Source organism: Desulfopila aestuarii DSM 18488 (assembly GCF_900143695.1).
Lineage (GTDB): Bacteria > Desulfobacterota > Desulfobulbia > Desulfobulbales > Desulfocapsaceae > Desulfopila > Desulfopila aestuarii.
Window position 1 is genome coordinate 1 of record NZ_FRFE01000037.1, and the last position, 46,674, is coordinate 46,674.

Sequence of the window (46,674 nt, forward strand, 5' to 3'; positions counted from 1 at the left end):
CCGCCGTAAATTCATGGCTGAAAGGAGGGCTCGGCGCAAATCGCTGGTTGTTGCAAGGCGATAGTACGCTTTTGCCACAAACGCTCGGGCCAGAGCCTGCCGGTCGAGAGGCTTTCGCCCCGGATAACGATAATTGGTTATATTTTTCGGTACATATCGTTCAACCTGGACAAGTTCCAGAATTGATACCAATCGTTCCTCCTGTTCAGTTAACGGTGTTGGCAAGCATTGGTTTAGATGAGGAAATAGACTTCCTTGGACACGTCCCATCAACCATGATATCGTGTCTATGAGCTTCATGGCATTCTCCTTGGATTGGTTTTGCTGGATACAAAACCATACCAGGAAATGCCATGAAGCTCTATTATTTCAGCATGTTAAATCAAAATATTCCCTGATTCTGTTATTACACGTCTTTTTGCAAGAGGCTCACATAAACAAAAGTTTTGGAGAAGGTAACTCTCGACGGCAGATTCACAGTCCCACAGCCCCATCCCTCACATCCAACCTTTGCGTTTGAAAAAACGTATCATCAAGATTGCAGAATCTCAAAAAGACGGATCCAGTAAACACCAGTCGATTCCATCGCCACGGTTTCAACATCGATTGCCTTAAACCATTCTGTCAGCGGATGCAGTTCACCGGCGAAAGTCCTGAAGGCCGAACAGGATCCTGGTCCCGATTGGGAGGGACGGCAACAACATGGAATTGCGAGCCGATGTCAATACCTGCAGCATTGGGATCTATCACTTGGAATTTTTCCTGTTTGACATACTTGTGTGCAGCAAGCTGTTTCACCCGATTCTGAATTCATCCCTAGATGCACTACCCCCATTTTGCCAAAGGAGCAGAATAGTGTTTTTTACCGTCTGAAGTGTTCCGTTTTCACCGGCCTGCTTCAGCCAGCCAAGACGCAGGGGCAAGGTGAAACGGACGTCATCCCAGACCCAGGCCGTGCCGCTGCCGGCTACCGCCAGAGCCTCATCCTCGCGCATGATTGCCAGGCCCTGGCCGTCGAGGACCAGTTCGCGCACCACACTTTCATCCATGGCGTCAACCACCTTTTTTTGTAGCAGGCCATGACCGTCGAACTTGTCCTGGACGATCTGGTAATACGGACAGTCACACACCGACCAGATCCATGGGAGGGCCGCAGCCTTATGCCAATCCAATTCGCTTCCCCTGGGCAGGATCGAGTCAGGGACCACAATGGCAATCCTGAAGTTGCTCACAAAGACTGTTTCGATCCCGCTGTCCTGGCAGTCGCCAAAGAAAAAACCGACATCGATCAACCCTTGCCTGAGCATCTCAGGTGTTCGTATCGTCTGGCTTGAGACAAACACCACGTTGACATCGGGAAGGACGGCCGCAAGCGCCCTGCTCAACCTGCTGACCTGGAGGAACGCGCCATCAGTGTTCAGACCGATCCTGCAGGTACCAAAGTTTCTGCCACTGATCTCTTCGGCCTTTGCCTGCATGTCCTGGGCGGCACGGATCACATCTTCAGCATAAGAATGAAGGATCCGGCCCTGGCCAGTCAGCTCCATTCCCCTTGCAGAGCGGGCAAAGAGCTGGACCCCCAGCTCCTCTTCCAGCAGCCGTATCTGGGAGGAGAGTGCCGACTGGCTGATATTGAGCTGTTCAGCGGCGCGGGTCAGGTTTCGAGTGGCGACAATTTCCAGAAAAGATCTGACCTGATAAAGCTCCATCTTGTTACCGTTCGATAAATTCGAACGCCTCAATTGAAAAAGATAATTTGCATTTTTATGGTATTCTCTTAAGAATAGGCACAAATATAGCATTAATTCAATTGGCTGTCACACACATACCATAAATGATGGAGAAGATTATGGACAAGATCAACCTCGCGGAACAGTTCGCAAAAATCAATGAGTACTGGCAGCCCCTTGTCGTGGGCGAGCTGAACGGCCAGCTGGTGAAGCTAGCTAAAGTCAAGGGGGAGTTCCTCATGCATCACCATGAGGAAGAAGATGAGATGTTCCTGGTCGTACGCGGGCAGCTGGAGATTGTTTTCAGGGACCGCAAGGAACTCCTTGAGCAAGGAGAGTTCCTCGTGATCCCCCGTGGAGTAGAGCATATGCCCGTGGCCGCTGAGGAAGTTGAGATCATGCTCTTCGAACCAGCCTCGACACGCAATACCGGCAACATTGTCAACGAAAGGACGGTGGAGAATCCCCGATCCATTCTTTGAAATATTCTATAAACAACACGGGTGGTTACCGAATGAACCCAGCACACTCCCTGCAAACACTGCCGAATTACCTTCAGCTTGACGAACATCTCCACACCTCCGGGCAGCCCTCCCCGGTGCAGCTTGAAGCGCTGGGCAGCCAGCGGATACGCACAGTGATCAACCTCGCCCTGCCTACTTCCGACAATGCGGTCGAAAATGAGGCGGCGATTATCACCGGCCAGGGGATACGGTATTTGCAAATCCCAGTAAATTGGGAGACTCCCCTGGCGGACGACTACGCCCTGTTTGCGTCTCTGTTTCCTCTTGTCAACAGGAGCCCCCTGCTCATCCACTGTGCCAAGAACATGCGGGTCTCTGCCTTCATCTACCTCTATCGTCGGGTTGTCGGCGGGCTCAGTCATCGCTCTGCCGCAGGGAGCCTGCAAAAAATCTGGACGCCGACCGATCAGTGGTTCTGGTTCATTAACCGGGTCCTTGAAGAGGCAGGGCTGAATGAAGAGGATTTCACCTGAGCACGGCTTACCTATTGAGACAATCTGGCTGCCCATCTACGATGCGCGATTTTTCGCAGTCTCCTGCATGATGCAGGACATTGGCCAATAGCATAACCCAGAACTATGAAAAGACAAACCACGCCCTCCAGACAAGACAAGATCGGCCCGATCAGGATGAGTGGCCTCATCATCGGCCCGATCCTCGGTTCCGGGATAATCATCCTGCCTCCGCTCGCCCAACAGCTGGCGGGGGACTGGGCCGTAACCGCCTGGGCCGCCACAGTCTGCATTTCGATGCTCTTTGCCTGGATCTTCGGCAGGCTCAGCCTGCTCTATCCGGGAGATTCAGGAATAACTGCAGCGGTGGAAAGAGCCTTTGGTTCACGGGTGAAGAAGCTCACCTCGGTGTATCTGGTTGGCGCCGTCTGCTTCGGGCCGGTCGCTGCCATGTTGACCATCGCCACCTACCTGTTTCCCGCTGCCGGTCCCGGCCGGATTTTGGTTAGTATTTTTCTCAGCCTGACGACCTTTGGCCTGCTCCTCATGAGACTCTCCTTCATCGGTACTGTAGCCCTGGTCGCCAGCTCTGCAACAATTAGCGTTCTGTTTTGTGGCAGTGTTGCCGCGCTGGTGCAGGATGGTGTGCGCATTATTCCGCAATCAACGTTCCACCCCGACGATTTTCTATATACCCTGCTGCTGCTTTTCTGGTCAGTGGTAGGTTGGGAGGTGATCGGCAATTACAGCGGCGAAATTCATCACCCGAGAAAAAACCTGCCGCGCGCAGTCACATTCAGCGCCCTGGTCATCGCGGCCGTCACCATCACCGTGGCACTGGCCGTCCAAACCGCGGCGGCTTCCGGTGCAGTCCCTTCCCTTGCCGCAATAGTCGGCACCGTCCTAGGGGGACTCGCTTCCCCGATCATGAGCGTACTGGCTTTCCTGCTTTGCGGCTGCGCGATCCTGCTCTTTGTCGGCGGTACTACACGGCTCATGGCTTCCCTTGGCGATGAGGGAATTCTCCCGAGAGGCGTGGCATCCCGCTCCCGCACCGGCGCCCCTTACGTGGCCCTTGGTTTGCTCACCCTGGTCCACCTCGGGTTGCTCGGCGGGGTGTATCTGGAGTTGTTCGATATTGAAGAACTGGTGGCGATCGCCAACGGGTTCTTTATCTGCAACGCCATGATCGGCATCATCAGTGCCATGAGGATCTTTGACGACACCGCAGCAAAAGTGATCGGTACAACGCTCAGCCTGATCCTGTCGCTCATCCTCCTGCGTAGTTCCCTACTGATACTGGCATCCCTTGTGGCGGTTGCCCTCTGTATGTTGAAGCCGCGGATTTTCCCTCTTCGGCGGCGTATCTTGCAGGCAGACGGCAAGCCTATGCAGGAGATATAGAGTCGCAAGAGACAAACCGCAGGTGTCAACTTCTTAGTCGCAGCTCTCTCCCCATATCCACATGCTCCGTTCGACTTTTTTCACACCTTCTGCCAGGTGGGTGTCATGAGAAACGACTCCTTGCAGCTGCCGAACATCCGCAGGAACATGGAATACGAAACGGATAAGTGCAGTTCTTCGGCAGGAATTACTTCCTGGCACCTCTCTTAGACAAATACCTGTATTTCAGGTGCAGTATATCGCGCAATCTCCGAATATTGCTCATGAGCCAAGATGCCTAATCTTGCTTGCAAACCATCACAATTCCCATTACCTTGATTGATTTCGACAAAGAGGCGATACAAGAAACAAAGAGGTTAAAGGGACACTGGAATGGCCAGAAAAAGTAACTGCATATTTTTTGCCGTCATACTTGCGGTATGCTTCAACCCCTGGGACACAGTGAAAGCCAATGAACCATCTCCAATCGTGGATACCGGGCAAAATCTATGCTATGACAATCGACGCCATATCCCTTGCCCTGGTCCTGAAAGTATCTTTTACGGCCAGGACGCCCACTACCAGAACAGGCAACCCTCCTATACCGACAATGGCGATGGCACAGTTACAGACAATGTTACCGGTCTGATGTGGTCAAAGGGAGTAGATGAAGGCAAACTCTCTCTGATAGAGGCCCAGCAAAAGGCTCTCCAGATGACTTTGGGCGGACACCACGACTGGCGGATCCCTACGATCAAAGAGCTCTACACCCTGATCAATTTTCAAGGCCGCACCGGAACTCCCGGGAGATATGGAGCTGTCGCCAGTTCTCCGCCAGACGCTATCCCGTTTATAGATACCGATTATTTTGATTTCCGATATGGAAACACGGCCGCAGGTGAACGCTATATCGATGCTCAATGGCTATCTGCAACACCGTATGTCAGCACGACAATGGGTAATATGCAAACCCTCTTTGGGGTCAATTTCGCAGATGGGCGTATCAAGGGCTACGGTTACCAAAGAGTTGGCAGTTCATACCACGTGAAGAAATTTTACGTTCGCTATGTGCGTGGAAACGCTTACGGTGAAAACGATTTCAGGGACAACGGAGACGGGACGATTACAGACAGGGCCACCGGGCTTATGTGGATGCAAAGGGACTCGGCACGAGCCATGAATTGGGAGGAAGCGCTCCAGTATGCAGCATCCCAAGAATTTGCCGGGTATAGTGACTGGCGGTTGCCCAACGCCAAGGAATTGCAATCAATCGTCGACTATACCCGTTCGCCCGACATTACCCTCTCGCCAGCCATAGCCCCTATTTTCGAATCAACAGAGGTGATCAATGAAGCCGGAAACAAAGATTTTGGTTTTTATTGGACTTCCACTACCCACGTAGAAGGACCCCAGCCGATGATGGCTGTCTATATAGCCTTCGGCAGGGCCATGGGTCAGATGCAGGGTCGTGCTTTGGATGTCCACGGAGCCGGTGCCCAACGTAGCGACCCCAAAACAGGGGAGCCTGAGTCTGGCTGGGGCCCTCAGGGAGATTCACGACGAGTGCTGAATCTGGTGCGGTTGGTTCGTGGGGGATATGTGATTGCACACCTCGGAACACCTTCAAAGACGAAAAGCGGTTACCCTGATACGGTAAATATTATCACAGAATTCAGCCCGGAAGCTACGGCTGCACTGAGGCAATTTCTACAAGCAATGCCTGGCCCGGAAGCCGGTATAAACAACGACTCACACCAAATTGACATGGGTGGTTTCAAGGATCTAAGAACCGGAAGTGCGCCACAAGGTATCCCACCGCGACAACAAAACCGTGCAATGGATCGCCAGGGACGAAGCGGCATAGACCAACCAACCGGTACACAATGGGTTCAGCGATTAGATAGAAACAGGGACGGAAAAGTATCTGACTCAGAATTTGATGGTCCCAAACAACATTTTTCTGACTTCGATAATGACGGAGATGGTTATATTACAGCCGACGAAGCTCCGACCGGGCCACCATTGCGACAACCCCAACCGTAAAGGACAGGAACAGTGAACCACGCAAAACATGTCACTGTGGAGTTAATAGTGCTCTTACTCCTGTTCCACATAAGTCCCGGCATCTGCGCGGGAAAAACCAACACAGGTTTTACAACCCAAGAACTGGCCTGGATCAAAGCGCATCCGTCACTCCGTTTAGCAGTCAGTGGAGTCCCTGCTCCCATCTCCTTCTGGGGTGACGCAACAGCCCCAGCCCCTCCTCCGCCATTGCCAGCTCAAGAGCAAAGGCCAAACAATCCGGTCCCACCTGACCAAAAAAAGCTCATAAGCTATTACCGTGGGCCAGCTCCCCCTCCAGGTCAACTCGAAATGCATCAAAAGCAAGATGATCTGATACACGTGAGCGAGGCCCAACAGGATATGTTCAAGGGTGTGGCTGCGGATTATCTTCAGGAGATTACAGCCATCACCGGAATTCGCTTTCATGTCGTCCTAGCCGCACAGCATAACCATCAAGTCCTTCACGAGGCTCTGATTAATGGACGAGCTGATATAATGCCCAGCGTTATACTGGGGAATTCTCCCAGTGATCACCCCGAATTATTTCGAAGCCATTCGTATATCGAAGTACCGGTTGTGATTGTAACCCGAAAGGAGACCGCCTATATCGACGACCTGGAAACCCTCAAATCCATGCGTGTGGCAGGGGTACTCTCCATCGAATCCAAATGGGTTCAACTTGGAGGTTTCCCCCCCCCTTTACCCATATCGGCCCAGAAGAGGGTCTTCGCGGCGTAGCCACTGGAAAATATGATGCCTTTATCTGCGAACTCACCGGAGTTTCCATGGCTCTGGCTGACATGCCTCTTACCAATATCAAGATCTCAGGTGAACTCCCCTTTCCATCGAAGTTCGCCCTGAATACGTCCCAGCAGATAAAAGATTTCATCCCGATTTTCAATAAAGCTTTGGCGGCAATTCCTCAGGAACGCAAAAATGCCATCTGGGAAAAGTGGTTTAGAATCGAGTACGAGAAGAAGATGATCTCTTCCCTCTGGGTACAAACAGTTCTTATAGGAGCAGGCCTGCTGACTCTTTGCGCTTTAGCGATTGTCTTCTTTGTTCAGCGCCGATTCAAACGCATCAAAATGGCTGTAGAAGCACTGGATCCGCATCTTTTAAGCGTACGGATGGATCAAAATGTCATTATCACCGAAGTAACGGAAGCCTTTTGCCGCGTCACGGGCTTTGATTGTAAAGATTTGATAGGACAGCCGCTTATGTCCTTGGGCAGTCCGGCAGAAGATAGTCCCAATGCCTTTCATCAGATTTGGAAAACCCTCCAAGAAGGCAATCACTGGCAGGGCGAGGTGAAGTTGCTAAAGAAAGACGGATCGATCATGTGGGTGGAAGCGGTGGTTTCTCCGCTCAGAAGAGAAAATGACAGGAATGATGGTTATACAGCCATTTACCAGGACGTTAGCGAGCGAAAGTATTTTGAGAACCTGGCGATTCGTGACGAACTTACCGGACTTTTCAATAGACGACATTTTAATGACATTGGCCCTGTCCTCTTGCGCAGAGCGCAGGAGGAACACGGGATATTTGCCCTCATTTTGTTGGACGTGGATAATTTCAAGAAGTACAACGATAATTACGGCCACCCTAATGGAGATAAGGTTTTATCAGCCATCGGCGCTGAGTTGCGAAGAGTCTTTCAGCGCCATGACGACATGGTGTTCCGCATGGGAGGAGAGGAATTCGGGGCTGTAGTGGTAATGTCACATCCCGATGATGTTGTTCTCTGTACCCAAAAAATTCTCTCGTGCATTCGCGGTTTGAACATACTGCATAAATACAATCCACCAGGAATTGTGACTGTTTCTATTGGCGTTTGCACTATAAAAGACTTTACGGATTACGACGATATCGGCAGGATCTACCAGGTCGCCGATGAAGCTCTCTACCAAGCAAAATCCGCTGGTCGCAATCAAATCTGTTTAAAGAGCGCTGAGAACATAAACGGAGACTTTGTTTAGGCCTCTTCCTGGAGAAAAAGAAAGAATCCGGGTATCAAATTCTCAAATAACAGATGGACGTCTTATCATTAGGGCGGCCATGCATATTCCTTCCATGCAGCATATACTCTGCAGCTGACGCCATTGGGCACCCACCCTCGCCCCCCTGGTTTGCCTGGCAATCACCGTTGTCGCCGCCATGGAACTGCATAACTGTTGGCGGCGGAAACGCACATGATCTCAGATCGTCGCCACTTCGTGCCAATACCTGTTGATAGAATTTTGAATATCCCGCAGAACAGCCTCTTTTTTTTGCGGCTCAAACAGGTGTCTGAAGCGGCCCTGTTGCTCCAGGTAGGTTTCAACCGGCAACAACTTGCTGAAGGTCTTGTTGTGGCTGACCTTGCCGTCAGTGAACTCTTTCAGTGGCCAGACTCCAGTACGTACCGCCAGCTTGCCGATGGTCATGGTTTCCTTCGGATCGAAATCCCAGCCGGTTGGGCAAGGGGCCAGGGTGATGATAAAGCGCGGGCCGGAAATAGACTTGGCTTTTTCTATTTTCTGTGCCAGGTCAAGTGGTTCGGAACCGATGGCCGTTGCGACATAGGCTGCGCCGTTGGCTGCAAGGATCGAGAACAGATCCTTTTTGAACCCTTTGTGGCCATATGCACATCTGCTCGTTGCGGTTCGGGCAGCGTGAGGCGTCGCTGCGGAGTACTGTTGGCCAGTGTTGCCATAGCCTTCGTTGTCATAAACGATGTAGAGGTAATCGAGACAACGGTCTATGGTGCCGGAGGTGGCTGAGATGCCCATGCCATAGCCGCTGCCGTCACCGGTAAGAACAACCACATCCAGGTCATCAGCGACCTCGATTCTCCCCTTGTCCATGAGGATATCCAGCGCGTCGCGCACCCCTTGCGCACCTGCCGGCGCCGCACCCATAGCGGTGTAGAGCCAGGATCCGCGAAATGGTGTAAACGGGTAGACCGAGAGCAGGGTCATACAGCCTGCGGCGTTGACGAAGATCGTATTTTCGCCAAGGACATCATAGGCGATATGGATCGCCTCCAATCCTCCGCACCCGGCGCACATAGGCGTACCCGCGCTGAGCAGATGGCTTTTGGGAAGGTCTTTCTGGCGTTGAAATGCGGTTTCAGTCATGGTGCACCTCCTCAAAGGGAATGCGGACTCCGGCAATTGCCTGGAGCTTGCGCATCTCCAACAACTCTGTTTCGGTGTAGAGCAGCCGGGGTGGTGGAGTGGCGCCAGCAGCAGCGCTGTCTCGCAGCGTTTTGGCAATTTCAAAAAGCTCTTCATACGGCAGATCCCGGCCACCCAGGCCGCCGATGAAGCTGGCCAGGATTGGCGGGGCTCCCGGTTTGCCGTACAGAGCGGAAGCCAGTTCAGTGTGCAACACGCCGCCCTTACCCATGGAGATGTTTTGATCGATGACCGCGATCGCTTTCTTACCTCTGGCAAGCGAATATATCCGCTCGACGGGAAACGGACGCAGCATATGGGGACGAATGAGTCCAATCTTCCAGCCCGCATCACGCAAGCTGTTCACAGCTTCCTTGCCTTTTGTCGCAAAGGAACCGATCATAAGAAAGAGATACTCGGCATCTTCGTGGCGGTATCCTTCTACAGCATCGTGACGCCTGCCAAAGGTCCTCGCAAATTCCTCGGCAATCTCCTCGTAGACACTCAGGCCTCGTTGTGCAGCCAGATGCTGGCTGTAGCGGAAATAGGAATAGGTAGAGCCGCCAAGGACGGCCGAGGCGTGACTCAGGGGTGCTCCGGCCTTGAAATGGATGGATCCTGAGTCAAATTCACCGACAAAGGTGCGGCTTGCATCATCATCTGGAATGGCAACAGGTTCCCGAGTGTAGGAGAGATAAAATCCATCGAGGTTAACAATGACCGGCAGTCTGATTTCCGGATGTTCCGCCAGCCGGTAGGCCATGAGAATGGAGTCGAGCACTTCCTGGCAGGTAGCGCAGTGCAGTTGCAGACAGCCGGAATCCCGGGCGGCCATGATATCGTTATGATCGGACTCGAGAGTGAGCGGAGCGGCAAGACCCCTGGAGACATTGACCATGACAAAGGGTACACGCCAACCCGCAACCGTATAGATCATCTCCATGCCATGTAACAGTCCCTGGCTCGAGGTGGCAGTGAAGGTACGGACACCGGTTGCAGCGGAACTCCCTGCCGCGGTTATCATGGAATGTTCCGATTCTAACGTGACGAGCCGGGTGTCAAGGTCACCGTTGTCGACCCAATAGGCGAGGGTCTCCAGAATCTCGGTCTGCGGGGTGATGGGAAATGCCGGAATATAATCGACGGCGGCAAGCCGGGCACCCCAGGCCGCCGCTCCATTGCCGGTTAACAGGGTTCGTTTCATGATGGCACCTCCTGTAGTGTAACCTTATCCGCGTCCTTCTCCGCTATGGCGAGAATGGCGTGGGATGGGCACTGCATCACGCAGACCATGCAACCCTTGCAGTGGTCGTAATCAATCCTGGTATAGCGGTTCTCGGTGACCGAGATGGCACTGTCCGGGCAGAAGGTGGAGCAGATCCACCAGCATTGGCGGCATTTGTCATATTGAATAACAGGCCGCATTGTTCGCCAGAGTCCGGTCTGAACCTTGCTGCTTGTGCCACCGCCGTAAATGGCCGGGGCGCAGATGGCAGCCGGATCTGGGGCCAGCTCGAGCCATTTCGGTGGTTCATACCCAACGGCACTGATCGCCGCACCTTCCTCAATGATCGTGTCATGTTGCGCCAGCAGGGAAAAAGTTGCGTTGGCGTGATCGATATTGGTGGAGACGGTATGAGGTGATCGGTCCGCCATTTCCTCTTCGATGGCCTTCTTCAAGGTCGCCTGATCAAGGACACCCGTTAACCTGGCCGCTCCACCCACGCAGCTCACTCCAGCATATCGGCGCTGCAGCGGATCAACGGCCTGGGTGTCGACGGGGATAGTGAACAGTGTGTTTTTCAGGTTGAGCCGGTGTTGCCAGCTCTTCTCATCCGTGTCCGAGTAGAACAGGAAAATGGTCCGGTCCGTCAAACCTGAGAGAACTCCTGCCGCCGGCAGACCTATAAGGCTGTCGTCGGCGACGACCACGAGATCCGGGTGCTGGATGATCCCGCGTTCGTTGATCGGTGATTTTGCCGCCCGGACATACGCGAAGATAGGAGCACCACGGCGTTCCGCACCATAGCGTGGTGCGTCCTGTACCTCATATCCTGCAAGAAAAAAGGCCCGACCGAGAATGCGGCTTGCGGTCTTCATACCTTGCCCTCCCCGCCCATGAAAGCGAATGCGATACATAGTCACACCTCCTCATATTGTAAGGGTGCGGAGCCGTGGGTAACCCAGGTCGGATATCTCGGGGTCCGGTTTCCGGTTCCGTATCAATCTGTGATGACGCTCCGCGTCTCGCTCAATTCAGGTGGTCTGGTACCTTTATTATAGCACTGTTGACCAGGTAAAAGGAAATGAAGGGACAGTACTCCAGGTTTTATTGCACATTTACTCATTCGGCCTCAACCCCTTACAGCAAAACAATTGATATATTAATTAAGTGATTACCAAAACAACCTTAACAACCTATTTTAAAGATAGATTTTTACAATATACGATGAGGAACTTTTCGGCGCTTCTGTACTTATGATGAACAAAAGCATTATACTGCAAAGAAGATGACAGTTTTCTCTTGAAGAGCTCGGTATCTCAGACGTTACTGTCACTTTAACCTGTAAATGTCTTCGGAACTTCTCTATGGAAATCAAACAACATCAAGAAGGCACTGAAACGCTAAAGCAGTGCATGAACAATTACCATTCGATCTTCGAGAATGCGATTGAGTCCATTGTTGTCTGGGATGACGATTACCACATATTAAAGGCCAACCCGTCGACCTCAAGTTGTTTCGGCTACTCTTTTGAAGAGCTGTCAAAGATGCAGATCAACCAGTTAGAGACCGGAGAGGAAGCCCAAGAGATCCCAGAACGAGTCAAATCTGTGCTTGAGCACGGGCAAGCTGTATATGAAACTGTCCTGCAGCATAAGAATAAAACCAATATCCATGTGGCCGTGAGCTTAAGCAGGATAACGTGGGATGACCGCGAAGCATTCTGCAGTATCTACCATCATATTGCAAAAACAAAACAAGATAACGAGTTGCTCAATGAAAGTGAGGCCCGATTCCGTGCTATCACAGATTCAACCAAGGATGCCATAATAATGATGGATGAGAACGGGCTCATATCTCTCTGGAATCCTGCGGCTGAAAAGCTTTTCGGTTACACTGATTCAGACGTCAGAGGTAAAAACCTTCACACTCTCCTGGCGCCATCTCGATATCACCAGCAATATGCCAAGGCCTTTCGTAAATTTCAGCAAACAGGAGAAGGCAATGCCATAAACAGCACTCTTGATCTGCAAGCATGCCACAGAGATGGTCATGAGATATCCATTGAACTTTCCCTGTCCAGCCTCCACGTGCTCGACACATGGCATACCATCGGCATTGTTCGTGATATTACAGAACGCAAGATAGCTGAAGAAAAGCTCAGAGAAAGCGAAGAGCGCTTTCGGGCCCTGCATGACGCTTCCTTTGGTGGTATTGCTATCCACGATCAAGGTGTGATTATTGACTGTAACCAGGGACTCTCTGAGATAACTGGCTATAGTCGAGATGAATTGATTGGAATGGACGGTCTTCGGCTTATTGCCCCAAATTGGAGGTCGATGGTTAAAGAGAAAATCCGCTTAGGTCATGAAGCAACCTATGATGTAGAAGGTCTTCGAAAAGACGGTTCCACCTATCCACTGAGTATTCGTGGCAGCAATATTCCATACAAGGGTCATGAGGTTCGTGTAACTGAATTTCGTGATATCACTGAGCGTAGACAAGTTGAAGAGGAGCGCAAACGGTTGGAGGACCAGCTCATGCAGGTCCAGAAAATGGAGGCCATCGGCACTCTCGCAGGCGGGGTTGCCCATGATTTCAATAATATCCTCAGTGCTATTCTCGGCAATGTGGATCTCGCCCGGAATTTGACTCCGACAACTTCTCCTGTGGCCAAGCTTCTTGACAAAGCGTTGACAGCAATCCAGCGGGCGACTTTACTGGTGAGCCAGATTCTTGCATTTAGCAGGCAGGAAGATACCAAGCGACAACTGTTACGGGTTAGCCCAATCATTGAAGAAGCCATCAAACTGCTTCGACCGCTGCTGCCCTCCACTATCGACATAATTCAACAGGTCGAGGATGATACTGAGACTATTCTCGCCGATCCGACGCAGATTCATCAAATTTTGATGAATCTCTGCACCAATGCATTCCATGTGATGGAACTGAGCGGTGGGACCCTCACCATTTCTCTAAAGAGCACAGAATTATCTTCTGAGGATTTACAGCAGCATCCAATTATGAACCACGGCCGTTTTGTCATTATCACAGTTGGCGATACCGGTCCCGGGATTGCGCCCGAAGTGCGTGAGAGAATTTTTGATCCATACTTTACGACCAAAGAAGTCGGCAAAGGAACAGGTATGGGATTAGCCATAGTCCATGGCATTGTTAAGAGTTATGACGGCTTCATTACAGTTGAAAGTGAGTTGGGAGAAGGAACCCGGTTCCATATTCATCTACCTGCTGTCGAACAAACGGCGCCTTCATTGGAAGTTGAGGAGCATACAGTTACAGGAGGCAATGAACGGATTCTACTGGTTGACGATGAGGAAATTGTTGCAGACATGAGTCGGTCCATGCTGGAGCACTTAGGATATAAGGTGACAGTTTTCACGAACAGTGTAGAAGCCTTCAGCGTTTTTCAGCAAGCTCCTTTATTGTTCGATGTCGTGATAACCGATCAGACCATGCCGGCCATGACAGGATTTGAGCTTGCCCAGCGAATGCTGACAATACGGCCCGATATGCCGATAATTATCTGCACAGGCTACAGCAAAACATTATCTGAAGAAAAAGCACAGGCCCTGGGGATCCGAGGGTTTGCCATGAAACCTCTGGCAATCAAAGATATTTCAACACTTATCCGCAAAGTTCTTGATGGATAGACAGCTTCGGGATGAGGTGGAAAGTTGAAGTAGTGTGTGGTGCTTCCCATGCGATCGAGGGATTGAGGCGCTCAGTACAAATGAGCCCCCAGAAGCTTACTGTTTCTAGCCGCAGGCGCAGCTTTGATACGATAGGATAAAGATCTTCCTGTTGTGGGCATCAAAGCAGCCAAGGCTCAATTCATACTGGTTAAATACATGTAGTTCCTTAACAATATGGAGCTCCATAGCTTCGTGCCGGTTCATTGCGTATTGACCAAGAAAGGCACATGTCTTCGCCAGTGCCATGCATATCCTTCCGATGTTCTGCGTAGACGGTGACGTTGCTGTCGACGCATCTCTCCCTCATTGCAAACACATTTCTTCAAAAGAAAAAACAGGACACGACAATAGCATGAGTATCGCAGTCCCAGAAGGTCTTAGCTGACCCAGCTGATGAAAAAATGAGAGCATATTGAAAATATGCCTCTTTTAAGGACCGGTTCCATGCTGGCCCATTAAATGCTCATCATTTTTTTCATTGGAGTTGGACAAATTGTTCGAGGGACGATTTTCAACGACTTATCTCATCTATAAGCTGAAACGGCATGGCGTTATCTGCGATGGCAAAAATGAATCAGGAAAAAAGGTAAGCTTGCGGATTTATTTAAGTGAGTAATATTGCCAACACGAGCCTTTACCATGGTAAAAGGCACTCCTGAAAACCAATACCGTGATGTTAATTGCTTTCACCGCACCATAAGGCGAAGTGACATTCTATTTCAATGGTTCACGCATCATAATACAATAATCTGCCTCTGTCGTCGGCTCGTAAATACATTCAAGCTGCTTATAGCCCAACCTCTCATAGAATGAGATATTTTTCGGGGTGAATGTTTCAAGATAGGTTGGTATCCCGGCCTTGTCTGTCTGATCTAATATTTTGTCTACAAGGCCAACACCTAAACCTTTCCCCTGATGCTGAGGAAGTACTCCTAAAATAGATAAATACCAGGCATTTTCAGGTACTAAAGAAGAGGCTTTTTCAGACATAAAATCAACGATAGAGTTATAGGTACTTAAACTGGCCCCTCCCATATACTTTTCCAGAAACTCTTTCTTCTTTTTACTCCTCTCTGTTTCCAAGTCTTGCCTAAGAGGCTTTGTCCATACAGATATCCCATAACAATGGTCAGGAGGAACAACTACATCGCCATACTGTTCAGATTCCACAATGGAATAATCGAAATACCTGACCATCGCCTCTTTTGTAGAGCGATAATCTATTGATTTTTCGATCGTATTGTAAAAGGAATCTTCCTGAAGAGCATCATATAATGCTTCTGCAAATATCTTGTATCTGAATTTGTATTTCATCGAATGTGACATGTTTTCATTCTAGTAATTTTTGATGGTTACTACTCATCGCAAAAAATAACTCCATGCTTGCATCGTTGCAATATTCATGTTCTGCTCTTGCATTATTATCAAGGATCATGCAAAATTGCGCCATGTATGAAGGAATTGTGCATGTTGAAATTTTCAACAATGTTAAAATGGGAGGTGTTTGCACATGGTTGATCTTGATGATTTTGATAAAAAAATAATTGAGGTCTTACGAATGAATGGGCGTCTCTCAAACGTAGAGGTTGCTAAGCGGGTAGGTTTGTCGGATTCCAGCTGTTCTCGTAGGATTTCAAGATTAGAGAAAACTGGTGTAATACAGGGATATAGAGCTCTCACAGATCGTAGTAAGGTTGGACTGACAGTTAGAGCGTATTGTGGCGTTATTCGAGATATACATACAAAATGGGATAAGCTTGCTAAGGATTTAGCCAATATAGATGGGGTGATCAGTATTGCGGCGGTGTCAGGCGAGGTTGATCTTATGCTTGAGATTGTAGCAAAGGACATGCAGCATTATTATCATGTTGTATTACGGGATATTAGCAATATTAAGGGAGTAAATGGCACACATAGTTCATTCGTTCTTGAGGACATTAAATCTATTTTTTAAGTTTGAAAAGATATCCTCAGCACAATCTCGGTTGCTAATCATTAAGCGATTATTTGCATTACTAACCCCTCATACTTTAGAATTTTCTTAAGCTAAACAAGGCTACTGTTCAACTGTACTATGGTTGACCCATCCTTATTTTTCAGTTAACCTGTGGATGGAGTTGGTTGGTCTTTTTCTCGTCAGTCATTTTTCACACCCACTTGTGACATGTAATGTACCATCTGCACCATGGAGGAGCATATGGACGTTCTTCTTTTGTCTCGCCTGCAGTTTGCTTTTACCGTGATGTTCCATTATATTTTCCCGCCACTCACCATCGGGCTCGGGATCATACTGGCCTACCTCGAAACACGGTACTACTTCACCAAAAAGCAGGTGTTTGCCATCGCCTGCCAGTTCTGGACAAAGATTTTTGTACTCAATTTTGCGATCGGGGTCGCAAGCGGCATTGTCATGGAGTTTCAGTTTGGCACAAATTGGGCGACCTACTCGAGATTTGTCGGTGATGTCTTTGGCAGCGCTCTCGCCGCAGAAGGCATATTTGCCTTTTTTCTGGAGTCCGGCTTTCTTGCTGTGGTCGCTTTTGGGAGAAGCCGGGTCAGTGCTGGCTTCTATCTGTTCAGCATGTACATGGTGGCTTTGGGTTCTGTATTTTCATCGATCTGGATCGTGGTCGCCAACAGCTGGCAGCAGACCCCGGCCGGACACCATATTGTAGAGGTAATGAGACAAACCATAACGGCTGACGGTCAAACAGTTCTTGCTCCCTGGGTGGTTGATGGAGTCGTTCAGCGAAGGGCGGAAATTGTCGATTTTATGGGGATGGTCTTCAATCCATCGACTGTGCAGCGCTTAAGTCATGTGCTTCTCGGTTGTGCTGCGGTGGGTGGTTTTTTCGTCCTAAGCATTTCGGCCTATTATATTCTACAAGACAAGCATCGCGAGTTTGCCCGCCATTCATTTAACGGAGCCCTGGTATTCAGCTTTATCGCTGCAATCGGTCTTGGGGTTAACGGACATACTCAGGCACAGAATGTATATAAATACCAGCCCGCAAAACTGGCTGCCTTTGAAGGGCATTATACGACGGGCCGGGCTGCGCTCAATCTCATCGGCTGGCCCAACGAAAAGGAGGAGCGCATCGATTTTGAGATAAGCGTTCCCGGCGGCTTGAGCTTCATGGTTTTCGATGACTTCACCTTCAGTAAACCGGTGGTGGGGCTCGACAGATTCAGGCTGGAAGACAGACCGCCTCTGGCTATTCCCTTTTTTTCCTGGCGGGTTATGGTCGGTACCGGGGGCTTGATGATCGTATTGTGTGGCGCTGCCCTGTTCTATAACAGCAAAAAAAGGATACGCGAAAAACCCTTTATCCTCTGGAGCTTTGTTTTTGCGATCGGTTTTGTGATTCTGGCAAATCAAAGCGGCTGGATAGCGGCGGAAGTGGGGCGGCAGCCCTGGACCGTGCATCCGCCGGTTGTCTGGAATGAAAATGGAACAGACCTGATACTATCTGCAGACGGATTATATTACTATGACGAACTCCAGGGACTTCGCACCAGCAGTTCATTCAGTGCGGCGGTGGACAAATCTGAGGCGCAGCTCTCCCTCATACTTTTTACCGTTCTCTATCTCTTTCTTATTGCAGTCTGGATAATGGTGCTCGATCGTAAGATACGCATTGGACCTGAACCTCTGCCTGAGCCTTCGCCTGATGAAAAAGGTGGTTTCATAGATGCCTCGTCAGAGAGGCAGCATGCCCGCTTTACTGAAAACAGCCTTTAAGAGGAGGTGCCCGATGCTGACTCCTGAAATATTATCGCTGATATGGTTTGCGCTTCTCATCGTATTATTGGCTGGTTATGCCATTCTTGATGGATTCGATCTTGGCGTAGGGATTCTCCACCCGTTTGTTGCCAAAACTGATACCGAGAGAAGACTGATCATGAACTCGATCGGGCCGCTATGGGACGGCAACGAGGTGTGGCTCGTAACCTTTGGCGGGGCGCTTTTTGCGATGTTCCCCAATGCATATGCCTCGATTTTCAGCGCTTTTTACCTGCCATTTGTCTTCCTGCTCTTTGCCCTGATCTTTCGTGCGGTCTCCCTGGAATTTCGTTCAAAGCGCGTGAGTCCTTTCTGGCGCACAAGTTGGGATATCGGTTTTTTTGCTGGTTCCGCTCTGGCCGCGTTTTTGTATGGTGTAGCAATCGGAAGGGTAATGCAGGGCCTTGAACTCTCCGAGCTTGGCGATTATCAGGGCACCTTTTTTGAGATGCTTACCGGTTTTGCCATAAGTGTCGGTGTGTTGAGCGTGGCCCTACTCGCCATGCATGGCTCAATTTATCTTTATCTGAAAACAGAGGGCGAACTGCAGCAGCGACTTATCGGCTGGATGAAAGGCACCTATTATTTCTATGTGGTTTCGTTTGTGATTGTCACAATCTGGTCGGTGTTTTTTGTATCAACCTCGATCAGGAATTTTGGCGATGTTCCTCTTTTATGGCTGATTCCGGCCCTGAACCTGCTTGCCATCTGGAATATCCCGAGGGCTATAAAACAGCAAAAGCCATTTTACGCCTTTATGAGCAGCTGCGGGACCATCACCGCCCTTATCCTGCTCTTTAGCGCGGCAATTTTTCCTGATCTTTTGCCCGCATCGAACAACCCTGAATACTCAATAAACATATTCAATGGTGCATCCAGCCAGTTAACTCAGAAAATCGGCCTCATCATCGTTGCCATCGGAATGCCAATGGTGCTTTCATACACCATTGTGATCTACTGGACATTTCGAGGAAAGGTTGAGTTAGACGATCATAGCTATTAATCAATCTCTGTATGATACTGAAAAATCTTATTATCGGCTCCGGCCCGGCAGGGTATACCGCAGCAATTTATGCCGCCCGTGCAAATCTATCCCCCGTATTGCTGACGGGTATACAGCCAGGTGGACAGCTGACCACCACCAACGAGGTCGAGAATTTTCCAGGTTACCCGGAAGGTGTGACCGGCACCAGGCTTATGGAAGATTTACGCCTGCAGGCGGAGAGATATGAGGCAGAGGTTGTTCTCGATGCGGTCAGCAGGGTCGACTTCAACACCGGTGGAAACTACCATTCTGTCTGGACAGAAAATGGCGGGAAGTATGACGCACAGACCGTGATTATCGCCACCGGATCAGCTGCAAAATACCTCGGTCTGCCATCGGAACAGTCATTTGTGAACAGGGGTGTGAGCGGCTGCGCCGTCTGCGATGGCTTTTTTTATCGCGGCAAAAAAGTAGGCGTCGTAGGAGGTGGCGATACCGCCTGTGAGGATGCCATCTATCTCTCAAACATCTGCCCTGAAGTCAATCTTTTTGTACGCAGGGACGAGTTGCGAGCCTCAAGCATCATGCAGACCAGGGTTATGCAGATCGAAAAGATCCGTATCTTCTGGAATACGGAAATTCAGGAGGTTCTTGGTGATACTGATGTTTCCGGTGTCCTGGTGAGAAATAACAGTTCAGCTGCGGAGTCAAAGATTGAGCTGGAAGGACTCTTCATCGCCATTGGCCATACTCCTGCAACCGAGTTATTCAAGGAGCAAGTGGATTGTGATGACCAGGGCTATATAATTACCGTGCCGAATTCAACGAGGACCAGTGTGCAGGGTGTTTTTGCCTGCGGTGATGTAGTTGACAGGGTGTATCGACAAGCTATAACCGCAGCCGGTACAGGCTGCATGGCGGCTCTGGATAGTGAGCGGTATATTGCAAAGGTAACTGTTTGACCACCTACTCACTGCCATTCTTCATCATCTGGTCAAGAGCTTCTACCCCGCGTCTGCCCGCAAGCAACGCTCACTGGATTGATGGCATGTGCTGTACTCACTGCAATCAAAAATCATCTCACCCAGATGCGGAGCAACGTTGAAAGGATCGGGGCCTGGTGGCTTGGGCTGAGGCAGGGCATGTCGTATAGTCTAAAAAACACAGCAATACGAAGCGGAAAAAACGGTCTGTAACCTCAATAACCTGGTCCAGACAGACAACAGCCATCAACGGCTTGAAAAACTGGGTGATGGTACGTTCTGAGAAGCCGCATGATACAAAAGTTAGCAGTGATGGTGGGCCTCTGTTTGATTGTATGGTGATCGTCCTGAGATGAGGCGCCTTGGGAGGGTTGCAACAACCTTATGTCCCGGCAGGGTGCAATGTCGATCTGCCACCGTCAACGCTAATAATCTGACCCGTTATCCAGGATGATTCCTCTGAAAGCAGAAAGACCGCCAGCCGGGCAATATCCTCAGCCTTGCCAATTCGTTTCAGGGGATGAATCGCTGCAAGTTTTTCTGCAATCTCATCGTTTTTGATAATGGTCGAGGCGAGCGGGGTATCGGTTATTGAAGGGGCGATGCCGTTTACGCGTATCTTAGGTGCCAGCTCTGTTGCCAGGGCAAGAACCAGGCCATTAACAGCCCCTTTGGCCATACTGATTGAAGAGTGCAGCGGAAACCCCTGTATAGCCGCAACGCTCGAAAAAAAGACCATGGACGATTGCGAACGGCTCTTTTTCATCACAGGAAAGGCTGCCTGGGCAGCCAGTACAGCTCCCAGTCCATTAATCTTGAAATCATCAAGATAATCAGACGAGGATAGGCGCCTGAGACTTCCTGTATTGATGGAGCCTACCGCATAGACAAGACCGCTGCAGGTATCTCCTGCATCCTCCATTACCTTCGGGAAAAGAATGGGATTCATCACATCTCCGACCGTATAGCTGGCGCTATATGCATCAGCTACTGTTGCCAGCTTCTCACTGTCTCGGGCGACGATGTGTATGGGGATGTTTTTAGCGTGAAGGAGTCTCGCGATTTCTGAACCGATACCGCCGGAACCGCCATAGATTATTATTTTTCCTTCCATAGACCATCCTCCCTAGGCATGTATAAGGTATCTTACACCTATACATTGTTGGGATCCAGGCAAATTATACCCTTGAAGAATTCCCGGAAAGCACTCAGGAAAATACATCAGATCTGCTTCCGCGCAGCTTGCTTGCAACTCCCTGTAATTACAGACATGCTCGTTACAAAAATTCCATTGCGGTTCATCGCGTCTCCCACAGGAGTTGTGCCAGATTCTTTCGCCTTTGGAGCAGGATGTCCCCTTTCCTCCTTACGTCATGGTAGTTTTACCTTTCCATTTCAGTAGCTTTTGTTGAAGGTCATATAGCGCGCATGACGATTTTTCTGGCATCAGCAGTCGATACATTGTGTATTCTCTCATAGAGTATGCGGCATCGTCTCAGATCAAGCGATGAAACCAGTGCAATATTGCGCAATTCGTCATTGAGATGGGGGAAGTCACTCTCGGACTCAACCCACTCTTCTTTCATGGTGATTTTCGTATATATGAGGGTTTGAGCACAAAGGAGACGCTCCTGCTCCTCCGAAATATGGTCTGCATTGATATAGGCAAGGGTAAGCTGATCACCTGGTGGCAGGCGATAGTCAGTCATACCCATCTGTTTTGCTACTTCCTCCTCGAGATTTCGAGACTGCAGAGACCACTCCCTGCTGATATTTCTTTCAAGCAAGACATATAAGGCATGGTGCATAGAGCCGGCTTCAACGAAGGTATCCTTTCCAGGTTGGAGAAGGCTTACAATAGCCTCGCTCCGCAGGCTGTCTCTCAGCAAAAAACGAGCGGCGTCTGCTTTGGCAAATTCCATCATTGAACTGAGGAGAGTATCCAGACAACCCATCCCCGATGCACGGTAATACTCGATCAGCTTTCCTGTAGCATCCCGCTCGGCGAGATATACCTGGTATCCAACACTGTCACGCTCTATCATATCGGGAGTGTTCCCGTCGGCGAGAAACAGCTGAATGTTCAGCAGGTGTTCCAGATATGGTTCGACCTGTTGAATGGTCTTCCCCCCATCGTAAAGCTCTTGCATAAGGGTGCAGTGCTTCCGGGCAAACTCAGGGAAAGCTGCCTCGGATTCGAGTATATACTCATCCAGTTCCATCTCACCTCGCAGCATCATATTGAGAGAAGATTGCGGCTGCTCCTCAAGCATAATCACATCATGCGCAGTCATTATCTGAGCTGCAGGATGGAGCATTTCCGGACGATGATTTGAGTAGCAGAGAGTAAGTTTTGGCATAGCAATACTGTAACCCGTTTTTTCCTCTGCAGAGGATAAAAACGCTCTTTTTCAAAAGAAAGTCAATCCCCCCTCAACCATGGTGAGCAAATATGAAATTCGAGACCTACTTCAAGGATAACAGAGGGGCAGGACGACGAGAAAATCGCCTCACTCAGCAGACGAAGGACCGGTCAGGCGGATGATGGTGAAAAACGGTTCCTGGTTACATTCAAGGTTCTCAAACTGCTGGTGCTTGTGGGCGATGAGGAATTGTCACTGGAATAAAGGGGTATCACACCTTGCCCAGCCCGACTGCACAATGTGCGCATAGGCAACCCAGGATGGCAACTGTGAGTGTCAGTCCGGGTTTCTCATGAGGACTGTTGCCGTGCAAGCGAGTCTATCCGCCGTAATGCCAGCCAGCAGATCGGGATATAGAAAAACGCCCACAACGGCATGTCAAAGCTGACCACAGTTGTCCCGTCAGCACCCTGTTCAACTGTGTGACCGGTGGCCTGCAATTTTCCTACAGCCCACCGCCATGATCTGTTGTCAACATATGTAGTGATGACAAAGGAGAGCCAAAAGAACAGGGCCGTCTTGACACGGCCGGTTGTGCCAGCTCGAATATATCGGTCACCGCTCTCAACCGCTGTAACGGAAGGCCCCCACAACGCCCAGAGGTGCGTATCGGTCAGGATCAACCACACGGAATCAAGAGAAGCATCCACGCTCCTGCTAACCCGGAATCTCTTGTCGCGCAATGTTACCATGCTGAACTCTTGCCGTGATATGCATCTCTTGTTACAACACCTGCATATATTGATCTGTTCAAGATACACTCTCTACACATCTTACAGCCCCCCTCTTTTCTATTTTGTGAAACTTTGCATTGCTTCTTACACTATCCGAACCAGACGGAGAATGCGATATGCCTTCAACAGACATAGTTCTCTTCAGCCTGAGCACCTCTGGACACTGTCTCAACATCAAGAAGATGCTGGATGCCTTGCGCGTTGACTACACCCTCCTCCAGGTCGATGAAATGGATCATGATGACAGGAAGGAGGCTTTGCGGGATTTACGCAAGGATAATCCCCAAGTGTTCATTTCCCACTGTCCAGGTTGTTGAAGAAGCCATTGTTGACTACGAGATCCAGGAAATAAAAGAAAAGATTGGGGTTCGCACAGAAGTAGATGACCTCTGTGATATGCTCAAGAAAGCCAACGGGCCAAAAGGGTACTATTTGTACACCGGAAAAAAAGATGGTGTGGAGGTACCGGAAAGACGTCCGGCGGAACGGTATGATATCGAGTAGTTTTCACCTCCGACATCACTCTTTTCGGTGACTAAGCAGGTCGGGTCATGCCTTGGGTTGCAGCAATGGCAGTATCTCCTGCTCCAGCTGGGCCGGGGACGTCGTTGGCGCAAATCGCTTTACCACCTTCCCGGCAGGGTCAACAAGAAACTTTGTGAAGTTCCATTTGATCTTCTCACTACCAAATAACCCCGGACATGTGCGTTTGAGATAGACAAACAGCGGGTGTGCCCTGTCACCGTTCACCTCTATTTTGGCAAACAGAGGAAATGTGACCCCATAATTGAGTCGACAAATGTCGAGTATCTCTGACTCGGACCCCGGCTCCTGGCTGCCAAACTGATTACAGGGGAAACCAAGAATAACAAGACCTCTGTCGGCGTATTTTTTATAGAGTTCCTCCAGCCCATCATATTGTGAAGTGAAACCACACTTGCTCGCAACATTAACGATGAGAAGGGTCTTATTCTTGTAGAGGCCCAGGTTGACATGTTTCCCGTCAATCGTCTCCACATCAAACCTGTACAACTCTGTCATTGGCTTTTCTCCAGGGATCATTTTTTCGTATTACCCATGTAAAGCGGCTTTTTTAGGTGAGGTGAGAGGTGAGAGGAGTGAGGAGCAACAGCAAATGACAATGGGGCCTTTGTCAACATAACGACTCAGATTGCACTGTCTGTTGATTAGTCGCTTCACACCCTACTCCTTTCTCCTTACTCTTGCAGGCTGAGGATTAGGTGTAGTCAGATAATTTTTTACCTAGGCTATTCGCCCGTTACGTATGTGAAAGACCTGCTCTCTCCAGCATTACCCATCATCATACACGATGAATGGGCCATTTCATTGATAATCAGTCACTGCCTGAACAACCATTCCCAGCCATTAGCCTGACAATCTTTTAGATTTGACATTGCTGGCAGCTATTTGATAGAATTTGCTTAACTCTCTTGATATGCAGGATATCATTTTTTCACAATCTGTGTATCAGTTTCATATCACACAATACATGGAGGAGATATTTATGAGCATGCGTGGAGACATCATCTCTGAAGAGTATAAGAAGATGGTATTCATCCAGGACAAGGATGGGAAAGAGTATGCCTGTTATATTGATGACCTGAAAAATCTCAAAAGAAAAGAAGATCTCACGGATGAGGAAAAAGAAAAGTGTACCGATCTCAGCCAGGTTTTAGGCGATAACTGGTAATTACCTAACATTTTTTTCCATGTTAACCCCAATGAATCCCTCATGCCATATCCTGGCAGGGGGATTCTTTTTGTGATGGATATATGGACGAGAACGTCTTGCAGGACATCCTCCGCAACCTGATGTCAAAACAAAAACTGGCCGTCCTCTCCACCCAGAGAGGCGGACAGCCATACTCAAACCTCATGGCCTTTGCCTATACGGAAGATTTGAGGCATCTCATTGTTGCCACGGGGAGCGCCACGCGGAAATACCAGAATATGATGGGAGACAGCAGAGTCTCTATCATGGTGGATAATCGTTCCAACGATGAGCAGGACTTTCACCAGGCGACCGCCACAACGATTCTAGGGGTTGCTCAACCGGTTGACCCGCAGATCAAGCAACACTATCAAGCATTGTACCTTAAGAGGCACCCCTATCTCGATCACTTCATAGCATCGCCAACCACCCAGTTGTTTGTGATAACCGTTCATAACTACCTCATCGTGTCACGCTTCCAGGATGTGGTCGAATATCGGATAAACGATGAAGCTGATCTACTCTCCTGAATCCGACCGCCTCTGCTCCGCCTCCCTGATTGGTGGAAAAGGCGCAGCCCTGTTCAAGCTGTACGACGCTGGAATTGCGATCCCCTCCCCCCTTTGTGTCTCCACTGAAGTATATCGGCTTTTCGTAAAACAAAACGGCCTCGGGGAGAAGGTTGCTATGGCCCTTGGTCGAAAAGATTTACAGGAGATACGGTGGGAAGAAATTTGGGACATCAGCCTCACCATTCGTAATCTTTTCCTTCGCGCCGAAATACCTGCTGAAATAGAGCAACACCTTCATCACCAGGTCTTCTCCCGATTTGGTGACGTCCCCCTTGTGGTGCGCTCCTCCGCCTCCACAGAAGACGGGGGGCACCACTCCTATGCCGGCATGCATAGTTCACTGGTCAATATCAGGTATGATAACCTGGTCCTTGCCCTGAAAAAAGTATGGGCTTCACTCTGGTCAGACAGGGCAATTCTTTATCGTCAGGAGCTTGGTCTTGATGCCATGGAAAGCACCATGGCGGTAGTCATCCAGCCCCTTGTCATAGGCGACGTATCAGGCATTCTGTTCAGCAAGGATCCCACTGACAGCTCCCGAATGGTGATAGAAGCGGTTTACGGACTGAACCAGGGCCTGATAGACGGTGCCGTTGCTCCTGACAGATGGCTTATCGACCATAGCGACAAGACGATATGTTCCCATTTTGCCCCTGAAAAAAGAATGACAGTGACTCCGGTTGAAGGCAGCAGTAGGCTGCAACTGCGAGAATGCAACGACTGGCAGCAACAAAACCCCCCTTTGCAGCAGGATACACTCCATGAACTCGTTGCCATGTCCTCCCAGGTTGAACATCACCTTGGAGCTGCAATCGACATCGAATGGACTTTCGCCGAAGGCAAACTGTTTTTGCTTCAGGCAAGGCCTATCACGACCCGGTCAGGGGATGGGGAAACCGATAAACGGTCCTGGTACCTTAGCCTCACCCGCAGTTATGAGAACCTCAAAGCGTTGCGCGAGACTATCGAAAACGAGTTGCTCCCTTCCATGCAGGCTGACAGTGAGAGGCTTGAGAAGGTTCGCCTTGATGAGCTCTCGCCCCATGAGCTCGCCAATGAAATCTCAGAGAGGAGTGCTCTGAACACGCAATATACAAGTGCCTACTGGCAGGACTGCATACCATTTGCCCACGGAGTCAGGCTCTTTGGCGAAATCTACAATGACCTTCTTTCCCCGGACGATCCTTTTGCCTTTGTCCGTCTGCTCAGTGGCCAGCATATGCTTGGTATTGAGCGCAACGAACTGCTATGGCTCTGTGCCCGGAAAATACATGACAATCCGTCATGGATGTCTCTGGTGCGAGATGGTCGCATAGATCTGATCGAGGACAACGAGATCCAGACCATTGTCGCCAAATTGAAGAAGGGGTTTGCGATCGGCTTTGTTGAAGCCGGTGATCCCGGTGTATTTCCTGAAATTCTGTCAGCGATTCTCCTTCAGTTCAGCATGTTACATGTACATCCTCGCCACTGTCAGCATGATGACGATGCCACTCTTGTAGCTGATTTTCTTGTGGCTGCCCGGGATGCCATCCCAATGGATCCGGCAGAACTGCTTGATCTTGCAAGGGCCAGCTACCGGATTCGTGATGATGACAACATCTACCTCGGGAGAATAGGACAAGAGGTGGAGAGAGCCCTGGCCGAGGCACGAAAGAGAGTGAGTGCTGCTGGCGTTACGGATGCCAATACCCTTTCGGCAGAAGAGCTCAGCGCCGCGCTTCTCGGGACGCCAAAGAAGACAGCTCATGGTCCTTTCCTACGCAAGCCAGCTGAAAACAGATCGAAACGCTCAGTTTTCTTTAGGCAACTCCAGGGGCAGGCCGCAAGTCAGGGCATTGCCACCGGGCAGGCCAGGGTAATCGACCGTACTGCAGATCTGAAAGACTTTAGAAAAGGCGAAGTCCTGGTCATTGACGCAATCGATCCAACCATGACCTTCTTTGCGCCTCTTGCCTCCGCCATAATCGAGCGGAGGGGCGGGATGCTGATCCACGGGGCGATTATTGCACGAGAGTACGGCATTCCCTGTATCACCGGAGTGAAAGATGCAACCCTTCGGATCACCACCGGCGATCACCTCACAGTGGATGGCTACCTGGGTATTTGCACTATCCAGAGCTCGAGAAACCGGCAATAATCAACTCTACTGTCTGTGCCTGAAGAGATATTCAAGACTATGGGCTGTTCATCATCTCGCAAACGTGTTTCAGCCCTCACAGCAGAGAAAAGCCCTTGCCAAATCCGGGCAAAAGCGTTGACCGGGATGGCCTTCGGTCAGATGAATATGATCGGCGGCGCTGATGATCCAGACCGGGCAAAGGCATTTGCGAAAACATCAATCAGAGCCTTTTTTTCTCGAACCAAAAGAAAAGTGCTAGAATTCCGGACCAGAAGATGGGGACAATAATCCAGTGTGAAACATCAATCACTTCCGGGAGCCCGATTTTGCCGAAATCTTTCCATGAAAGAACTGTTGATTTGAAAAAGGGAAAGAGTTCCGCATAGATTGCGGCACCGACTATCATGCCTAAAATGGCGAACACTGCATGCCAGCGCCCTTCCCCCAGCGCGCCAATTGATGTGCCGGGACAGAACCCCATAATTGCCCAACCGATACCAAAAAGAGCTCCACCAATGACTATAGCGCCAACATTCATCGGTTTATGGCTTAACTGAATAATTTCAAGGTCAGACAGCAGGAGAATACCTACCATTCCAACCAGAATTGAAGAAAGCATGAATTTGAATATCGTCATATCCTTTAGCAGCATGGCGTTGATCTGCTTATCAAAACGCAGAACTCTTCCTTTTTGCAGCAAGAATCCAAATACAACACCTGTAACAAGACCCAGCAATTGTTCAGTGCTCATTATGATCTCCTTCGATAAACGATGTTAGCGACAAGAACAGCAGAGACAAAAAATATGGGAAGCGCAACAAGAGCACTAACAGACAACTGCATCATTCCGCTCAGACCGTGTCCGCTTGGGCAACCATCAGCCATTCGTGCACCCACCATAGCGACAATACCACCAAAGAATGCTCCAATTGCCCGTTTGGCGATGGACGGCCCGAATCGATCCTCCCATGTGGGCGGAACACTTTCCATTTTAAAACTTTTCTCAGTCGTAGATGAAATGAATGCTCCCAAGAAAATGCCTAATACCAACATAAATTGCCAATCAACCTTTATTTTGGTTTTTGTGAAGTATTCGTTTTCGGTCACATGTTCCAGCGCAACGGTTTTCTCAATAATACCTGCAGCACGAACAAAAGTTGTCGAAGCTCCCAAATAGCTCGTTTTGCCTAGATAATAGGTGGTTGCATAGACCGAAGCGATTGCTAGCAAACCTAGAAGCGCCCCTGCAAAGTACGGACTCCATCCTCCATCTCCTGTTTGCCTTTTCATCTCAAGATTCTCCTTTGTTCTGATTCAAGTTAATTCTGATCCTCAATAAGTCGTGGTATGGCCGAGAGGTAAGGTTCCTCGAAATCATATTTTCAGGTAATCACTGATATCCAGAGGAGGAAAATTCAACACTCCCACAATTCCTATATGACCGTATCAGTGTTTCGCTTTCGCTATGGGTATTGAAGGCTATGTTTCTTCGTACTTTTTCAGCTCTTGTGTGCGTTTTTTGATCATCGCAGCGCTTTGTCCTATTGTAGCATAATTAACTGCTTACTGAGTTAAAATTCACGCCATCGACCAGGGCAATGTCCCAAATATTCCACAATGCCATGAGAAATGGAGAATCTGGTATCTTGGTTTTTGATTGAGTTATTGGTACTATTCTTCTTCAATATCCACTGCAGAGAATTTCTTAACGTAAAGCTTATAATATCTCCCATCATAGCAATATTTTTTCACCTTTAGTTTTTGCACCGTTTATAGCGAAACAAATATCCGCTGAACCTATAAAAACTCAAAATATGAGGTGTCGATTTTATGAACTCAACACCGATGAGTAACGTTAAAGACATGCCCCAGGCTGCGTGGCACGTCTTCTCTGCTGATAAAGTTTTGCGTGATCTATCAAGTTCAACTGGCGGCTTGACTGATGACGAGGCCGCTCGAAGACTATTGCAATATGGTTCGAATAGTCTCCCTGCACCTACAAAACGCAGTCCGCTGAAACAGTTTCTCAATCAGTTCAACAATGTTTTGATCTATGTATTGCTCTCCGCCGCGGTGGTTACGGCTCTTCTTGCAGACTGGATTGATGCTGCTGTTATTGTTGGTGTTGTGCTGATCAATGCAATAATCGGTTTCATCCAGGAAGGTAAAGCTGAAAAAGCAGTTGATGCCATTCGGCAAATCCTCAGCCATGAGGCTCTGGTTATCCGCGATGGCAGTAAAAGATCTATTCAGGTTGAAAATTTGGTGCCCGGGGATGTGGTCTTCCTCCAATCAGGCGATAAAGTTCCTGCTGACCTGCGTCTCATTCACAGCAAAGATCTTCGAATTGAAGAGGCTTTACTGACAGGTGAATCAGTACCTGTCGAGAAGTCAATTGATCCCGTCACAGCTGATGCTTCACTGGGTGATCGCAGTTGCATGGCATTCTCCGGCACGATGGTCAGTTTTGGTCAGGGTACTGGTGTCGTTATTGCGACAGGCGAGGTAACTGAACTAGGTAAGGTCAGTACCATGCTTGCTGGAGTAGAAACTCTCAAGACCAGACTCACAGAAAGTATGGATGAGTTCAGCAAATTGCTGACAGGAGCAATCCTCATTCTGGCTGCTGGTACCATGGTATTTGGCCTGGCGCTTCGCGATTATTCATTCACTGAATTATTTTTCGCTGGTGTTGCCCTGGCCGTTGCCGCGATTCCGGAAGGGTTACCGGCAATCATCACCATAACCCTGGCTCTTGGCGTGCAGCGAATGGCACGTCAAAAGGCCATCATCCGACGCTTACCCGCGGTCGAAACACTTGGTTCGGTCACAGTTATCTGCTCGGACAAGACAGGAACGCTTACCCGTAACGAAATGACTGTGACCACCATATTAAGAGCAGACAGAGCATACCAGGTTGATGGTGCTGGTTACCGACCGCAGGGCTCTTTTCATGTGGACGGCAACACCCTCGAACCAGGTAAAGATCGTTCACTCATCGAACTTATACGGGCAGGCTTATTATGTAACGATGGATCTCTCTCACACAAGGAAGGTATCTGGAGCGTCCAGGGTGATCCAACCGATGGGGCCCTTATTACCCTTGCCCTCAAGGCTGGCCTTAACTCACAACAATGTAACAAGGAATTACCCAGAAAAGATATCATTCCATTTGAATCCGATCATAAATTCATGGCGACACTTCATCATGACTCTGACGGTAAAAGCAGAGTTTACCTCAAGGGAGCACCTGAGCGAGTTTTGGAGATGTGCAGTCATGAGCACCACGAAAGTGGAGACGAGCCCATCAACCGCTCATATTGGCAGGAGCAGATCGAGGCAATTGCCAGACAAGGCCAACGCACTCTTGCCGTAGCCACCCTTGATGCCGGCGACAAACAGACAATATCAATAGATGGTTTGCAGAGCGATATGACCCTGCTTGGTCTTTTTGGTATTATTGACCCACCTCGTGATGAAGCTATGGCTGCCGTACGAAGCTGTCTTGGGGCCGGAATCAAAGTCAAAATGATTACCGGTGATCATGCCCTTACAGCCATATCGATAGGAGAACAGTTAGGTATTGATGTGACAAGCAAAGCGGTTACTGGTCAGGAACTTGAAACCATGGACAACGACCAACTGGAATTTATCGCCGGCAGAACAAACATCTTTGCTCGGGTAAGTCCAGAACACAAGCTGCGTCTGGTCACAGCGCTACAAGCCAGCGGGCAGATAACAGCCATGACTGGCGATGGCATAAACGACGCACCTGCACTCAAAAGAGCCGATGTCGGAGTAGCCATGGGCTTGAAGGGAACTGAGGCAGCCAAAGAAGCTTCGGAAATGGTGCTTGCCGATGATAATTTCGCCTCTATTGTGCACGCCGTAAAGGAAGGCCGGACAGTATACGACAACATCAGGAAAACCCTGGCTTTTATTCTTCCAACCAATGGTGCTCAAGCCGGGATTATTATTGCCTCGGTGATGATGGGAATTGCCCTGCCTATAACGCCATTGCAAATCCTCTGGGTGAACATGATTACCGCGGTAACCCTTGGACTTTCACTTGCATTTGAACCACCAGAGGGAGATGTCATGCACCGGCCGCCACGTTCGCCAAAGGAGCCGTTGCTCAATCAGTTTCTTTCATGGAGAATAGTCTTCATCTCTGCAATCATGGTTATGGGCACTCTTGGCCTCTTTCTCTGGGATCGCCACCATGGCGAAACATTAGAAATGGCTCGTACGACAGCTGTCAATACGCTTATTTTCTTCCAGATATTTTATCTCTTTAATGCCCGGTATCTAAAAACATCGGTACTCTCAAGAGAGGGGCTTCTTGGCAATCCAGCCGTACTTTTATCTGTTGCCGGAATAATATTTCTGCAGATGCTCTTCACCTATTTACCGCTTTTGCAAAAATTGTTTGGAACTGCTGCGATACCTGCAGGAGACTGGATTCGCTTGATTGGCTTTACCTTAAGTGTTTTCATTCTGGTTGAGATTGAAAAAATGATCATATGCCGATTAGAAAAAAATAAGGTGAAAAAATAAGGTTCATCCGGTTGTTGCGCAATTTCACTTAATCTTGAAAAGGAGCAAGACCACAGTGACAATAACTCAGTCTATGGACAGCACCACAATGAAACTTTTTCAGTTTTATTAATTAAAGTTGCAGTTGTTCTGCCGACAAGATTCATGCGCTTTAAAAGCTCCTGCGTCTGGCCATGTAATCCCACCGCAATAGAGGCAAACCCACCCTTTTCTGCATAATTGAGGATGGTTCCTGCTGCATTGAGCCCCCAGGTTGACTCCCTGCTGATCCTTTCATTGGATATGGAATGGTTTCTGAGAATTCCAATGGATTGCTCGAATATGGCATTTGCATCAAGACCGGCACCGTTTTCTACATAGAAGAGAGTAATTGAATGTTGATCCTGCCGGGACAAAATATAGCCAACATGATCTACAGCTCGAAGAGACTCCTCTGAACCATCAACACAGACGAGAACATTTTTCCTTCCTTTCTCAGGCTCTGGACATATCCATAGCGGTGAAGATAAGAGACTATCTCGAATAATTGACTGGGCTGTCTCATCGGCAGGACGCTCAAAGATCCATTGCAAGGCATACGATGCTCTTTTTCCTAATATAATAGCATCATATAGTCCTTGAGAGCTATGCTTGAGAATGTCTTTTACTTTTCCATAACGCTCAGCACAGGTTACAGTCATCATCTGATCTATAGACATTTTGCTTTGACTCAGAAGATCTGTGGCCTTATCAAGAGCTTTTCGTGCGCCAACTGTAAGAATCCCATTCACCCTCTCATCAGGATCTGCCCACAACTCCATTAAAGCCTTGTTCATATCGCTAGCATCGCGTCTACAGATATGCAATAGGGTTATTTGATGCTCTGATAGTTTTTTGAAGAATGAACAGATGAATTCTACACCTGTAAGGTGCTCATAATCGTTACTCACTGTAACCAAGAAATGTTTTTTCATAATCTCTCCCTCAAAACTTGAATAATTAATAAGTCAGTTTCATGAAAAAAATTAAGATTGGTTATCAAACCGCGCAAGAAAATTTGACATGAACTGGTTGAGTGGAAGTCAACTCTATTGAGCGCCTCAGTAGGACATTGTCTGCAATGCCATAATAGCCAAGACCGTCAACCTAGAAGAGCTGACTGAAGGAAATGATGACCCCATTTAAGTTGGCGAGGGCACAAGCCTGCCAAAATTGATTCACTTCTTAAGCGAGAATGTGGTCTGAATTCTCTCCGGCAACTGATACCTGATCACCACCAGCCCGGTTAAGGCGTGAAAATATCCCAAGATCGATACCCAGATTTCAAAGGGCAAGAACGATAGCTTTAAAAAACTGATATTGACAACGGCTACGCAATTGTTTATTTGTATGTACAACAAACAAAGGTCTGATTATGGAATGTAAGTCAAACAATCTTCTTGAGTGCTGTCTCTTTTTTACTGCCAACTCGCTCGCCCGTGTAATTACCCGCATGGGAGAAGAGGAGTTCGCCAGTGTTGGAATGGCTCCGTCATACGCCTTTATCCTCACTCTGGTTACAGACTCTCCCGGAATACCTCAGAAAGAGCTGGCGTCTGAGCTGCATATGGCTCCTTCTACGGTGTCGCGGTTTATTGATGCCTTGGTAAAGCGAGGACTGGTATATAAAGAAGAGCAAGGGCGAAATACTTTTATTCACCCAACCGATAAAGGTCTGGCGATGAAACCCGCTATCGGTGAGGCGTGGCTGGGACTCTACGAACGTTATGTAAAGGTTCTTGGTAAGGAAGAGGGGGAAAGGCTTACCCGGCTTACTGCAGATGCCTACCGTAAACTTGAACAGGAATAACTGGAAAATTTTATTGGCGTAAACTTGCATGTACAACTAACACTTGTTTCGTTGCTAAAGGTAAATCATGCTCTCTGTCCGCTGACAGCTTGGGTCTGAGGCATGAAAAACGAACAGCACATTTCACTACAAACAGGACAACTATGAAACGTATCGCTATCGGCCCGAAAAATGGTCTCTACCCATCTTTAACAACTATTGTTGGTGCGGAACCCGACGACAAACCAAATTGGATAACTATTGCCCATGTTGGCATCATGAATCACGCGACAGGGGCGGTGCCCCAGTATCTTTCCATCGGCCTGAACCGCTCCCATTACACCAACAAAGGCATCCATGAGCATGGCGAGTTCAGCATTAACATCCCTTCAGTGAAGATGATGCAGGTAACTGACTATGTAGGCTTGGTATCAGGGGCGACGACCGATAAGAGTGAACTTTTTCCTATTGCCCGCGGCACTTTAAAACATGCACCTATGATTGCGGATGTTCCCTTGTCAATGGAATGTAAACTGGTGCAGGCCATTACGCTTGGCCATCATGAGATATTTATCGGTGAGGTGGTGGAGACTTTTGTCGACGAAAGTTGCCTGACAGACGGTAAGCCTGACCTGGAAAAAATCGATCCTCTGCTTTTTGACTTTATGAAGATTGATTACTGGTCGTTGGGGCAGAGAGTTGGACTTCCATGGCGGGAGGGCAAGACCTATAAGACAGACAACAAATGAGGGCTAATTTTTCATCCAAAAGCGGACAAATCCGGAGGTGAATTCCCATGACTGCAAAAATGCAACTTGGCAAAAACGGACCTGAACTAGCACGATTTGGCTACGGGGCAATGGTACTGGAGGGGTATTATGGGGCATCCGACGATAACGATGGAATCAAAACCCTGCAACATGCAATTGCTGCCGGCATGATGATCGACTCAGCAGATGCCTATGGTAATGGCCATAATGAAACCCTCATCGCCAAGGCCATAAAACAGAGCTCAGACAAAGCCTTTGTCGCGACCAAATTTGGTATTGTTTTTGATGAACAGGAGAGCGGTACAGAAGTTCCGACAGGCTGGGGCTTTTCCCTCAATATTAACGGTTCACCACGTTATGCCGCCAAGGCACTGGAAGCGAGCCTGAAACGGTTGGAGTGTGAAACCATCGATCTCTGGTATGCCCATTTCCCCGACCCGGCTATACCGATTGAGGAAACCGTAGGTGCTATGGCAGAGGCTGTTGAAGCTGGCAAGGTACGCTATCTTGGTCTTAGCAATGTCACCGCAGATCAGGTGCGACGGGCTCATGCTGTTCACCCGATTACAGCAGTTCAGTTTGAGTACTCTCTCTGGCGTCGTGAGGCAGAGTTGGAATTGCTACCGGTACTGCGGGAATTAGGTATCGCTCTGGTGGGTTGGTCACCACTTGGCAGCGGCTTCTTAACAGGCACAGTAAAGAGCCTGGCTGAGCAGGATTTTCGGCAAAATAATCCTCGATATTCCGCTGAAAATCTTAAAAGCAATACGGACAGGTTTGCGCCGCTCATGGACATTGCCAAACAGTTGGACATCACACCTGCCCAGCTTGCCCTTGCCTGGTTGCTCCATCAGGGAACTGATATCTTCCCGATACCAGGTACCCGTTCAACCCGCCATATGGATGAAAACCTGGAAGCGGCAAATATCACCCTTACCTCCGTAACACTTGAGCAACTGAATGAAATAGCACCAATCGGAATTACTCGGGGTGCTCCTCTAATCTGATTGTATTGTCACAATTACATGGGAGAAAAAATGAACGAGCTGCAATTTTATGTAGACAGTGAGACATGCACCGCCTGCGAGTCCTGCGTCAATGACTGTCCACCTGGGGTTATGACCATGCAGGGCGAACTGCCGGTCATAAACGACGAACAGGGCTGTATGCAATGCCAGCACTGTTTTGCAGTCTGTCCAACCGGTGCAATCTCTATTCTTGGGAAAAAACCGGCAGAAGCACTTTCTTTGAAAGGTAATCTGCCCTCCTTTGAGCAGATGCAGATCCTTATCAAAGGGCGTCGCTCAGTGCGACATTTCAAACAAAAAAATATCGACAGGGACAATCTGCAGCGCCTCCTTGATACAGTCTGGCACGCCCCCACCGGCCACAATTCCCAGTCAATGCAACTTACATTGGTTGATGATTTTGGCAAAATGCTAAAACTCTCGGCGGAATGCTTCAGGCGTCTTCAACAACTGGCCGCGGATAACCAGATCCCTCAGGGTCAACTGGGCGATTTTTTCAATATGGGGTTGAATCTCCATAAAGAGTATGGCCTTGATATTTTCTTTCGTGGTGCTCCCCATATGCTTATTGCTTCCGCCCCCAAGGAGAGCCCAAGTCCCCTGCCCGACACCATGATTTCTCTGTCGTATTTTGAGCTGGCTGCCCAGTCCATGGGACTAGGTACTTTGTGGAATGGTCTGGCCAAGGCCCTGATTCGTGATGTTTTTCCGGATATAAGCCAACGCCTCGGAGTGCCAAATGATCATTATCTCGGCTATGTCATGGTCTTCGGTAAACCTGCTGTGAGCTACCAGCGCACCGTTGAACGCGGCCCAGCCAGAGTGCATATAGCAGATTTGGCCCAATTCTAAACTGAAGTTACCTCGAACTGGCGGGGAAACCTTCTTTTCGTTTGCCTCGCCTGTCTTGCGGCAATCCATAGGAGGGGAATGTGCTCTAACGAATTATGGTCTTTGTTTTGTTAAATGCCCAAACGTTGTAGGGAGAATGCTATGAAAATTCCTGAAAATTTCAACCATGAGTTAACATGGAAAGCTAAGCCTTAGTCCAAAATTTATCAACTAACTCTGATTATGTTTTTTGTTAATCGTGGCAACATGATGGTCTCGTATTTGCGCGCTATTTTACGCCATGCTGCCACCATGTGGCATTGACGAATCATCTATGCCTGACATACAATTAAACTCTTCCAGTGACTCTATTTGAAAAATCCAAACTCACCGAAGGATGGGGACGGAAAGCTGAGGGTCTGCAAAGATAACCTGGCTACCATTGAAAAGGTACCGAGGTTTTTATTGAAGACTAGGCTATCCCAGATGAGATACGAGTAATCTCATCAATACCAATGGAGGATGTCATGTATGCGAGGATAACTACGTATCATTGCAAGGCTGAGAAGTTAAGTGAAGCCATTGCCCTCCTCGAAAAGCTGAAACCCGAAGCAATGAAAATCCCCGGGTTGAAGAAATTTTTCAGCTCCGGCAACGAGGATGGAAATTGTGCGTTGATCGGTATCTACGAGAGCCGTGAGGCATCTGAAGATGCCTTGGACACTGTCAGAGCGTTGTTTGCCAATTTTTCCGGTTATATTGATTCTGAATTAGAACAACGTGGATATGAAATTTTCGTTCATGGTGAAAATCAATAAACAGACTATTGAGCAGTACGAACCATCTCACAAAATAGTGAGACGCTTTGTAAAGGCAGTCCGGCAGTGGTACCGTCACCGTCTAAATAGGCACGAACCTATTGATAAGCAGTATAGAGAGCTTGTACCAAACATCAAGGCCAATCTCACCTGTTCTGCACCACACTGAACAGGTGAGGTGAAACCCTCCCTGGTGAGTGGAGTTGTCCAAGGCTAAAGCGGCTCTGAAGGTAATAATTAGTATCGTCAAGACACAGGCTAAAACGATGCACTGTTTTATCTATCGTATGTGCCAATGGGGGGCTTTTGGCCAGCCCCAGTTAAATGATCGTCGGGGCGCTAACATCTAACGTCTAACGTAACCTATCTCCTAAAATGGATATGGAGAAATTTTGTTGGGACCCCTCAGGTAATGCCCGTGTCGTCCTCTAAAGTGGCCATGCAAATCCACGCGACCGATGGGAAACCCAAGGGGTTCCCGGGAGTGTCGTGGTTCGAACCATCTTTCATGATACACCAGCGGATTCAGGCCACAGGTATGTCACCTTCACCAATAGGCTGAGATCGCTATCAGCCCTTCAACCATCTCGGTCGCTAGCCTACCCATGAGATTCTTTACTTGCGAACGAAACTTCAACCGGATGCCTGACTTTATTCCTGGACCACCGACACCACGTACCAACCAGTTCTGGCCGATTTTGCCGCCAGCACTTTCCGTCCATCTTGGACAAAGCGGATGACAGGAGAATCGTACTCCTTTTCTTCCTTGGCGACCAGCGTTTCGGTAAGTTGGTTTATCCATGCGGAGGCGGATATCACCGCCGATTTGCCGTCCAGCTGCTTTAGGCCTTGTTCTGTTCGATAATGGAGAACCGCCGCAGCTGCATTGGAATTGATCTTGTCCAGTTCTTGGGATAATTTGGAGTCACTGACACCGATGACCAAACCTGAGCGATTAACAATGAAGGCGACCGCACCTTTTACAACCATCAGGTGGTTTAGCACTTCGCTTGAGAGCTGCTTCAAAGTGATGTCCCGAGAAACCACACCGATGAGGCTATCGCCTTTATAAACCGGGTAAGAGGCCGTGATCATCATGCCTGCGCCGACCAGATCCAGGTAGGGTAACGTCCAGCCAACATCGCGATTTTTGAAGTCGGCGCTGGTGTAAAACACTTGCTTCGTCGGCTGCTCATTGTTCACGGCCTCGTTAAGAGGCAGGTAGGGATAAATCATCATTTTGTCCTGTGCCGTGGTGACATACACCCAGGAGAAGTCAAAGCTTCTGTAAGCCGCACGAAATACTGGGGTAAGGCGTTTAAAAATCTCGAGTTGACGGAAAGTGTCATCGGTAAATGTTATTCCTTTGTAATCATAAAAGGACGGATAAGGGGCTTGAAATATTGGCGGAGAGTGCAGGTCGCCTGGCCAGCTCTGGAAGCCCACGGTTTTATCCTTTACCTGATAACTTTCCACCCAGGCGCTGCGCTCGGTAGGTGTCAACGGAGGGGCGCTGTCGTAAAGGAGCACATATTCGCCGGCAATGGCCCGGGTACTTGCCGCGACATCACCAAAGACACGATCGATATGCGCGGCAGCGAGTCTGATCAAGGAATCCCAGGGTTTGTCGCAGTCAGCGGAGAGTGCCCCTTTTGGAATCAATACTGTCAACGTCAACATAGCCGCGAGAACCCATGGTGTGCTGGTTTTAACTGGACGTGGAGAAAACATGTTTTTCATATTCTTATCTCCTCAGATTGGAGTATGCAGCATTCTCAGTTTCCACCATGGCTACTGAGAATAAAAGGAAGGGCTAAGCAAATCGCCAATAAATCAATGATTGATATTCTACAATAAGTGCCCTGTAGGCAGAGACAGTCAACTTAATTAAGGTCTTCAACCACTAGTCATAAACACACAGACTGCTGCTTCAAAATATGAGAATGGTCCTGTAGTTTTCTGCCTCTAAACGTTTTGCCTTCCTGAGGTCGATCATGAGTAATGGAAACCAAACCTTTCATGCAATGTCATTATATGTACAGCCTTTATGCGTATAGCATAATTTCATAGGAAAATTTTGCATCCAGTCTGATTATTGATGTGAAATTATTATTGAATACAGGGTGCCCCCCAGTTTACTAAAACCCAAAAATGGTAATGTTAATTCCATTATGGCGGAATACTGAATGATAGCCATAATCCGGATAATATTAATCCGGCGGCAAAATAGGTTCACGCCGCATACTTGATCGACGGATGTTTGAAATACTTTACAACCCTTTCCGGTTTCTTCTGCAGCATCCGCATATGCCCTATCACTGTTTTCTCCAATTCTTCGATATTCCTGCTTGGTGCCGCAATCCGAACACCTGACTTGAGATGGCAATTGAGGTATTCATCCGGATTGAGCTCTGGTGAATAGGAAGGGAGGTAAAAAACTTCTATTTTTTCCGGATGCTTCTCAAGCCAACGTCGAACCAATTTTGCGTGGTGCACTTTCAGATTGTCTAAAACCAGAAAGACCTTCCTGCCGGCATCTTTAACCAGACGATTCATGAACTTAATCAGAACACGTGCCGTCATGGTTTCCTCGTACAGCATGAAGCGCAAAAGCCCCTGGTTGTTTATGGCTGAAATCATATTGAGCGAGAACCGTTTGGCGTTGATGGTATTGAGTTGCCAGTTTTTCAAAATCGTGTCTCGGGAAAAATGCGGCAAGTTTAAGGTGCCCAGTCTCAGCACTGACTTTTACCTCTGCTCACCCTCTAGCTCCTTTTATTTTTCTACACGTTGAATTTCAGCCAAAATACTCTGCCACAGAATATTTTTATGCTGGTTATCCATGTCAATAAACTGAACAGCGAAGATACCACGCTTTGATGATCTAACAACTTTTGCTTTGAGAGAGAGTCGAGGTGTATCATTTTGCTCAAATGGAAAAATGAGTAGAATTTCTTTTGCTAGTTCAGGTTGACTTCTACATCCAGAAATGGCGCAGCCTGTGACGGAAATGTCTATAAGTCGTCCATGCTCTTGAATATCATCAAAAACTAACTCCACAGATATGCTTGGAATTTGTAGTCTAATGCCATTTCGCTTAATATTAAATTCCAGTCTATTGAGAGCGTCTTGACGTGTTGCGCAATATTCTGGTTTATAACCTGGAATATTGAGCGCAAGATTCAGAAACTGCTTATATATAAGCCGGTCGTCCTGGACAACCCGTATGACCTCTCTGACGCCATTTGTAATGAGATAGTTCATTATTTTCCTGATGGTAGGTATGCTCTCTAGCCGTATTACTTTAGACGACGAAAAATCAGAAATAACATCAAAATCTGTCTTCAGGTCAGCAACGCAGAATCTTACATCCGTATAGAGAGTGTTGAGATCATTGCGTGTAATGGTCTCGGCAAAGGAAAACTCAAGTCTATTGTTTTTGAGATCTACAACGACTTTGGAGTGAGAGATTTGTTTGGTCATAGGTCCAAGCACACAGTAAAGCATTACGGTCATTAATGTTTCGGTAAGCAACCCTTTATCATATCCTTGAATTTCCTAAAATGGCAAAGGAAGAAGTTGGAAATAGTGACAAGAAGTATGTTCCTACCCAAAGAATGAGGACACACACATGGACTCTCGACAGTAAAACCGCATTATTTCTGTTAAGAACTTGAAAAAGCAGATTTTCCTGGATTCAGTAAAAGTGTAAAGATTAAAGGTAAATTAAAAATACAGACCTTCAGCATGGCAAGATTAAAGGTTCATCCCGTTTTTTGAGTACCTCTTATTGTAACGTCATGTTTACCGCCGTGCGCAATACTCGTTAGTATGGGTTTTGAGTGACAGTGACCAGTCCTGCTTTGCAGCCCTCTCCATACTAAAAAAGGGCTGCAAGCAAACCAGGACGTTTTTCAACAGTCATCGTAGATGATCCACGAAGGACATCAACAACCAGGAATACGCTTTACCCGGATGAAACAGAAAGAAAGGTGGCATTCAAACTTATCTTTTAAACTTTAAAATTTCCCACTATTGTATTTAGCTCTTGAGATCGGGCGAGTAAGTCTTGAGCGCTTTGTTTTACATCGTTGCTTCTTTTTGAAATATTCTGAGCAGCTGATGAAACTTCAGCAATATCTTGAGAAATGCCCGTGGCAACAGAAGAGCTTTGATTTACATTCTCGTTCACTTCCTGAATGCCTTGACTTGCCTGAGCAATGTTATTTGCTATCTCTTGCGTTGCAGCTGTTTGTTCTTCTACTGCGGAAGCTATAGTGGAGACGATATCATTTACCCCAGCGATCACATTAGATATTTGACCGATTCCTTCTGAGGTTGAATTGGATGTACTCTGAACAGCATCAACAAGGTTTTTAATATCCAATGTTGCTGCAGCTGTTTGCTTGGCAAGCTCTTTGATTTCATTGGCAACAACAGCAAATCCCTTGCCGGCCTCCCCGGCTCGTGCCGCCTCGATTGTCGCATTAAGGGCGAGTAAATTGGTTTGTTCTGATATCTCAGTGATTGTTTCTGTAACCTTACCAATTTTATTTGCAGCTTCACTAAGCTGGTGCATGCTACGTGAAGCATTGTTTGCCTGTGATACGGCATCAGAGGAAATACCTCGAGCTTTTTCTGCATTTTCAGCAATTTCATTAATGGTAGAACTCATTTCCTCGGCAGCTGTTGCGACCATATTGGCATTTGTCGATGATTCTTCCATAGCGGCTGCAACGTTATTTAAGTTCGCACTCATTTCCTCTGATGAAGTAGCAACATTAGACGATCGTTGCGAAGTATCTTCTGCCCCAGTAAGTAATTCCTCCGAAATAGATGAGAGCTGTTCCGCGCTATTACCAACGCTTGTGGAATTGATAGCGATCTGTTTAATTATTCCCTGGAGTTTATCTATGAAAGTATTAAACCAATAAGCCATATCACCGATTTCATCTTTTGATGTTACTTGCAGTCTCATAGTCAAATCACCTTCTCCTTCTGCAATATCTTTCAATCCATCTACTGCTTTATTTAACGGTTTGACAATCGCGATCGCAGCAAAAGACACAAGAACGGCTGTTACTATAACGGCAATAATGGTAACCAGGCCAATAAGGTTCTGAATTGTTTTAGAGGAGGCAAGAAATTCATCAGAATTCTGTGTGGCACCAACAAACCATCCTGTTTGAGATAACGGTGCATACCCTGCAACTTTATCTACTCCCTTAAAAGTATACTCAGCAACGCCGCTCTGACCACTAAGCATAAGCGTCATAAACTCCTTCATTCCATCAAGTTCGGCAAGATTTAGCTTCAAAATGTTGTCTGGATTCGGATGTGCTACAAGCAAACCCGCATTATCCGTCATAAAAACGTATCCGGATTCTCCAATTTTCCTTCCGGAAATCAAGTCCACAAGATAATCGACCTTAATAACCAGACCAAAAGCTCCGATAATTCCAGAAGATTCTGATTTCAGAGGCGAACATACAACAATGATCAGCTTTCCGGTTGATTTTGATATAGTTGCACTGCTCACAACCGTTTGGCCAGATTGTTTCATTTGTTGGAAGTAATCTCTATCTTTTATACTGACGCCTTTGTATTCCTTGCCACCCTCAAGTGCACCAGTATACAGCTCCCCTTCTGCATCAGTAACAAATATTCCTTGATAATTTTTCCCCATTGCATTGAATTGCTGTGTCAGCGATCGATAAAGTTCAGCGACCTCAGGCCCATCAACATCACCACCACCGCTTATTTGTTTGGCAACATTGATGATTTTCTGATCTGTCGCAAATACTTCAGCTAATTTCCGTTCTTCTTCAAGAATATTATCAGCCAACCGTGCCAAATCAGACGCTGTATTCTGTGCACGCTCCTTTCCTAATTGTAAAAGGGCATTTGATGATTTTGATACAGAAATTAATCCCACAATAATCAATGGAAGTAATACAAGCGTAATACCGCCAGCGGTAAGCTTAAATCTGATTGATGTTACTTTCATAATCCCTCCAATTATTAGAGTTATATTCGAATAGTATCCAAATCGTCAGACTCGTGAGAGCACTTTAGTCAAGTAAGGCTACACTTTAGATACCGCCTATAATGATTACACCTTTTTCGAACATTGAATGTAAGTTCTAATAGGCTTGATTGTTATCGAACGATCGCATTAGCAATTCATGGTATTCCTGCCAAGTATAACATATGAGTCGTTGCAAACCGCTATGGGCGGTATTTCTCCCTCATCGGGATAATAGTTGCACAGTAATTATGTCGCCAATTATTTGACAATGCTTTTTTTCCAAAACTACATGACATTTTATACTTTGCGCAAAACAAGTAATCTAGAGAAACTAAACCTAAATATCCGCCAGATTAATACATCCAGCAAACAAATAATTTAAAGTGTACCTTGAGATTATTGACAAATTATGCGTTGATTGTCTTATCACCAAGCACCGATCGAATTTTTTGCGAAATGACTGATAAACTAAATGGTTTTTGTATAAATCCATCGCAACCTTCTTTCATGATATGATCCACTTGCTCATTATAGGAATATCCACTCGAGAGAAGAATTGGAATTTTGGGATATTTTTCTCTGATTTTGAAGAAGAGGGTTTCGCCATCCATTCCAGGCATGATCATATCCATAATTACCAAATCAATGCTTTTGCCTTCTTCTGATAGAGTTTTTAACGCGAGCTTTCCACCAGTTGCTAACTTGACTCGATATCCAAGACTTTTAAGCATTTCAGAACCTACCTCCAGCACTACTGCTTCATCATCAACAAGCAAAACGGTTTCAGTTCCAATCAAATATTTTTCTTTAATAGTTTCATCAGAAACAGCTTCTTCCTCAGACAGAGGCAAGTATATGTTGAATGTACTGCCATGGTTAATTGAACTACTAACAGAGATCATCCCTTTATGGTTTTTAATAATTCCAAAAGCTGAAGACAGACCTAATCCTGTTCCTCGTCCCATTTCTTTTGTTGTAAAAAATGGATCAAATATTTTTTTCTTAGTTTCATCGTCCATGCCAATACCTGTATCGGCAATCGAGATATGTGCATAGTTGCCTGGTACTATTTGATTGTTTTTGCAAACATTTTCACCCAACATAACATTTGCAGTTTGCAGTAGTAACTCGCCTCCATCAGGCATCGCATGGAATGCATTGACGTATAAGTTAAGAAGGACTTGCTCAATTTGCCGTTTGTCAGCTTTAACAACAAGAGGAAATGGATGGAGTACAGCTCTTACGTTCATTGATTTCTTTGTGCGACTAATTAATGATGAACTACTTAGAATCAATTCGTTCAAGTCAATCGGCTGAGTCTCATATTTACCGCCACGCGCAATTCCAAGTAATTGTGAGGTAAGGTTTGTTGCACTCTTTATGCTTTCCTCAATAACTTGAAAGTGCCTATAGTGAGGGTGAGAAATATCCATATTAGTAGAAATCAATGATACGTGCCCCCAGATGGCCATAAGTAAATTATTGAAATCGTGTGCTATACCACTCGCGAGGGTGCCGATTGCCTCCATTTTTTGTGCTTGTAAATATGCAATCTCCAACTCCTTTTGCTCTGTAATATCTCTAGCGAAACAGAGAGTCGCAGGCTTGCCTTTCCATTCGATCAGTACGGAATTTAGCAGCACAGTATATTCCTTATTATTGCGGTTGAGTATTCTGAATGAGTAGGTTGTAGGTATATCAGTCTCTCCTTTCAACCTCTTAATATATCTTTCAACCACCATATTTCTGTCATCTGGATGAATTATTTGTGTGAAAGGGATCGCTTCCAGCTCATCAAGAGTATAACCTGTTAATTCGAATGTTTGCCTGTTTGCAAATTTAATATTTTCTTCCTGAGCGATAAATATTGCATCGTTGGCATTTTCAACTAACTGACGATACTTCAGTTCATTTTCTATTAGGTGTTGCTCATTTTCACTTAAAGTTTTTAAAGTTTTTGAAAGAATGTGACCTAAATCACGAGTCTCTTTTGAGCCACTTATAGGAATTTCTGTCGCACCGAGACCTTTTCGGTTAATAATTTCTGCAGCATCTGACAATTTTTTCAATGGATCTGTCAGATTCTTTCCAAGTAGAAAGGATAAAACGACAGCAACAAATAAGACAAATATGGATGAAACCAAAATTCTCAAACTTAAGTCTTTAACAGGCGCATTGATTTCATCCTGATAATAGGAGACACAAATGTACCAATGCAGAGGCTCGAAGTAGCTAACATGGAGTTTTTTTGAAATAATTTTTGCGGATCTTCCGAGGGTTTTGTCCATCGATACTCCAATATTTTTCCCCGCGATTTTTCTGCAAGCATAATTTCATCGAAAAGAAACAACCCTGTGTCAGGATTTAGCAGCTCTGATACATTCTGACCATGCAGTTGAGGATGTATCAGCATTTGCTTTTTTTGGGTGAACAGGAATATGTAACTGTTTTCACCAATATTCAGTTTCAAGAAGGATTGGCGAAGTTCCTCAATGACAGCGTTAAGTCTCAATTGGGTTTCGGTTTCAATATCATCGATATAAACGCCAGAGCCGATAACCCAATTCCAGGGTTTAAAAAGACGGACAAAAGATAGCTTGGGTTGCTTGTTCGTCAATTTCCCGTCTGGAGTAGGTTTTGGCCAAAGATAGTCAACGTATCCACTGCCATCGCTTCGGGAGATGACACTTGCAGCACGGAATAGGTTCTCATTTCTTCCAAGAGCACAATCAAAAGCAGGGTCATCGAGTACCTCGCCATCCAGCTCTGGAAGAGTCGGATGCATTATCATCTTTGGAAAAGGGGTTGTTGTATCATTGATCCAGAAGTATCCAACATCTCCAGCCCATCTCATTTCCCTAATAGTTTGTTTGGCAAGTTGCTGCGCCTTTATTTCAGTCATTAACCCTTCTAAATACTTAGTGAAAGAGTCGTTTAATACTGTATAGGCAACATCTACCAGATTTTTTAATTCTTCTTTCCGCCGCTCAAGGGTTGCCTGCCTGTGAAATTGTATGCTGAGATATTCGTTTTCAACAGTGTTTGTGATAGCTTTGAGCAAATCTTCCGCATTGGTTTTCTGGATATTTTGGATAGTTGACGTAGTTTGCCATTTAACAATCAGCATTGATGAAGCTATAGTAAGGCACACTATAGTCATTACAGTGAGAATCACTGCTGTCTCGCAAATACATGTGTAATACCAAATAAATAAAGGCTCGGAGAGCTTCTTGTGTTATAATGAAATTGCGAAA

General features: G+C 47.5%; 40 protein-coding genes, 1 pseudogene and 1 riboswitch. Of the genes and pseudogenes, 22 read left to right on the top strand and 19 right to left on the bottom strand.

Annotated elements, in window-relative coordinates:
* Positions 1-192, bottom strand: a pseudogene (locus BUF15_RS22700) (IS5/IS1182 family transposase); the annotation flags it as partial.
* Positions 193-794: 602 nt separating this feature from the next.
* Positions 795-1,709: a LysR family transcriptional regulator gene (locus BUF15_RS22710; RefSeq protein ID WP_073616094.1), complete on the bottom strand. Its 915-nt coding sequence runs from the start codon at positions 1,707-1,709 to the stop codon at positions 795-797.
* Positions 1,710-1,849: 140 nt separating this feature from the next.
* Here BUF15_RS22710 and BUF15_RS22715 point away from each other — a divergent pair, with 140 nt between their 5' ends.
* From BUF15_RS22715 to BUF15_RS22740, 6 genes are all read left to right on the top strand, one after another.
* Positions 1,850-2,212: a cupin domain-containing protein gene (locus BUF15_RS22715; protein WP_073616096.1), complete on the top strand. Its 363-nt coding sequence runs from the start codon at positions 1,850-1,852 to the stop codon at positions 2,210-2,212.
* 32 nt (positions 2,213-2,244) lie between these two features.
* Positions 2,245-2,727, top strand: coding sequence for a protein tyrosine phosphatase family protein (locus BUF15_RS22720; protein WP_073616099.1), 483 nt, complete (start codon positions 2,245-2,247; stop codon positions 2,725-2,727).
* 105 nt (positions 2,728-2,832) lie between these two features.
* Entirely contained in the window at positions 2,833-4,110 is a 1,278-nt protein-coding gene (locus BUF15_RS22725) for an APC family permease (RefSeq protein ID WP_073616101.1), read from the top strand.
* Between the two features lie 372 nt (positions 4,111-4,482).
* Positions 4,483-6,132, top strand: a complete 1,650-nt coding sequence (locus tag BUF15_RS22730) for an Lcl domain-containing protein (RefSeq protein ID WP_073616103.1) — start codon at positions 4,483-4,485, stop codon at positions 6,130-6,132.
* Positions 6,133-6,462: 330 nt separating this feature from the next.
* Positions 6,463-6,891, top strand: coding sequence for a type 2 periplasmic-binding domain-containing protein (locus tag BUF15_RS26920; RefSeq protein WP_143170842.1), 429 nt, complete (start codon positions 6,463-6,465; stop codon positions 6,889-6,891).
* Positions 6,892-6,938: 47 nt separating this feature from the next.
* Positions 6,939-8,132, top strand: coding sequence for a transporter substrate-binding domain-containing diguanylate cyclase (locus tag BUF15_RS22740; protein WP_073616107.1), 1,194 nt, complete (start codon positions 6,939-6,941; stop codon positions 8,130-8,132).
* Positions 8,133-8,351: 219 nt separating this feature from the next.
* Here the strand turns inward: BUF15_RS22740 and BUF15_RS22745 are convergent, their stop codons facing one another.
* From BUF15_RS22745 to BUF15_RS22755, 3 genes are read right to left on the bottom strand one after another with little or no spacing between them, the layout of a single operon-like run.
* The gene (locus tag BUF15_RS22745) at positions 8,352-9,272 is read right to left on the bottom strand and encodes a thiamine pyrophosphate-dependent enzyme (protein ID WP_073616109.1); all 921 of its coding nucleotides are present in this window, start codon (positions 9,270-9,272) and stop codon (positions 8,352-8,354) included.
* The gene (locus BUF15_RS22750) at positions 9,265-10,515 is read right to left on the bottom strand and encodes a pyruvate synthase (RefSeq protein WP_073616111.1); all 1,251 of its coding nucleotides are present in this window, start codon (positions 10,513-10,515) and stop codon (positions 9,265-9,267) included. The genes BUF15_RS22745 and BUF15_RS22750 overlap by 8 nt, the downstream gene beginning before the upstream one ends.
* Entirely contained in the window at positions 10,512-11,450 is a 939-nt protein-coding gene (locus tag BUF15_RS22755; RefSeq protein WP_073616113.1) for a 2-oxoacid:acceptor oxidoreductase family protein, read from the bottom strand. Before BUF15_RS22755 ends, BUF15_RS22750 begins: the two co-directional genes overlap by 4 nt.
* A gap of 450 nt (positions 11,451-11,900) precedes the next feature.
* Here BUF15_RS22755 and BUF15_RS22765 point away from each other — a divergent pair, with 450 nt between their 5' ends.
* Positions 11,901-14,204 carry a hybrid sensor histidine kinase/response regulator gene (locus tag BUF15_RS22765; RefSeq protein WP_084554407.1) on the top strand — a complete coding sequence of 768 codons (2,304 nt, stop codon included), beginning with the start codon at positions 11,901-11,903 and terminating at the stop codon, positions 14,202-14,204.
* 756 nt (positions 14,205-14,960) lie between these two features.
* On the opposite strand, the gene BUF15_RS22775 is transcribed toward BUF15_RS22765, so the two are convergent.
* Complete coding sequence (locus BUF15_RS22775) at positions 14,961-15,560, bottom strand: GNAT family N-acetyltransferase (RefSeq protein WP_073616117.1); 600 nt, start codon at positions 15,558-15,560, stop codon at positions 14,961-14,963.
* A gap of 196 nt (positions 15,561-15,756) precedes the next feature.
* Between BUF15_RS22775 and BUF15_RS22780 the strand changes: the two genes are divergently transcribed.
* The 4 genes from BUF15_RS22780 to trxB all read left to right on the top strand — a co-directional run bounded on the left by BUF15_RS22780 (position 15,757) and on the right by trxB (position 19,977).
* Complete coding sequence (locus tag BUF15_RS22780; RefSeq protein WP_073616119.1) at positions 15,757-16,200, top strand: Lrp/AsnC family transcriptional regulator; 444 nt, start codon at positions 15,757-15,759, stop codon at positions 16,198-16,200.
* 243 nt (positions 16,201-16,443) lie between these two features.
* Complete coding sequence (locus BUF15_RS22785; RefSeq protein ID WP_073616121.1) at positions 16,444-17,988, top strand: cytochrome ubiquinol oxidase subunit I; 1,545 nt, start codon at positions 16,444-16,446, stop codon at positions 17,986-17,988.
* Positions 17,989-18,004: 16 nt separating this feature from the next.
* Complete coding sequence (cydB, locus tag BUF15_RS22790; RefSeq protein ID WP_073616164.1) at positions 18,005-19,033, top strand: cytochrome d ubiquinol oxidase subunit II; 1,029 nt, start codon at positions 18,005-18,007, stop codon at positions 19,031-19,033.
* A gap of 11 nt (positions 19,034-19,044) precedes the next feature.
* On the top strand, positions 19,045-19,977 hold the full coding sequence (gene trxB, locus BUF15_RS22795; protein WP_073616122.1) for a thioredoxin-disulfide reductase: 933 nt from the start codon (positions 19,045-19,047) through the stop codon (positions 19,975-19,977).
* 403 nt (positions 19,978-20,380) lie between these two features.
* Here the strand turns inward: trxB and BUF15_RS22800 are convergent, their stop codons facing one another.
* From BUF15_RS22800 to BUF15_RS22810, 3 genes are all read right to left on the bottom strand, one after another.
* Positions 20,381-21,112 (bottom strand): SDR family NAD(P)-dependent oxidoreductase, encoded by a 732-nt coding sequence (locus BUF15_RS22800; RefSeq protein ID WP_073616124.1) that lies wholly within the window; start codon positions 21,110-21,112, stop codon positions 20,381-20,383.
* Positions 21,113-21,413: 301 nt separating this feature from the next.
* Positions 21,414-22,358 (bottom strand): hypothetical protein, encoded by a 945-nt coding sequence (locus BUF15_RS22805; RefSeq protein WP_073616126.1) that lies wholly within the window; start codon positions 22,356-22,358, stop codon positions 21,414-21,416.
* Between the two features lie 353 nt (positions 22,359-22,711).
* The gene (locus BUF15_RS22810) at positions 22,712-23,113 is read right to left on the bottom strand and encodes an SRPBCC family protein (RefSeq protein WP_073616128.1); all 402 of its coding nucleotides are present in this window, start codon (positions 23,111-23,113) and stop codon (positions 22,712-22,714) included.
* A 158-nt stretch (positions 23,114-23,271) separates the two neighbouring features.
* Here BUF15_RS22810 and BUF15_RS28475 point away from each other — a divergent pair, with 158 nt between their 5' ends.
* On the top strand, positions 23,272-23,472 hold the full coding sequence (locus tag BUF15_RS28475; protein ID WP_073616130.1) for a glutaredoxin domain-containing protein: 201 nt from the start codon (positions 23,272-23,274) through the stop codon (positions 23,470-23,472).
* A complete protein-coding gene (locus tag BUF15_RS27565; protein WP_200802461.1) occupies positions 23,393-23,659 on the top strand; it encodes a hypothetical protein in 267 nt (88 codons plus the stop codon). The genes BUF15_RS28475 and BUF15_RS27565 overlap by 80 nt, the downstream gene beginning before the upstream one ends.
* Before the next feature lie 45 nt (positions 23,660-23,704).
* On the opposite strand, the gene BUF15_RS22820 is transcribed toward BUF15_RS27565, so the two are convergent.
* The gene (locus BUF15_RS22820) at positions 23,705-24,196 is read right to left on the bottom strand and encodes a glutathione peroxidase (RefSeq protein ID WP_073616132.1); all 492 of its coding nucleotides are present in this window, start codon (positions 24,194-24,196) and stop codon (positions 23,705-23,707) included.
* A gap of 484 nt (positions 24,197-24,680) precedes the next feature.
* Between BUF15_RS22820 and BUF15_RS22825 the strand changes: the two genes are divergently transcribed.
* The 3 genes from BUF15_RS22825 to BUF15_RS22835 all read left to right on the top strand — a co-directional run bounded on the left by BUF15_RS22825 (position 24,681) and on the right by BUF15_RS22835 (position 27,599).
* Positions 24,681-24,866 carry a hypothetical protein gene (locus tag BUF15_RS22825; protein WP_234981254.1) on the top strand — a complete coding sequence of 62 codons (186 nt, stop codon included), beginning with the start codon at positions 24,681-24,683 and terminating at the stop codon, positions 24,864-24,866.
* A gap of 83 nt (positions 24,867-24,949) precedes the next feature.
* Positions 24,950-25,417: a pyridoxamine 5'-phosphate oxidase family protein gene (locus tag BUF15_RS22830; protein WP_073616134.1), complete on the top strand. Its 468-nt coding sequence runs from the start codon at positions 24,950-24,952 to the stop codon at positions 25,415-25,417.
* Positions 25,395-27,599 carry a PEP/pyruvate-binding domain-containing protein gene (locus tag BUF15_RS22835; RefSeq protein WP_073616136.1) on the top strand — a complete coding sequence of 735 codons (2,205 nt, stop codon included), beginning with the start codon at positions 25,395-25,397 and terminating at the stop codon, positions 27,597-27,599. Before BUF15_RS22830 ends, BUF15_RS22835 begins: the two co-directional genes overlap by 23 nt.
* Before the next feature lie 202 nt (positions 27,600-27,801).
* On the opposite strand, the gene BUF15_RS22840 is transcribed toward BUF15_RS22835, so the two are convergent.
* Complete coding sequence (locus BUF15_RS22840; protein ID WP_073616138.1) at positions 27,802-28,332, bottom strand: YeeE/YedE thiosulfate transporter family protein; 531 nt, start codon at positions 28,330-28,332, stop codon at positions 27,802-27,804.
* Positions 28,332-28,871 carry a YeeE/YedE thiosulfate transporter family protein gene (locus BUF15_RS22845; protein ID WP_073616140.1) on the bottom strand — a complete coding sequence of 180 codons (540 nt, stop codon included), beginning with the start codon at positions 28,869-28,871 and terminating at the stop codon, positions 28,332-28,334. The genes BUF15_RS22840 and BUF15_RS22845 overlap by 1 nt, the downstream gene beginning before the upstream one ends.
* A 540-nt stretch (positions 28,872-29,411) precedes the next feature.
* On the opposite strand from BUF15_RS22845, the gene BUF15_RS22850 reads away from it, so the two are divergent.
* On the top strand, positions 29,412-32,138 hold the full coding sequence (locus BUF15_RS22850; protein ID WP_200802460.1) for a cation-transporting P-type ATPase: 2,727 nt from the start codon (positions 29,412-29,414) through the stop codon (positions 32,136-32,138).
* A gap of 71 nt (positions 32,139-32,209) precedes the next feature.
* Here BUF15_RS22850 and BUF15_RS22855 read toward each other — a convergent pair whose 3' ends face one another.
* Positions 32,210-33,091: a universal stress protein gene (locus BUF15_RS22855; protein WP_073616142.1), complete on the bottom strand. Its 882-nt coding sequence runs from the start codon at positions 33,089-33,091 to the stop codon at positions 32,210-32,212.
* Positions 33,092-33,531: 440 nt separating this feature from the next.
* On the opposite strand from BUF15_RS22855, the gene BUF15_RS22860 reads away from it, so the two are divergent.
* The 5 genes from BUF15_RS22860 (at position 33,532) to BUF15_RS22880 (ending at position 37,392) form a co-directional block, all read left to right on the top strand.
* Complete coding sequence (locus BUF15_RS22860; protein ID WP_073616144.1) at positions 33,532-33,966, top strand: MarR family winged helix-turn-helix transcriptional regulator; 435 nt, start codon at positions 33,532-33,534, stop codon at positions 33,964-33,966.
* A gap of 143 nt (positions 33,967-34,109) precedes the next feature.
* Positions 34,110-34,694 carry a flavin reductase family protein gene (locus BUF15_RS22865; RefSeq protein WP_073616146.1) on the top strand — a complete coding sequence of 195 codons (585 nt, stop codon included), beginning with the start codon at positions 34,110-34,112 and terminating at the stop codon, positions 34,692-34,694.
* 47 nt (positions 34,695-34,741) lie between these two features.
* Positions 34,742-35,722: an aldo/keto reductase gene (locus BUF15_RS22870; RefSeq protein WP_073616148.1), complete on the top strand. Its 981-nt coding sequence runs from the start codon at positions 34,742-34,744 to the stop codon at positions 35,720-35,722.
* A 30-nt stretch (positions 35,723-35,752) separates the two neighbouring features.
* Positions 35,753-36,595: a nitroreductase family protein gene (locus BUF15_RS22875; RefSeq protein ID WP_073616150.1), complete on the top strand. Its 843-nt coding sequence runs from the start codon at positions 35,753-35,755 to the stop codon at positions 36,593-36,595.
* Positions 36,596-36,944: 349 nt separating this feature from the next.
* A riboswitch (cyclic di-GMP riboswitch) is annotated at positions 36,945-37,018 on the top strand.
* Positions 37,019-37,101: 83 nt separating this feature from the next.
* Positions 37,102-37,392, top strand: a complete 291-nt coding sequence (locus tag BUF15_RS22880) for a hypothetical protein (protein WP_073616152.1) — start codon at positions 37,102-37,104, stop codon at positions 37,390-37,392.
* Between the two features lie 651 nt (positions 37,393-38,043).
* On the opposite strand, the gene BUF15_RS22885 is transcribed toward BUF15_RS22880, so the two are convergent.
* From BUF15_RS22885 to BUF15_RS27890, 6 genes are all read right to left on the bottom strand, one after another.
* Positions 38,044-39,132, bottom strand: coding sequence for a PDC sensor domain-containing protein (locus BUF15_RS22885; RefSeq protein WP_084554414.1), 1,089 nt, complete (start codon positions 39,130-39,132; stop codon positions 38,044-38,046).
* Between the two features lie 492 nt (positions 39,133-39,624).
* The gene (locus BUF15_RS22890) at positions 39,625-40,083 is read right to left on the bottom strand and encodes an IS630 family transposase (protein WP_143170843.1); all 459 of its coding nucleotides are present in this window, start codon (positions 40,081-40,083) and stop codon (positions 39,625-39,627) included.
* An 84-nt stretch (positions 40,084-40,167) separates the two neighbouring features.
* On the bottom strand, positions 40,168-40,656 hold the full coding sequence (locus tag BUF15_RS22895) for a PilZ domain-containing protein (protein WP_159441358.1): 489 nt from the start codon (positions 40,654-40,656) through the stop codon (positions 40,168-40,170).
* 748 nt (positions 40,657-41,404) lie between these two features.
* Positions 41,405-43,399 (bottom strand): methyl-accepting chemotaxis protein, encoded by a 1,995-nt coding sequence (locus BUF15_RS22900; protein ID WP_073616157.1) that lies wholly within the window; start codon positions 43,397-43,399, stop codon positions 41,405-41,407.
* A 428-nt stretch (positions 43,400-43,827) separates the two neighbouring features.
* A complete protein-coding gene (locus tag BUF15_RS22905) occupies positions 43,828-45,573 on the bottom strand; it encodes a hybrid sensor histidine kinase/response regulator (RefSeq protein WP_073616160.1) in 1,746 nt (581 codons plus the stop codon).
* A 2-nt stretch (positions 45,574-45,575) separates the two neighbouring features.
* On the bottom strand, positions 45,576-46,547 hold the full coding sequence (locus BUF15_RS27890; protein ID WP_159441359.1) for a cache domain-containing protein: 972 nt from the start codon (positions 46,545-46,547) through the stop codon (positions 45,576-45,578).
* Positions 46,548-46,674: the final 127 nt, after the last annotated feature.

Excerpts from the sequence above, each read along its gene's own strand:
- BUF15_RS22710 (WP_073616094.1), bottom strand. The coding sequence starts at position 1,709 with ATGGAGCTTTATCAGGTCAGATCTTTTCTGGAAATTGTCGCCACTCGA.
- BUF15_RS22715 (WP_073616096.1), top strand. The coding sequence starts at position 1,850 with ATGGACAAGATCAACCTCGCGGAACAGTTCGCAAAAATCAATGAGTAC.
- BUF15_RS22720 (WP_073616099.1), top strand. The coding sequence starts at position 2,245 with ATGAACCCAGCACACTCCCTGCAAACACTGCCGAATTACCTTCAGCTT.
- BUF15_RS22725 (WP_073616101.1), top strand. The coding sequence starts at position 2,833 with ATGAAAAGACAAACCACGCCCTCCAGACAAGACAAGATCGGCCCGATC.
- BUF15_RS22730 (WP_073616103.1), top strand. The coding sequence starts at position 4,483 with ATGGCCAGAAAAAGTAACTGCATATTTTTTGCCGTCATACTTGCGGTA.
- BUF15_RS26920 (WP_143170842.1), top strand. The coding sequence starts at position 6,463 with ATGCATCAAAAGCAAGATGATCTGATACACGTGAGCGAGGCCCAACAG.
- BUF15_RS22740 (WP_073616107.1), top strand. The coding sequence starts at position 6,939 with ATGGCTCTGGCTGACATGCCTCTTACCAATATCAAGATCTCAGGTGAA.
- BUF15_RS22745 (WP_073616109.1), bottom strand. The coding sequence starts at position 9,272 with ATGACTGAAACCGCATTTCAACGCCAGAAAGACCTTCCCAAAAGCCAT.
- BUF15_RS22750 (WP_073616111.1), bottom strand. The coding sequence starts at position 10,515 with ATGAAACGAACCCTGTTAACCGGCAATGGAGCGGCGGCCTGGGGTGCC.
- BUF15_RS22755 (WP_073616113.1), bottom strand. The coding sequence starts at position 11,450 with ATGTATCGCATTCGCTTTCATGGGCGGGGAGGGCAAGGTATGAAGACC.
- BUF15_RS22765 (WP_084554407.1), top strand. The coding sequence starts at position 11,901 with ATGGAAATCAAACAACATCAAGAAGGCACTGAAACGCTAAAGCAGTGC.
- BUF15_RS22775 (WP_073616117.1), bottom strand. The coding sequence starts at position 15,560 with ATGAAATACAAATTCAGATACAAGATATTTGCAGAAGCATTATATGAT.
- BUF15_RS22780 (WP_073616119.1), top strand. The coding sequence starts at position 15,757 with ATGGTTGATCTTGATGATTTTGATAAAAAAATAATTGAGGTCTTACGA.
- BUF15_RS22785 (WP_073616121.1), top strand. The coding sequence starts at position 16,444 with ATGGACGTTCTTCTTTTGTCTCGCCTGCAGTTTGCTTTTACCGTGATG.
- trxB (WP_073616122.1), top strand. The coding sequence starts at position 19,045 with ATGATACTGAAAAATCTTATTATCGGCTCCGGCCCGGCAGGGTATACC.
- BUF15_RS22800 (WP_073616124.1), bottom strand. The coding sequence starts at position 21,112 with ATGGAAGGAAAAATAATAATCTATGGCGGTTCCGGCGGTATCGGTTCA.
- BUF15_RS22805 (WP_073616126.1), bottom strand. The coding sequence starts at position 22,358 with ATGCCAAAACTTACTCTCTGCTACTCAAATCATCGTCCGGAAATGCTC.
- BUF15_RS22810 (WP_073616128.1), bottom strand. The coding sequence starts at position 23,113 with ATGGTAACATTGCGCGACAAGAGATTCCGGGTTAGCAGGAGCGTGGAT.
- BUF15_RS28475 (WP_073616130.1), top strand. The coding sequence starts at position 23,272 with ATGCCTTCAACAGACATAGTTCTCTTCAGCCTGAGCACCTCTGGACAC.
- BUF15_RS27565 (WP_200802461.1), top strand. The coding sequence starts at position 23,393 with ATGATGACAGGAAGGAGGCTTTGCGGGATTTACGCAAGGATAATCCCC.
- BUF15_RS22820 (WP_073616132.1), bottom strand. The coding sequence starts at position 24,196 with ATGACAGAGTTGTACAGGTTTGATGTGGAGACGATTGACGGGAAACAT.
- BUF15_RS22825 (WP_234981254.1), top strand. The coding sequence starts at position 24,681 with ATGAGCATGCGTGGAGACATCATCTCTGAAGAGTATAAGAAGATGGTA.
- BUF15_RS22830 (WP_073616134.1), top strand. The coding sequence starts at position 24,950 with ATGGACGAGAACGTCTTGCAGGACATCCTCCGCAACCTGATGTCAAAA.
- BUF15_RS22835 (WP_073616136.1), top strand. The coding sequence starts at position 25,395 with ATGAAGCTGATCTACTCTCCTGAATCCGACCGCCTCTGCTCCGCCTCC.
- BUF15_RS22840 (WP_073616138.1), bottom strand. The coding sequence starts at position 28,332 with ATGAGCACTGAACAATTGCTGGGTCTTGTTACAGGTGTTGTATTTGGA.
- BUF15_RS22845 (WP_073616140.1), bottom strand. The coding sequence starts at position 28,871 with ATGAAAAGGCAAACAGGAGATGGAGGATGGAGTCCGTACTTTGCAGGG.
- BUF15_RS22850 (WP_200802460.1), top strand. The coding sequence starts at position 29,412 with ATGAACTCAACACCGATGAGTAACGTTAAAGACATGCCCCAGGCTGCG.
- BUF15_RS22855 (WP_073616142.1), bottom strand. The coding sequence starts at position 33,091 with ATGAAAAAACATTTCTTGGTTACAGTGAGTAACGATTATGAGCACCTT.
- BUF15_RS22860 (WP_073616144.1), top strand. The coding sequence starts at position 33,532 with ATGGAATGTAAGTCAAACAATCTTCTTGAGTGCTGTCTCTTTTTTACT.
- BUF15_RS22865 (WP_073616146.1), top strand. The coding sequence starts at position 34,110 with ATGAAACGTATCGCTATCGGCCCGAAAAATGGTCTCTACCCATCTTTA.
- BUF15_RS22870 (WP_073616148.1), top strand. The coding sequence starts at position 34,742 with ATGACTGCAAAAATGCAACTTGGCAAAAACGGACCTGAACTAGCACGA.
- BUF15_RS22875 (WP_073616150.1), top strand. The coding sequence starts at position 35,753 with ATGAACGAGCTGCAATTTTATGTAGACAGTGAGACATGCACCGCCTGC.
- BUF15_RS22880 (WP_073616152.1), top strand. The coding sequence starts at position 37,102 with ATGTATGCGAGGATAACTACGTATCATTGCAAGGCTGAGAAGTTAAGT.
- BUF15_RS22885 (WP_084554414.1), bottom strand. The coding sequence starts at position 39,132 with ATGAAAAACATGTTTTCTCCACGTCCAGTTAAAACCAGCACACCATGG.
- BUF15_RS22895 (WP_159441358.1), bottom strand. The coding sequence starts at position 40,656 with ATGAACTATCTCATTACAAATGGCGTCAGAGAGGTCATACGGGTTGTC.
- BUF15_RS22900 (WP_073616157.1), bottom strand. The coding sequence starts at position 43,399 with ATGAAAGTAACATCAATCAGATTTAAGCTTACCGCTGGCGGTATTACG.
- BUF15_RS27890 (WP_159441359.1), bottom strand. The coding sequence starts at position 46,547 with ATGCTGATTGTTAAATGGCAAACTACGTCAACTATCCAAAATATCCAG.